Origin of the sequence: Mesorhizobium caraganae (assembly GCF_016836705.1) — a bacterium.
GTDB lineage: Bacteria > Pseudomonadota > Alphaproteobacteria > Rhizobiales > Rhizobiaceae > Mesorhizobium > Mesorhizobium caraganae.
In genome coordinates, this window is sequence record NZ_JAFCGY010000008.1 from 57,672 (window position 1) to 114,505 (window position 56,834).

The 56,834-nt window shown below is 60.4% G+C and carries 52 protein-coding genes and 2 pseudogenes (2 of these 54 cut by a window edge); 15 read left to right on the plus strand and 39 right to left on the minus strand.

What is annotated here, in order from left to right; all coding sequences use genetic code 11:
* Both JQK88_RS16865 and JQK88_RS36960 read left to right on the plus strand, forming a co-directional pair.
* A protein-coding gene (locus JQK88_RS16865; protein ID WP_281434869.1) for an RHE_PE00001 family protein crosses the window boundary here: on the plus strand, window positions 1-403 show its 3' portion. It extends 536 nt beyond the left edge of the window; the window shows 403 of its 939 coding nt (coding positions 537-939); the start codon falls outside the window, past its left edge; the stop codon is at window positions 401-403.
* The gene (locus JQK88_RS36960) at window positions 400-621 is read left to right on the plus strand and encodes a helix-turn-helix domain-containing protein (RefSeq protein WP_246501513.1); all 222 of its coding nucleotides are present in this window, start codon (window positions 400-402) and stop codon (window positions 619-621) included. The genes JQK88_RS16865 and JQK88_RS36960 overlap by 4 nt, the downstream gene beginning before the upstream one ends.
* Window positions 622-740: 119 nt before the next feature.
* Here JQK88_RS36960 and JQK88_RS16870 read toward each other — a convergent pair whose 3' ends face one another.
* From JQK88_RS16870 to JQK88_RS16910, 9 genes are all read right to left on the minus strand, one after another.
* Complete coding sequence (locus tag JQK88_RS16870; RefSeq protein WP_192250221.1) at window positions 741-1,640, minus strand: PAN domain-containing protein; 900 nt, start codon at window positions 1,638-1,640, stop codon at window positions 741-743.
* Window positions 1,641-1,668: 28 nt separating this feature from the next.
* Window positions 1,669-2,853: a glycoside hydrolase family 3 protein gene (locus tag JQK88_RS16875; protein WP_192250224.1), complete on the minus strand. Its 1,185-nt coding sequence runs from the start codon at window positions 2,851-2,853 to the stop codon at window positions 1,669-1,671.
* A gap of 3 nt (window positions 2,854-2,856) precedes the next feature.
* A complete protein-coding gene (locus JQK88_RS16880) occupies window positions 2,857-3,687 on the minus strand; it encodes a PAN domain-containing protein (RefSeq protein WP_312037291.1) in 831 nt (276 codons plus the stop codon).
* Between the two features lie 107 nt (window positions 3,688-3,794).
* Window positions 3,795-4,538, minus strand: coding sequence for a PAN/Apple domain-containing protein (locus tag JQK88_RS16885; RefSeq protein WP_192250227.1), 744 nt, complete (start codon window positions 4,536-4,538; stop codon window positions 3,795-3,797).
* Between the two features lie 62 nt (window positions 4,539-4,600).
* Window positions 4,601-5,563: a hypothetical protein gene (locus JQK88_RS16890; RefSeq protein WP_192250230.1), complete on the minus strand. Its 963-nt coding sequence runs from the start codon at window positions 5,561-5,563 to the stop codon at window positions 4,601-4,603.
* Window positions 5,560-8,265 (minus strand): virulence factor SrfC family protein, encoded by a 2,706-nt coding sequence (locus tag JQK88_RS16895; protein WP_203278895.1) that lies wholly within the window; start codon window positions 8,263-8,265, stop codon window positions 5,560-5,562. The genes JQK88_RS16890 and JQK88_RS16895 overlap by 4 nt, the downstream gene beginning before the upstream one ends.
* An 11-nt stretch (window positions 8,266-8,276) precedes the next feature.
* Window positions 8,277-11,402 (minus strand): virulence factor SrfB, encoded by a 3,126-nt coding sequence (locus JQK88_RS16900; RefSeq protein WP_203278896.1) that lies wholly within the window; start codon window positions 11,400-11,402, stop codon window positions 8,277-8,279.
* A 37-nt stretch (window positions 11,403-11,439) separates the two neighbouring features.
* Window positions 11,440-12,693, minus strand: a complete 1,254-nt coding sequence (locus JQK88_RS16905; RefSeq protein WP_192250240.1) for a hypothetical protein — start codon at window positions 12,691-12,693, stop codon at window positions 11,440-11,442.
* On the minus strand, window positions 12,690-14,369 hold the full coding sequence (locus JQK88_RS16910) for a S1C family serine protease (protein ID WP_203278897.1): 1,680 nt from the start codon (window positions 14,367-14,369) through the stop codon (window positions 12,690-12,692). The genes JQK88_RS16905 and JQK88_RS16910 overlap by 4 nt, the downstream gene beginning before the upstream one ends.
* A 415-nt stretch (window positions 14,370-14,784) precedes the next feature.
* Here JQK88_RS16910 and JQK88_RS16915 point away from each other — a divergent pair, with 415 nt between their 5' ends.
* The gene (locus tag JQK88_RS16915; protein ID WP_192250246.1) at window positions 14,785-15,612 is read left to right on the plus strand and encodes a PAN domain-containing protein; all 828 of its coding nucleotides are present in this window, start codon (window positions 14,785-14,787) and stop codon (window positions 15,610-15,612) included.
* 690 nt (window positions 15,613-16,302) lie between these two features.
* Here JQK88_RS16915 and JQK88_RS16920 read toward each other — a convergent pair.
* Both JQK88_RS16920 and JQK88_RS16925 read right to left on the minus strand, forming a co-directional pair.
* The gene (locus tag JQK88_RS16920) at window positions 16,303-17,049 is read right to left on the minus strand and encodes a hypothetical protein (RefSeq protein WP_192250249.1); all 747 of its coding nucleotides are present in this window, start codon (window positions 17,047-17,049) and stop codon (window positions 16,303-16,305) included.
* A 50-nt stretch (window positions 17,050-17,099) separates the two neighbouring features.
* Complete coding sequence (locus JQK88_RS16925; RefSeq protein WP_312037292.1) at window positions 17,100-17,258, minus strand: hypothetical protein; 159 nt, start codon at window positions 17,256-17,258, stop codon at window positions 17,100-17,102.
* Between JQK88_RS16925 and JQK88_RS16930 the strand changes: the two genes are divergently transcribed.
* From JQK88_RS16930 to JQK88_RS16945, 4 genes are all read left to right on the plus strand, one after another.
* On the plus strand, window positions 17,229-17,795 hold the full coding sequence (locus JQK88_RS16930) for a helix-turn-helix domain-containing protein (protein WP_312037293.1): 567 nt from the start codon (window positions 17,229-17,231) through the stop codon (window positions 17,793-17,795). The genes JQK88_RS16925 and JQK88_RS16930 overlap by 30 nt on opposite strands.
* Window positions 17,796-18,313: 518 nt before the next feature.
* On the plus strand, window positions 18,314-19,261 hold the full coding sequence (locus JQK88_RS16935) for a DUF1403 family protein (RefSeq protein WP_246749871.1): 948 nt from the start codon (window positions 18,314-18,316) through the stop codon (window positions 19,259-19,261).
* A 5-nt stretch (window positions 19,262-19,266) separates the two neighbouring features.
* Window positions 19,267-19,986: an SMC-Scp complex subunit ScpB gene (gene scpB / locus JQK88_RS16940; protein ID WP_203278899.1), complete on the plus strand. Its 720-nt coding sequence runs from the start codon at window positions 19,267-19,269 to the stop codon at window positions 19,984-19,986.
* Between the two features lie 18 nt (window positions 19,987-20,004).
* Window positions 20,005-20,496, plus strand: a complete 492-nt coding sequence (locus JQK88_RS16945; protein ID WP_203278900.1) for a hypothetical protein — start codon at window positions 20,005-20,007, stop codon at window positions 20,494-20,496.
* Between the two features lie 23 nt (window positions 20,497-20,519).
* On the opposite strand, the gene JQK88_RS36225 is transcribed toward JQK88_RS16945, so the two are convergent.
* The 8 genes from JQK88_RS36225 to JQK88_RS36235 all read right to left on the minus strand — a co-directional run bounded on the left by JQK88_RS36225 (window position 20,520) and on the right by JQK88_RS36235 (window position 27,850).
* Entirely contained in the window at window positions 20,520-21,680 is a 1,161-nt protein-coding gene (locus tag JQK88_RS36225; protein WP_246749872.1) for an ATP-binding protein, read from the minus strand.
* Window positions 21,620-22,525, minus strand: coding sequence for a helicase HerA domain-containing protein (locus tag JQK88_RS36230; protein WP_246749873.1), 906 nt, complete (start codon window positions 22,523-22,525; stop codon window positions 21,620-21,622). The genes JQK88_RS36225 and JQK88_RS36230 overlap by 61 nt, the downstream gene beginning before the upstream one ends.
* A complete protein-coding gene (locus tag JQK88_RS16955) occupies window positions 22,522-23,862 on the minus strand; it encodes an SIR2 family protein (protein ID WP_203278901.1) in 1,341 nt (446 codons plus the stop codon). The genes JQK88_RS36230 and JQK88_RS16955 overlap by 4 nt, the downstream gene beginning before the upstream one ends.
* Before the next feature lie 105 nt (window positions 23,863-23,967).
* On the minus strand, window positions 23,968-24,960 hold the full coding sequence (locus JQK88_RS16960) for a 3'-5' exonuclease (RefSeq protein WP_203278902.1): 993 nt from the start codon (window positions 24,958-24,960) through the stop codon (window positions 23,968-23,970).
* A gap of 105 nt (window positions 24,961-25,065) precedes the next feature.
* A complete protein-coding gene (locus JQK88_RS16965; RefSeq protein WP_246749874.1) occupies window positions 25,066-25,893 on the minus strand; it encodes a hypothetical protein in 828 nt (275 codons plus the stop codon).
* Window positions 25,894-26,060: 167 nt separating this feature from the next.
* Window positions 26,061-26,645, minus strand: coding sequence for an RES family NAD+ phosphorylase (locus JQK88_RS16970; RefSeq protein WP_203278904.1), 585 nt, complete (start codon window positions 26,643-26,645; stop codon window positions 26,061-26,063).
* Window positions 26,646-26,648: 3 nt separating this feature from the next.
* Complete coding sequence (locus JQK88_RS16975) at window positions 26,649-27,365, minus strand: antitoxin Xre/MbcA/ParS-like domain-containing protein (RefSeq protein WP_203278905.1); 717 nt, start codon at window positions 27,363-27,365, stop codon at window positions 26,649-26,651.
* Window positions 27,366-27,520: 155 nt separating this feature from the next.
* Entirely contained in the window at window positions 27,521-27,850 is a 330-nt protein-coding gene (locus tag JQK88_RS36235; protein ID WP_246749875.1) for a transcriptional regulator, read from the minus strand.
* 77 nt (window positions 27,851-27,927) lie between these two features.
* Here JQK88_RS36235 and JQK88_RS36240 point away from each other — a divergent pair, with 77 nt between their 5' ends.
* From JQK88_RS36240 to JQK88_RS17000, 5 genes are read left to right on the plus strand one after another with little or no spacing between them, the layout of a single operon-like run.
* Window positions 27,928-28,080 (plus strand): hypothetical protein, encoded by a 153-nt coding sequence (locus JQK88_RS36240; RefSeq protein WP_246749876.1) that lies wholly within the window; start codon window positions 27,928-27,930, stop codon window positions 28,078-28,080.
* Window positions 28,077-28,508 (plus strand): hypothetical protein, encoded by a 432-nt coding sequence (locus tag JQK88_RS16985; RefSeq protein WP_246749877.1) that lies wholly within the window; start codon window positions 28,077-28,079, stop codon window positions 28,506-28,508. Before JQK88_RS36240 ends, JQK88_RS16985 begins: the two co-directional genes overlap by 4 nt.
* The gene (locus tag JQK88_RS16990; protein WP_203278906.1) at window positions 28,505-29,881 is read left to right on the plus strand and encodes a 7-cyano-7-deazaguanine synthase; all 1,377 of its coding nucleotides are present in this window, start codon (window positions 28,505-28,507) and stop codon (window positions 29,879-29,881) included. Before JQK88_RS16985 ends, JQK88_RS16990 begins: the two co-directional genes overlap by 4 nt.
* A gap of 5 nt (window positions 29,882-29,886) precedes the next feature.
* On the plus strand, window positions 29,887-31,071 hold the full coding sequence (locus JQK88_RS16995) for a helix-turn-helix domain-containing protein (RefSeq protein WP_203278907.1): 1,185 nt from the start codon (window positions 29,887-29,889) through the stop codon (window positions 31,069-31,071).
* Entirely contained in the window at window positions 31,046-31,660 is a 615-nt protein-coding gene (locus JQK88_RS17000; protein ID WP_203278908.1) for a PIN domain-containing protein, read from the plus strand. The genes JQK88_RS16995 and JQK88_RS17000 overlap by 26 nt, the downstream gene beginning before the upstream one ends.
* 161 nt (window positions 31,661-31,821) lie before the next feature.
* Here JQK88_RS17000 and JQK88_RS17005 read toward each other — a convergent pair whose 3' ends face one another.
* The 10 genes from JQK88_RS17005 to JQK88_RS17050 all read right to left on the minus strand — a co-directional run bounded on the left by JQK88_RS17005 (window position 31,822) and on the right by JQK88_RS17050 (window position 43,560).
* A complete protein-coding gene (locus JQK88_RS17005; protein WP_203278909.1) occupies window positions 31,822-32,676 on the minus strand; it encodes a hypothetical protein in 855 nt (284 codons plus the stop codon).
* Window positions 32,673-34,097, minus strand: a complete 1,425-nt coding sequence (dgt, locus tag JQK88_RS17010) for a dGTP triphosphohydrolase (protein ID WP_203278910.1) — start codon at window positions 34,095-34,097, stop codon at window positions 32,673-32,675. Before dgt ends, JQK88_RS17005 begins: the two co-directional genes overlap by 4 nt.
* Before the next feature lie 635 nt (window positions 34,098-34,732).
* On the minus strand, window positions 34,733-35,806 hold the full coding sequence (locus JQK88_RS17015) for an ABC transporter ATP-binding protein (RefSeq protein WP_192250303.1): 1,074 nt from the start codon (window positions 35,804-35,806) through the stop codon (window positions 34,733-34,735).
* Window positions 35,803-36,603 (minus strand): ABC transporter permease, encoded by an 801-nt coding sequence (locus tag JQK88_RS17020; protein WP_192250306.1) that lies wholly within the window; start codon window positions 36,601-36,603, stop codon window positions 35,803-35,805. Before JQK88_RS17020 ends, JQK88_RS17015 begins: the two co-directional genes overlap by 4 nt.
* A gap of 1 nt (window position 36,604) precedes the next feature.
* Window positions 36,605-37,465: an ABC transporter permease gene (locus tag JQK88_RS17025; protein WP_192250309.1), complete on the minus strand. Its 861-nt coding sequence runs from the start codon at window positions 37,463-37,465 to the stop codon at window positions 36,605-36,607.
* A 67-nt stretch (window positions 37,466-37,532) separates the two neighbouring features.
* A complete protein-coding gene (locus JQK88_RS17030) occupies window positions 37,533-38,567 on the minus strand; it encodes an ABC transporter substrate-binding protein (RefSeq protein WP_192250312.1) in 1,035 nt (344 codons plus the stop codon).
* Window positions 38,568-38,650: 83 nt separating this feature from the next.
* A complete protein-coding gene (locus JQK88_RS17035) occupies window positions 38,651-40,129 on the minus strand; it encodes an aldehyde dehydrogenase (RefSeq protein ID WP_192250315.1) in 1,479 nt (492 codons plus the stop codon).
* Window positions 40,126-41,184, minus strand: a complete 1,059-nt coding sequence (locus JQK88_RS17040) for an LLM class flavin-dependent oxidoreductase (RefSeq protein ID WP_203278911.1) — start codon at window positions 41,182-41,184, stop codon at window positions 40,126-40,128. The genes JQK88_RS17035 and JQK88_RS17040 overlap by 4 nt, the downstream gene beginning before the upstream one ends.
* Before the next feature lie 5 nt (window positions 41,185-41,189).
* Complete coding sequence (locus tag JQK88_RS36965; protein ID WP_203278912.1) at window positions 41,190-42,980, minus strand: alpha/beta fold hydrolase; 1,791 nt, start codon at window positions 42,978-42,980, stop codon at window positions 41,190-41,192.
* Complete coding sequence (locus tag JQK88_RS17050; RefSeq protein ID WP_192250331.1) at window positions 42,973-43,560, minus strand: amino acid synthesis family protein; 588 nt, start codon at window positions 43,558-43,560, stop codon at window positions 42,973-42,975. The genes JQK88_RS36965 and JQK88_RS17050 overlap by 8 nt, the downstream gene beginning before the upstream one ends.
* A 139-nt stretch (window positions 43,561-43,699) precedes the next feature.
* On the opposite strand from JQK88_RS17050, the gene JQK88_RS17055 reads away from it, so the two are divergent.
* The gene (locus JQK88_RS17055) at window positions 43,700-44,371 is read left to right on the plus strand and encodes a GntR family transcriptional regulator (RefSeq protein WP_192250439.1); all 672 of its coding nucleotides are present in this window, start codon (window positions 43,700-43,702) and stop codon (window positions 44,369-44,371) included.
* A gap of 265 nt (window positions 44,372-44,636) precedes the next feature.
* Window positions 44,637-44,821 (plus strand): annotated as a pseudogene (locus tag JQK88_RS36255) (phospholipid N-methyltransferase PmtA); the annotation flags it as partial.
* A 1,686-nt stretch (window positions 44,822-46,507) separates the two neighbouring features.
* Here JQK88_RS36255 and JQK88_RS17060 read toward each other — a convergent pair.
* From JQK88_RS17060 to JQK88_RS17085, 6 genes and pseudogenes are all read right to left on the minus strand, one after another.
* Window positions 46,508-46,998, minus strand: a pseudogene (locus JQK88_RS17060) (MOSC domain-containing protein).
* Window positions 46,999-47,130: 132 nt separating this feature from the next.
* Window positions 47,131-47,781, minus strand: a complete 651-nt coding sequence (locus JQK88_RS17065) for an FMN-binding negative transcriptional regulator (RefSeq protein ID WP_203278913.1) — start codon at window positions 47,779-47,781, stop codon at window positions 47,131-47,133.
* Window positions 47,782-47,841: 60 nt separating this feature from the next.
* Complete coding sequence (locus JQK88_RS17070; protein WP_192250344.1) at window positions 47,842-48,057, minus strand: rubredoxin; 216 nt, start codon at window positions 48,055-48,057, stop codon at window positions 47,842-47,844.
* A gap of 192 nt (window positions 48,058-48,249) precedes the next feature.
* A complete protein-coding gene (locus JQK88_RS17075; protein WP_192250347.1) occupies window positions 48,250-49,152 on the minus strand; it encodes a dihydrodipicolinate synthase family protein in 903 nt (300 codons plus the stop codon).
* Window positions 49,153-49,277: 125 nt separating this feature from the next.
* On the minus strand, window positions 49,278-50,084 hold the full coding sequence (locus JQK88_RS17080) for a YggS family pyridoxal phosphate-dependent enzyme (RefSeq protein WP_192250350.1): 807 nt from the start codon (window positions 50,082-50,084) through the stop codon (window positions 49,278-49,280).
* Window positions 50,084-51,277, minus strand: coding sequence for a trans-sulfuration enzyme family protein (locus tag JQK88_RS17085; RefSeq protein WP_192250441.1), 1,194 nt, complete (start codon window positions 51,275-51,277; stop codon window positions 50,084-50,086). Before JQK88_RS17085 ends, JQK88_RS17080 begins: the two co-directional genes overlap by 1 nt.
* Before the next feature lie 119 nt (window positions 51,278-51,396).
* On the opposite strand from JQK88_RS17085, the gene pdxR reads away from it, so the two are divergent.
* Window positions 51,397-52,872 (plus strand): MocR-like pyridoxine biosynthesis transcription factor PdxR, encoded by a 1,476-nt coding sequence (gene pdxR, locus JQK88_RS17090; protein WP_192250353.1) that lies wholly within the window; start codon window positions 51,397-51,399, stop codon window positions 52,870-52,872.
* 489 nt (window positions 52,873-53,361) lie between these two features.
* On the opposite strand, the gene JQK88_RS17095 is transcribed toward pdxR, so the two are convergent.
* From JQK88_RS17095 to JQK88_RS17110, 4 genes are all read right to left on the minus strand, one after another.
* Window positions 53,362-54,198 carry an EamA family transporter gene (locus JQK88_RS17095; RefSeq protein WP_203278914.1) on the minus strand — a complete coding sequence of 279 codons (837 nt, stop codon included), beginning with the start codon at window positions 54,196-54,198 and terminating at the stop codon, window positions 53,362-53,364.
* A 185-nt stretch (window positions 54,199-54,383) separates the two neighbouring features.
* A complete protein-coding gene (locus JQK88_RS17100; RefSeq protein ID WP_192250359.1) occupies window positions 54,384-54,827 on the minus strand; it encodes an Lrp/AsnC family transcriptional regulator in 444 nt (147 codons plus the stop codon).
* 19 nt (window positions 54,828-54,846) lie between these two features.
* The gene (locus tag JQK88_RS17105; RefSeq protein ID WP_192250361.1) at window positions 54,847-55,632 is read right to left on the minus strand and encodes a phosphotransferase; all 786 of its coding nucleotides are present in this window, start codon (window positions 55,630-55,632) and stop codon (window positions 54,847-54,849) included.
* Between the two features lie 12 nt (window positions 55,633-55,644).
* Window positions 55,645-56,834, minus strand: the 3' portion of a protein-coding gene (locus JQK88_RS17110; protein ID WP_192250364.1) for an aspartate ammonia-lyase. Its footprint extends 226 nt past the window's final position; 1,190 of the gene's 1,416 nt are visible here — the last part of the coding sequence; its start codon lies beyond the right edge, outside the window; its stop codon occupies window positions 55,645-55,647.

Here is a 56,834-nt window from a genome sequence, read left to right on the forward strand (position 1 = left end):
TGTAATGGCCAGGACGCGCGATCTGCCGGTCGCCCTGCGCGGCGCGATCCTGCTCGAGGTCTGGCAAGACATCGAGGTGCTGCAGCATGCCACCTGGCTTGGGCCGCTGCTGGTTGCCGCGCTGCTGCGCCAGGAGGGTCTCGCCGCTGGCCATCTCGCCTGCCTGCATCTCGGCGCCAAGAACATTCCGCGGGAGCGGCGGCGGGCGCGCAATCGGAGCGATCGGCTGCTGGCCGCTCTCGATGCCATTCACGACGCGGCGGTGGCTGGCCTGAAGGAGCATGACCGTCTCGTGCTGGCGAAAAGCCAGATGGAGCGGCGGCTCAAACAACGGCGCTCCAATTCGAAATTGGCCGACCTCATCGAACTCGTCCTGTCACGCCGCTCGTCTCGACCGGCATGATCCAGGACAGGCTGAAGGTGACAAAGCAGGGGGCGCTCAACCTGGTGAGCGAGCTTGGGCTGCGTGAGATGACGGGCAGGGGAAGGTTTCGCGCATGGGGGATATGTAATTCCAAAGCCTGCCATCCCATGCGGATCGCGGGTTTGGTCAAAGCCATAGGACACTCACGCTTCCGTCCAAATCGCGCGGCCTCGAGCCTCCCAACTACAGGCCATTGACTCCCAATTGTCATGCCCAAGATTTCCAATCCTCAGAGATTCGGAGAGTGCATGCCTGAGAAATTGACCCCCCGTCAATTGTGCATGTCGCCCGACGACACTCCCGGCTCGCTTCCCGATCAATCTTGGCGTTTTGCGCCGCTGTTAGTTCCCCGGCTGCTTGAATATTCGCCCGGTTGGTCGAAGAGGACGCAGCGCTTCTGGGATTGGGTGAATCCGAAAGCGATGCACTGGTCCAGCGCCGAGCAATCCCGTTCGCACTCGCCGCGGGCGCGAGCGCTCAGCACGCGGAACCCGTTTCCCGAAAAGGCCTTGTCGTTGAAATATTCGAAGTAGGCAGCTGCGCCTGACGCGGTCGGGGTTCCAAGCTCCGACATGACGCCGCTGGTGGCTCGGGCGTTCATCAAGAGTTGGCCAGGACCTTCCTTGAGGAAGCATTTCCGGTTCCAGGCGTCGTAAGTGAAAGCCTTGCACCAGCCTTCCGAGGCCCGGCACATGGATTCACACTGATCCACGCTTTCGGCCTGCCTGGTCTCGGTGGCTCTGCTTTTGAGGTCCCTGTTGAGGAAGCGCCTGAACGTGGCAGGCGGTGGCGTCACGGCAATCGCCTGCTGCGCCGGCTGGTTAGGCTGCGGCGGTGGTTCGGCAGGCTGTGGAGAGGCAGGTTGATTGATTGGCGGATGGTAGCCAGTGACAAGACTGCGGGTGCCGGCCGTTTGCCCCTGGCGTTCCTCGGCGCCGCCAACGCTCGCGAACAGCCTGCAGACGTCGCCGTTCGACGAGTGGTCAAAGCCGGCGCATCCCGAGCGCGCGGAGCAAAGGTTTCTACAGGACTCCAACTGGACGCTGACCTTCGCACTGACGATCCCATTCAAGGAAGTGTGCGGATAGTAGAAAAGATCCCCAACTGATTGCGCATTCGCTGGCCGAATCCCGGTTGGCGGAACGACAGCAGCAACTGCGCCTGCCACTCCCAAAAGAAGTCCCGCTATTCCGCAGCGAAGACCATACGCCAGCATGTTTCCTCCTTGCCTAGGCAGCCTCGCGCTACCGTTCCCGCACAATGGTCGTTTCCTCGGAAACGGCCGGCGCCAGCTTCCTTTTCAGGCGCATGACGTTTTCATAGGATTTCTGTATCCGCTCGAGCATTTCCGGGTCCTTGCGCGCTTCTTCAGACAGAAGGGCGGCAACCTTTTCCGGGACCAGGGGGTCTGGATGTTTGTCGTTGGCGAATATCAGGATGTCGTTCCCTGCCCGAACGGCTCGCAGCACCGAGTCCTCGAAGCTGATGTTGTCGGTAATGGCCTGCATCTGCATGTCGTCGCTGATGACAACGCCCTTGAAGTGCATGTTGTCCCGCAGCAGCCCGGTCAACGTCGCGCGGGAAAGCGAGGAGGGGATTTGGTTCGAAAAGGACAGCTTGTCATTTATCACATGCGCGGACATGACCATGTCGACATCCCCCGACGCGATCAGGTTCTTGTAGGGGAGAAGTTCCTTATCGCTCCATGTCTTGGAAACGTCCGCCATGCCCTTGTGGCTGTCCTTGGTGCTGGAACCGTGTCCCGGGAAATGTTTCAAGGCCGTTAGCACACCCTTCGCCCGATGCGCTTCGACGAAAACCTTCGCGTATGCCTCGACCGTCTGCGGATCGGCAGAAAAGCTCCTGCCAAGCTTGCCAATGATCGGATTCGCCGGGTTGACGTTGAGGTCGACGACCGGAGCCAGGTTGAGGTTGAACCCCAGATCCGAGAGGGCGGAAGCGAGGTTCTGGTAAACCACGCCGGCCTCGTCGGGACTCATGGACTCAGCCACAGTCGCCTCGCTCGGCGTCTCCTTGAACCCGATGGCACCCGTGAGCCTCTGGATACGGCCGCCCTCCTGGTCGACCGCGATGAGCAACGGGGTTGCCGCGAAGCGCTGCAGGCCCTCGTTCAGTTCCCTCACTTGCTTAAGGCCGTCGATATTGCGCCCCAGATAGATGACGCCCGTGATCTTTCCTTCCTCTCCTTGCCTGACGACCCTCGCGTAGCCCTCGGCATCCGGCTCGCTGCCGACGAAGCCAACCAGCACCATCTGCCCGATCATCTGCCGCAGCCTCGCGTCTTCGATTATGCGGTGCAGCTTGGCGGTTTGAATGTGGGCTCCCGGTACCGGGTCAGCCTTCAGCGGCGAGGAAAGGCCAAAGAGGGCGCATGCGAGAGCGATGTAAGGTGCGATCCGCGGCGGCATGTTTCAGTCCCTCGGAGCGACGGGATGCACAAAGTCGGGGGTGACCGTACGGCTGTTTTTTCGCGCCGACGTCATGCCTTTTCTTCGCACCGGGTAGAGGTTCGTTCCGTTGACCAGGAAACATCGGTTGGGTCGCGCGATCACCCAGGTGAACCCACCGCATCCACCGTCGGAGTCACATTGCTGCATGCATTCCTGGTACGAGATCGCAGCTGATTCCATGCCATTTCCAATGAAGCCGCTGGTAGTGAAAAGCTCCCATCCGGCGGTCAAGGTCGGAGGAGGAGCCGATGGCTTGGCCTTGAAATAGAGGCCGGACCGTCCCAAAGGGTAGGACTGCACGAAATCGAAGCCGGATTTCAGGAAGCATCGGTTCACTTCTTGGTTGTAGGTGAACGCGCGGCAGGAGATTCGGCTGTCACACAGAGCCGAACAGCTTTCAGCATTGGGCGCATCCAGGCCTTTCGTGACGAGATCCCCGCCCCAAAGATCAACGCCGCTGAAAGACGCGTAGTACCAGGACTCGGCGTTGGCGGGATCGCGGTAGCCTGGAATCTTCTGGCGCGTGCCGCCTATCGAGAGCGGATCAGACTGTGCTGACGCGACTGATGGAAACAAGCGGCAGAGGTTGGTTATAGAGGAATGATCGAAGCCGGCACAGCCGGAACGCTCCAGGCAGATTTTCCGGCAGTCGTCCAAAGGCCGCCGGAACTCGGCGCTGGGGCTTCCCCTCAGTGCCGTCTCTGGATAGTCGAGAAATTCGCCACCAGACTCCTGCGCCGACGCCCTCGGAGCAATTCCAGGTATCACAAGCGAAAATGACAGCAGCAGCACGGACGACGCTATCCCCGCCGCGGCCATGCGCAACCGACGACCCCTCTGCCGCATTCCCGCTTTCCCCCTTACTCAACCCATGAAACCGATATGAAGGTGCGGCTGGGTCAAGGACTGATCGATCCTTCGCAGTAGGTGGTGCGAAGGAAATTCTCGTATGCGTTGGCGTGGTTCGAACCCGTGTCGCCGGCGTCGAGGCAAAGCGAGCTCAGCAAGTTGTTGGCTTGCGCATTGCCCTCGAGCGCGAGTTCGAAATACGAGCGCGCCGCCTTGTTGGAGTCGATCGCGTCTACGCGATCCGGCGCGAAGCTCCTTGGATCGTACCATTTCGCCATTTCGAGCTTCGCGTCCTGGTTGCCTCTCTGCATTGCTAGATTGATCGCCTGCATCCCGACGCTCCGGTCTCCTCGCTTGAAAGCCTCCATGCTCAGGGCGAAGAGTTCATGGCCGTCGGTGTCGGTCTCCTTCAGCTTCGCCAGCCTGGCTGCAAGCGGAGGATTTGTCGGATCTGTGTAATTCGAAAGCAGGCTGCGCGTCGCCGCGGTCGAACCCACGCTCACGCGTCCGGCCCCTACGCTCGCGAACAGGCGGCACTCGTCCTTTTGAGAATGGTCAAATCCCTGACATCCGGAACGCGCCTCGCAGAGTTTCCGGCATTCATCCATCGGCTTGGAAAACTGGGCGCTGACTATCCCGTTCAACACAGTGTCCGGGTAGTTGAAAAGCTCGGTTGCCGCGGAATTTTCCTGCGCTCCCGCCGACAGGGCCATGCCCATCAGCATTGCCGCGGCCACAGCCGCCACGAGCCCCCCGAAGGGCAGGAGATACTTGTCCAAGCTGCTCTTCAGCATGCCTTTGTCCCTTTGACGGTTCCATAGGCGGCGAATTGCCGGACCCTTGTGATTTTCAATCATTATTCCAGCGTCCCCTCGCAATAAGTGTCCGTCAGGAACCCGTTGAACCCAGGGTCCTGAGGAGAACTCGCGCTCTTCGCGCAGAGGGAGCGGAGCAGTTCCTTGGCCGCTGTTTGACCTTCTACCGACAGCTCGAAATAGGCCCTCGCCGCCCTGTTCGCGTCCGGTCGATCTGCTTTAGTGGGATCGAAGGAGCTTGGATCATACCAGCGCGCGATTTCGAGTTTCGCGTCCTTGTTGCCCCGCTCCATCGCAAGATTGATCGCCTGCAAGCCGATTCCGCCGTCGCCTTCCCGGTATGCCTCGCCGCTTAGGGCGAACAGTTCAACGCCGTCAGTGTCCGTCAGCTTCAGCCTCTCGAAGCGCGCGAGCAAAGGCTCGGGCTTATTGAACCAATCCCTGCTGTCGGCGATGTAGTATCCTCCGCCTGCCACAAGCAGCGCCAACGGGATCAGAAGGTATAGGTACCGCCGCCTCTTCTTTGGCGGTTGGACGGGCTGGCGTTTCTGCTCCTGCGTCTCCACCACCCGTGGCAGCTCCACGGCCTGTTCGAGGGCCTCTTCGAGCTCCCGTTCGATGGCCTGGGGAGTGGGTGTCTTGAAAGGGGTCAGTTCCTGTGACCAAGCTCCCGGGCTAGGCGGGATCGGCGGCCAGAAGGCGCTCCCCTCTATGTCATGGCCTTCGACCTCGATCTTCACCTGCAGGTCAACCGGGATTTGGTCGCAGACCTCGGGTCCGACAACCACCGTGGCTGAATTCGCGCTGCGGCTGACGACCATCGCATCTACGGTTGCCGGACGCGCCTGCCATCCGGCGTCGCCAAGATAGGGAGCGTCCTTGGACTTGCGCATGATGGACAGGCGCAGCCTCGGAGAGCTGCCCAATTCCTGCGGGAACGTGATCAGGGCATGCCCGAACAGGCGTGTCTCGTCCTCGCTGACTTTGACCGCAACCGTGTTCATCGAGCAGTTCCGACGGGCGCGCCAAGCAGCGGCGCCGCCTCATCGAGCGCGTCCAGGATGGCCCTCAGGCGCTCGTTCTCCTCGACGTTGATGGTGATCCCTTCGCCCGAGAGGACGTTGTCGGTAACCACCTGGTGGAACGCGTACATCCATTCCGAGAGCGCGAGGTAGGAGAAGTTCCGCCGCTCCACGCCAAGCCCGTCGCAGTCGGAAACGCTCGGACGGCGAGCAAACACCCTGATTTCTCCGTTCTCAGTGCCGTCAGGAGCCAGTGGCCGCTTGTTCTCGGGCATCGCGTCGAAGCCAAGCGTGCTGACGAAACGGTTGATGTGGCTCGTCGCGAGAAAGCCAGCCTTCTCCAGCAGGATGTCGGACCTTTCGACGGAACTTCCCGAGAGCTTGGCGAGATCCCCGGCTATGCGTTCTTCGAGTCCCGACCGCCGCGCAGCGGCGGTAAGCTCGGCGACCAGCTCGCTCGCGGACTCCTGCCCGAGGCCAATGGCCTGCAGCGCATTGTCGTTTCTCGCGAGTGCGAAAAGGCCGTCCGTCCAATGCCTGATGGCCGAGCGGGCGAGATAGGCTTCGCGCGGCAGCGCTTTCTGCGAAACCGACTCCCCGGAGGAAACCGCGGCGGCGGCCACCTTCTTCTTGCTCCCTGGCAAAGGAGGAGCGCCGGGCCGCGGAGGCGGCGGGCGCTTTTTCGCCGCGGCTTCGGTCCGTCCTTCGGAACCTTCCTCCGGCGCGTTCTGACGCTTGAGGCGGTTTCCGTACTCGATGTGAAGATGTTCGGAGATTCCGTTCTGCGATATCTGCAGCATCTTCATGGCGGTCCCGAACTGGTCCCGCTCCCAGACCTCGGTGAGGTTTGCGAGAATCTGGTCGGAGACTTCCCGACGCTCGGCGATGCGTTTGTTGATGTCGCTTTCGATGAAATACGGAGCGAGCACGCGGCGGATATCGTGGGCTATGTTCCCGACGCGGCCTCGTATCTGTCCATACTTGATGTCGGGACGGCAGATGGCCGCAAGGTTCTCCGCCAGATAGCTTACGCCGCCATCGTTCAGCCTAAGGGCCTCGTCAAAGGCCTTGGCCGGCTCCCGGAAATGCTGCTGGACTTCACTGACCTCAAGATAGGCCTCTCGCAGGGCGGCGACCTTCGCAACCTTGTCGGGCAAAATCTCGATCTCGGCGCCGCCCTTGTACTTGATCAGGGACTCTGCTTTGAAATTCGGGTTGCGCAGCCAGTAGGAGTTGTTGAAAGGCTTGTCCGGCATCCATTCAAACGGCCACTTGTGGGCCTTGCCGAAAAACCGCGTCAGCGAGGCGCCCAGGCGCGCGCTGAAACGATCCGCCAGGCTCTGCCCCTCCTCGCCCGCCTTTTCGCTGAAGTGCATGTCGAACATCGTCAGCACCAGGAACAGCGCAGTCTCGGTCCGGGCGCGATCGAGCGGGCTTTCCCCGTGCGAGGTCCTGATCCAGTCGTCGATCATGTCGGGAAGGGTCGCGACGTCCTGATTCGAGGGCTTGATGCAGAGCAGCATGCTCGAAAGTTCCTGCTCTGCCACGTAGCGGTCGAAGAGGTAGGCGACCTTGCCCCGGACGAAGAGTTCCTTGAGCGCGTCGGGGTTCCCCTCGATGAAGGCCTGAAGGTCCACCTTCTGCCTGCTGCGAGCGCCCGGGAAGTCCAGGAGGTCAGTGTGCTCGAAGAATGGCCATGGCTGTTCCGATATCGCAATCCGGAGTTCTGCCACCAATGCGGCGATCACGGGTCTCGGCAACGAAACCGTCGATCCTTTCATCGGCCTGATCAGCAGCTCGTCCTGGCCGGATTTTCCGAGCCCCCGCAGCGTCTCGACGTCTATGATGCTGCTTTCCCGGGGAACCAGCGCCTCGACAGGGCAGTAGGCGTCCTTGGCGAATCCAAGGCTCTCAAGGGCGGTGACGAGTTCAATGTAGAGATCGGTAAATTTCTGCAGTCCGCCCCATAGCACGGAAAAAAGGTCGCCGCGGTCGGCAATGGAAAGCCGGGAGGCAAGGAAGGCCGCTTCCTCCCAGTAGGCCCCCAGCGTCTCGATGTTCGGCAACCCTGCGAACTGCTTCTCGAAATACTCCTGAAGGTCCCACACGTCCTCCTCCGCCAGGCAATCCGAAGCTGCCTGCGGCATCGCCCGGCTCTTCGCCCTTTCCAGGGCGGACAGGACGGTATCGGAAGTCAGCGGCGCGCGTTTCTTCGCGTCTCCGTCAAGGAAGAAACTGTTGCCCAGGACCTTGGCCACGTCCGTTTCGCTCAGCATCCTCAGTACAACGGGCGCGCCGGCCGGACTTGGTTCTTCGCGAACGGAAAAGCGGGTGACAAGCCCGGTGGACTCCCGATCTCCACCGGGGTTGATCTCCCGAATGAAGTCGACCTCCCGCCCGAGATCGCCGAAACGGGCCATCAAGGGCGCGCTTCCGTTGCGGGCGAGGACCGACACCAGATAGGACTTGCCAGCCTGGCTGGGGCCGAACACCCCGACACACATGGGGCGGTCGATGGCCAGCATCGCCTTTCGGGTGGCAACGATGGACTTTCTGAGCTGCTGCTCGGCGCCCGAGCGCGTGCTGCCGACCCGCTCCGCGTTTGCGGAGGCTCCTATCCAGGCGAGGCCCTGCTGCGCCGATTTCAGCGCCGTGTCGCAGGTTTTTGTCAACTCTTTACGCATGCCTTCAGCTTTCACTGGATGGAGATAATTCCGGTATCGAGCCAGTAGCCGTCGCCCGCCTCGACCGCGAGCGTGTCCAGCTTCAGCTCCATGATGCGTTTGACTGGAGACCCGTCGGCGTCCTCCGCGTCCTGGATCACGAATTCCTCGCGGGTCGCCTCGCTCGTAAGAAGCGCGATCTCGTTCGCCTCGTCGTCTTCCGGCGCCTGCACGTTGCGCGCGATCGTGACGCGGACCGGCTTTCGCACGCTCCGCGCCGACCGCGTCTGCGCGGTCGTCAGCTTGTAGAGGGGAGTCGCCACCCAACGCTCCAGCGGAAGCTGCCTGAAGCCAATGCGAAGCGGACTGTGGTAGTCGAACTCCGCCTCGGCTTCCGCCGTTGCGGCATCGAGGTCGATGTCCGAGAAAAGCAGGGTTTCGTCCGGCAGCGCCGAGCTGCCCTGAAGCCGCCCGATGTACCGGGCCGTCGACTTCATCCGGAGGTACTGGGAGTAGAGGGTGAAGTTGGTGATCTGCCGCTCCGAGAGCGCGCACAGCATGGCGCCCACGACCGCGGTCGTCTTTGGGTCGTCGATGTGCGTGTTGCTGACGCCCCGGAACGGATACCACGTGCCGACGCGATAGTCCTTGATCGGGATGACGCGGTCAGGCCGGACCGACATCTTGTTCATGAACAGGCTAATCATCTGTGGCAGGCGCATCGGCCGCCCGGTCAGGAGCACCACGTCAGCGTCCAGATGATTGATCGCTTCCGCGATGTTGTCGAAGACGCCGTCGAAGATCGACAGGACGCACTCCTCGACCGCCAGTGGGTCGACCGCTATGTCGCAGTCGGCGACCGTGAACTCTCCCGCCCCGAGCGCGCTTATGTTGTCCTTGAGATATCCGAGAATGCGCGCGTCTACCGGAATGTCGCCTCCGGCCGTCGTCCGCCCCCCGGTCTCGAAGAAACTGCCCGCCTTCCGGATTTCCGTCTTGCGGCTCGTCGCCGGCATGGCTTCGCATTCGGACAGGACCGCGATGGCGATTGGCTGCAGGACCTGCAGCACGAACTGGCGGCGCAGGTGCTTTTCCTGCTCGGACATGTTCGGATTGTCGCCGGCGAAGCGGTCCTTAAGATAGTTCCGCGCATTCCGAAGGCCCGCTTGGGCGAGCCCTTCCTCCAGCCTCGGTATGACAAGCCGCTCGATAACCACCTTGAGGAGGTCGTCGCCCGCGATGCGGAACCCCTCCCGGAAGTTCTGGTCGGGGAACAGGGCGACGTTGTCCGTCTGGAAGTAGGTCGTAACCATGAGGTCGGTGGTGCCGCCGCCCACGTCGACGCTGGCGACGCGCAGCGACCGTTCGAGCTTCTCCTTGGCCTTGGAGGGCGGGAGCGTTTTCGGCCTCTCCCTGTCCTTGCCGAGCATGTCGAACAACGTCCTGATCGACCCGCCCAGCTTGTGCACGGCCTCGCCGTAGAGATAGACGAGATGAACCGAACTTGCCTCGTCCCAGGAGCAGTGGATTTCCGGGCGCTGGCTGTTTATGCCGCTGTCGCTGTCGCCCCATCCCGACAGGGACCAGAGAAGCTTCACCGCGGCTTCTGCGCGCGACCGGAGGATGCGCTGCTCCTGGATCGGGGTCGCTGAGGGGATCGTCAGGATGATCCTGCGCAGGCGGCGCGGAGAGTCTTTGAGCCTCCTCTCCCGGCGGGTGCCGGGGTTGTTCATCATCGACATCGCCTGCGCGATGATTTCGACGAGCATGAACGTGAAGAAGGACGTCCTCGAGAAGCAGAAGCGGCTCGCCGTCTGCAGCTCGCTCTCTTTGACTTTCAGCTTGAACTGGCGCCTGTCGCTCTCGAGCTGCTCGAGGACGTCGCCGCGATCGTTTATGAAGCGGTACATGGAGCGCTCGATCAGCGGCTCCGTCCCCGCATGGCCCGCCGAGGCCGAGCGGAACTTCCACTCCTGGAGAACCGGATCGGAACTCCACAGGTACCGCTTCGGCGAAGAAAGCCCTGTCGCCGCCTCGGTGCCTTCCGACTCCCCGCGCAGGCGCGAGGCTTCGGGGCCGATGCGGAGCAGGCTTGGCCAGAAGAACGCCCGGGGGCGGCCAGATCGCCTGGCGATGTCTTCTGCTCCGAATTCCCCGGCCACCAGCTCGCACTGGCTTTCGAACGGATCGCGATAGACGAGTTCGGGCTTGGAGAGATCGCGCAGCTCCAGGACAACGGAGTTGTTGAGGTCGACGTTCACGTCGTCGGGGAACGACTGGATCAGAAGTCCGCACGACCGCGAGTTCCCGATGTCGAGCACCAGGTCGACGTCGACCGGATGAACGTTCCTGTTGTCGCTGACCGTATCGATGAGGGTTACGCGAACGGGCTTGATCACGCTGGCGAGAAACTGGACGAAGGTTATGTACCGGGCGAGATGCTCGAACTGGAAAGGAAAGTCGTCGGGCCTCAGCTCCTTGCCTTTTCTCTGGAGCTTCTTGAAGGAGTGGAGAATGTCCCTCAGCCAGTCATCTAGCCACTTCTGCGCGTCCACGGGCCCCTGTCCGGGCACATCGACCTTGTGGGACAGGAACGAGATGATGTCGGGAAGCTGACTGACGAACCGGAACGATTCGGTCCGCATCGCGTCTTCCGGACAGGGCGCGAGGTAGGGACGGTTCGTCTTCCGGGGCGCGAGCGAGCTGTCGAATGCAAAGATTGCCCTGTGCGTTCCCTTTCGGTCTCCGTGGGCGTTCCTGGTCTCCGTAACCCTCACCCGGACCCAGTCGGTCGGACCCTGCGCGTAAATTTCGTTGCCCAGCGAGTCCTTTCCGGGTTCGATCTTGAAGAACGGCACCGGAACCCAACGGTCGAGGAAGGTCTCGAGCGCCCTCGATTTCGCGATGTCGTACAGCACGTCGTCGCCTTTTGGGGGGTAGGGCGGCTGGTCCGTGTCGGGATCGTCATCGTTCCAGTTCGGAAGCAGGCGGATCAGCGTCTTTCCATCCGAACCGGTTTCACCCGGCGACAGCCGCTCGATGAACGACCTCGACAGGCGCGGAGAAGCGTCGAAGTCGAACCCGAACTCGACGAACTGGATGCCGCTGTCCGGCACCAGCGTAAATCCGTCGCTGAAATCGGCGAGGTTGGTCAGCATTGAGTCGTCCTGTCAGGCTGGTGTCGGCTTGCTGCACTCATGGAACATCGAACTCCGTGACTTTCATCTGCGACGCATCGTGAGATTCTTGAGTCAGGCTGCCCGGATAGCTTTGCGTGGCCCCACCATTCTTGAGAATGACATTGAAGTCGGTCCGCTGGGCCGGGTCTCCGCGCTTGTCGAACAACCTCACGTAGACCTCGTAGTGTCCGGGAGGAGGCTTGTTCGCCCACGTTATGTGTTCGACCGGCTTGTTGTTCTCTCCATTGAGGTTCATGTCGATGTCGTGCACGCCGCCGCATTTCGGCTGTCCGTCCAGAAGCACCATTCCGCCGTCCGGACACTTCACGAAGAGGTCCAAGTCTGTCCGGTTGTTCCAGATGAGCGTCACCTGTGTCTGGCCTTCCGCCCCGCCTGCGCTTTCGACGCGCTTGTCTGCCTCCTGCGCCGGATCAGACTGCTCGGCTCTGGGCGGCAGCTGGCATGAATTCAGATGCCGCCGCAGCTGTTCCTCGATCACTGCTTCTTCCGACATGAGTTCCTGCGTTCGCAGGCTGGCCTGATCGACGGCTGGCTGCGGCGCCGCAAGAGCGCAGTAAGCGCCTCCGCCCTTTCCGAACGCGGTGACGCCGAAAGGAAGGACCAGGCCGCAGGCGGGGAGCAGCAGCCATGCGGTCGCCCCCGCGAGCGCTACGGGAACAAGCCAAAGAAGCTTGCGGGCGACCGACCGCCACCAGGAAGGCCCGGCAGCTCGCACGGGGCGCTCCGGCGCTGTATCCGGAACAGATGCCGTCGGCGGGCGGTCCCGGGCAACTTCAGCAATCTGTCCCCTGCCGCTGGTTTCTGCGTCATGTTTTTCGTAACCCCATGCCGTAAGGACGAGCACTCCGTCGCTTCCGTCTGAGCCGCCGGAAACCCATACGTTCTCGTCGTCGGGGAATGTCACCGCGTTGCGCAGCGCAGTAGCCGTCGAGCGGGCCGCTGGGTCGGTGCGAGCCTCATGCGCGGCGGCCGCGCGAAGAACAGCGCGGACGGATTGGTCCAGCCGCGCCTTGTAGACGGCCGCCGTTTCGGGCGGGAGTTCCGTCAGGCGGACAAGTGGCTCGTCGCGCTCGGTATACCAGTCGATCCCCGAGCCGTCCTTACGCGGCACTGGTTCGGCGAGCTCAAGCCCGATGCCGCCGGGGAATTCCCGTCCGAGCACGGCCTGGAGCCGATGGACCGAGCGCTCTGCGGTAGACCCGAGGGAACGCATCAGGCTGAGTGTCGTGGTGGCGACGAACTGGCTCATTGGACCGAGCCTCCCGCTGGCGATGCGGCAGCGGCGCCCCCCGAGGCCGGACTGCACGGCTGATCGGCGGCGGTTACCGTCACGCCGTTGGCTGACAGGAACCGGATCGCGTCGCTCGCGCCAAGGGAGAAGTTCAGCTTCTGAACGTTCTCCCCGTCGAGGACTATAAAGGTGTTCACTCCGACCGCCCGACCGCAGGCATCCGAAAGTGGACCTCCGCTGTTGCCGGGGGAAATGTTCGCGGAATGGGTAATCACCTTTGCCGCCCCGCCCTGAGGCATGGCCATCACGTTGCCCTGCGTGACGACCATTTCGAGATTGCCGATCCCTGTGGTGTCGCCATTGAGGATCGCTCGATAGGTGCTGTCCATGGACATTACGAACGATGGGAAGCCTCCCGCAATCACGCTGTCCAGCCTCCCGATTTCCGTCGAAAGATGCAGAGGCGTTATGTTGCCAGGCGCCTCGTCCACTCGCAGTAGGGCAAAGTCCGGAGTTCCGGTCTCGCTGCCTGCGGATCTCGCGACGACGCGGGCGGGGACTGCGCGTCCAAGCGCCTTGCTGGCGACGAATACCGTCTCCCCGGCGCCTTCGACAACGTGATTGTTCGTGAGGATTTCCCTCTGGCTTACGAAGAACCCGCTTCCGGTGCTGAGCGAGTCCGCCGAGGTTGCAAGCACCAGCACTGTTGCTGAGTCCAGGGTTGCGAGAAGCGAATGCGGTGAACCGGGTCCCGGCGCCTGCCCGCCGGCGGCCCCTGACGCGCCGTTTTCCGTTTCGCCACCAGCTTCATGGAGCGGCGGACCGAGAACGGATGAATCTGCCTCGCATGCAGCCTTTGCAAGCTCCGCTTTCATTTTGCCGATCCGCTCTTCAAGGCTCCGGCTGACCTCCTCGTTGTTCACGAGTGGAGCTGTCGGTAGCGGCGGGAGCGCTTCCGGATAAACGAGGTTGCCCGGCCAGGCCGCGTAGATCAGGGAGGCGGCGAACACGAACGAAAGGGCAGCTATGGGCCAAAGCCAAGCCTGCATGGGTCTTGCTGAAACCGCTGACTGAGTCTCTTGGGTGGATGCCGCGGTGGCCTCGGGCACAATAACGCGCCGCGGGGGAGACAGTCCGGCCGTGGCGAAACCTCCGGCGATAACCCACGGCTGACCCGGCACTCGGGGCGATATGCCGCTTGGAAGGTAGGGACCTATCGTCTTCTCGCTATGCCGCGCGAATGCGGCGCGAGAGGAACGGGCTTCCTCCGGCAGGATCCCCCAATTCGTGAGGACAGCGTTCTCGCCGACGGCGACGATCGAGCTTTCGTCCACCACGTTGAGCATCGCGCCAACGGTCTCGCCGATTTCCGGGTCCGCCAGCGCCGGACGAAGCGCCTCGATCCGCGCGGCCAGGATCGATTCGACCCTGGCCCGCATTCCTCGGTCGAGTTCGCCCAGTCGCTTCGGCTCGTCGTCGAAACGGCTGAACCATGCCACGACCAGGCGGCCACCTTCCTGCTCCTTGGCGTTCGGCTCCGCGAACAGCCGTGACGCGTTGTCCCCACACAGTTCATCTATGCGGGCGAATACCGTTTCGCAGTCACGCCACAGCGGTTTCCCGGCAACGGCTAACACGTCGTCGGCACGCGCCGACGTTGAACGAACGAAGTGGACGTTGCCCCCTCGAGCCATTGGCGACCTTCCCCATACCGCATGAATTCTTAACCATGCGGTGCCCCGGCCGGCATATTTCGACGGAACAAACGCCCATGTCAACGAGCCCTCAAGTAGATTCGGCTGAGATGCTTAACCTGTAGCGGACCGCAGCCTATTTTCCGTCTTAGCAACAGGTTCTAGTTTGATTCCAATTTCGCGTTGCGCATTCCCCATTTGGGGCTGGAAATGCAAATTCTGGAGGATTACGGTTGCGCCGGGCCGATATTGCCGAGGGCAACAGGGGCATTGCCGACGGTAAAAGAAAAATGGGGCAACGGGAAAGATCGCGATCTGTCATGAGGCTCCTGGCTGGCCGTCTAAGTCGCCCTTCACCTCGCCAGTCATGACATCAAAGTCAGCGAATTTCGCTGACTTTGATGTCAAGTCCCACATGAAACAGAATAACAGCGACGGGGGAAACATGTTTGCGCATTTTTTTCGCTGCGGATTGCGAGAGCTCCTGCTTGGAGCCGCCGGCTCGTCTCTGGCAGCTCTCGTCCTTCTGGTTGGCATTCAACCGATCGGCGCGCAGACCACGGCAGTGTTCTTCGACTATCCCGGGACCGCATTGAACGGGATCGTCAGCGCACAGGTCATCGCACCCTTGCAGGCATGTCGATCCCTTTGCACCTCGCGTTCGGGCTGCGTCGGTTTTGATCATTCGTCCGAGGACGGCATTTGTCGGCTTTTGGCAGCCGTAAGCTCCGCCGGCGAAAGCCGGGTGTCGACAGCAGCCACGCGGAACCTGATCATTGGGTATCGTCCTCCCTCAAACGCGCCCGCGGCGCCTGCCGCCGTCCAGCCGAAACCCGCAGTGGCACGCGCGGAGCCGCCGGACATCAGCGGCCGCAAGGTGAGTTATCGGTCGATTCCCGGCGACCCGAGGCCGATAGGCTGGGTCTATATCAATGTCTGCAGGGGAGCCCCGGTCGACGCGGACTCACTTCGCAGTTCCATCAACGGATATGTTTTTGAGTCATTGCGGCTCATTCCGGGCAGGATTGAACAGTTTGACAGGAACACCACACCGCAATGTGCGTTTGTGCCCAAGGCCGTTGGCTATGCTTCGCCGAGCGCCGAGGAGTGGAGAATCGGAGCGGTGCTAGAGGAGATGCGTCCGCTCCTTCGTCCTGCCGGAGTGGGAACACGCGCGGACGGTCTATTGCCCATGCAAGGTTCCGACCGCTACCGCATCGACATATGGCTTAGCCACGAGTGAATGTCCCGGCTTCACTATCGGATCGGGCGGAGCAGCGACCCGCGGCCTCACGTGACGACAAGAAGTGCTAATAGGGTGCGGGACATGTCGTATGCGGCTTCGCCGCCCGAAGAGGATTTGAGCTTCGTGACCCATTCTGGCCGGATTGCGTAGCACCAAGCTCACTAACTTCGTTGCGTCGGTCTCTCTCCGGCGTGGGACAGCGCACAATCCTGCGGATCGAGCAAGACGACGACACTGTCACGCTGGAATCGCGGCGGCGGCTGCAGGCCGCTTTCACGAGGGCTGGTATGACGTTCATTCCCGATGATGGACAGTCCGGTCCCCGCCTGCGCGTTCGCAGGGATCTTCTTACCCAAGGAAGCTTGCGGTTCTGACCGCCTCGGCGAGCCGATCAATCCAAGTACCACAACCGGAGGATCCGCCGCTCTATTGCAAGTGACTTGTTCTAGCGCGACCAAAAGCATGCGCTACGCGGTCTCGATGACGTTGAAGCGACTATCACAGACGGGATTGCCACAGAAGAGATTGAGGCTGGCGCCGCCGCGGGGCCTTTTCCGAGCGGGAAAACCGAACCGAATGCGGGCGGGGATAAGCAAAAAAATCCCGATCGGGATGTCCCAAGAGCCTTCGGCGTTGATATGCGAGCGTAAGCCCTGGCAGATGGACAGTTCCAGCCGCGCGATCGTATCAGCAACCGTCGAGCGCCTTAATGCCTTCGATGTAGTCCTTGCCGCCCTCGTTCACTGTCGTCACTTCCGCGCGGCCAGAGCATGCCGTCGCACCCTTCCTGAACGCATAGCTGACGAAGAACAAGTCATCTGCCTTCGCTTCAATGCCGAGAAGCTTAAGCGGCTCCTGCATCCCTCCGTAGAAGCCACTCAGCGCGGCTGCGGAGAGAGGACCCTTGGCGCTCTTTCCGGGAACTACGAACCGCGCCGCCTCCTTGCCGTCCCCAGTGCCGAGGGCCAGGTAAAACGCCCGCACGACAGTCGCCGGAGTGCCGTACTGTTCAGTGATGTCCTCTTCAGGCGCGATGCTCCCGACAATAGCCATGAGCGGGGCTCGGTGATGCGCATTATCCGCAGCCCATCGATCAACGATGCCGACAGTAACGCGGCGTCCGATCAATGAAGCCACTGCGCTGTCCATGCCGCCGACCGGCACGACGTGAACCTCGCGGAAACTGGACTCGGGATCGGCAAAGTCCTCGCCCTGAAGGCAGATGTCGGCATCCAGTTCCAGTAAGTAAGTCGGCTCGGGCTGATCTCCTGTCTGCACGTCTTTATAGTTCGGCGGCCCGGGAAGTATCCGACGATAGAGTTCGCCGCTCAGCTGCGACGGCTGCCCTTTCGAGATGTCGTAGCAGGCGGCCTGTGCTCCGCTGGCCGCAGCGATGCTGTAGAAAACCAATGCGCATGCCCCAAGACGTTTCATAGGTCGCTCCCAAAAAGCCATCGCCATATGGCATTCATTCATGAAGCCCTTCAACCGATACATGGCAGCGTGTTTAATTCTCCGTCCTTTCGAGGGTCCCATAACGTCATAGGTGCGAGCGCACCGTCGCGCCTCTCGACAGCGCGAAGTTCTCTGGTCTTCGGATCCCGGATGTAGATGTGGCTGATATCGCGAGGATCGTATCGCACTTCGAGCCTGCCCAGCCGGTCTCGCTGCGGTACCAGGCCGGCGACGGATCGCGGAGATCGCCGGTGGGCAAAAGTCGTCGAAAGTTGACCTGCGAAATGCCGTCCGCCGAACCCACGCGGCAGAGGTGCCCCTGCACTTTTTTCCTGGACCGTTCCGGGGGTCACTCGCGCAATGGGAGCGACCGGCTGCTGGCCTCGCTCGACGCGATCCACGAAGCGGCGCTCGCCGGACTGAAGGAGCACGACCGATTGGTGCTGGCGAAAAACCAGATGGAGCGGCGGTTGCGCGAACGCCGCGCCAGCTCGAAATTGCCTGACCTCCTTGAGCTTGCGGTCTCGCGGCCGATCGTCTCCACCGGCATGATTCAGGAGATGCTAAAAGTCTCGAAGCAGGGCGCGCTCAACCTGGTCGGCCAGCTCGGCCTGCCCGAGAGACGGGCAGGGGAAAGTTTCGGGCATGGGGATTGTCTGATCGACCTTGTCTGCTTTACGAAGTTATCGAACTATCCTCCCATGTCGCTCTTACCGCTGGCTTGATGCACTCGATGCCGTGCGCCGATCTGCAGACGAGGCACCTGCTCCAACCATTTCAGCCATATCGTACCGGGACGGGTCGGCTGCGTCAGAGCGGTCCACGCCGAAGCTAGCCGCGATCGAGATATTCGCACGCAATATCAGCTTTTAGGAAAAGGTCAGGGTTTGCTCAATGTTCGACATTGGGCGCAAAGCGGACTTGAGGTAGCAAGTTCAAGCTTAATGATGTTCGTAATTCGTGTTGATTACAGAACTTAAGTAAGCCGGGCGACTGATACGAACAAACTTGCAACAGAAGTTAAGACATGTCTAGTGTAATATAGGTTATAATAAGCCAATAGTCGAACCCAGCAGAACGATTGATAGGGCAACATTATCGTTCATTTATAACGCGCGACAGGCGCAGCGCTTTTTATCCATTTCGGTTGCTAAAAGCGCCGCCATGATTCATCGTGTCTGCGATGATTCTGCGTCCCAAACCCGCTCCGCGCCACCACGCCACGCTTGTTGGTGCCCCCTTGATGGCAACGGTGCCGACCTGGCTGCGCCGGGCCATCCCGGATGCGCCAAGCCTTGCGGGAAGAGAAATTGAGGACGTCGCGCTCGCCGCTGGCGCCGCCATCAGCGCGCTCGACGCGGTGGTCCGCCGGCAGCAGCGGTGGGCCGGCGCCTGGCGGCAGCGGCTGGCGCTTTCGGCGGCCGCGGCAACGGCAAAGCAGGCCGGCCGCGTCGAGGATGAAAGCGCACTGCGCGACGCCGTGTTGCTCACGCGACCGGGCGACAATGTCGGCCCCGCCGGTCGCTTTCTCCTCGCCTGGCGTCGGCTGGCATCTCGGCCGGCGGAGGATCTGCTGACGGAGAAAACCCTCGCTGCGGTGTTGCAAGAGTTCGGCTACGCCCCGGACGATGAGGTGGTCGGCGATCTGGCCGATGATCTTCGGCAACTCGCGGCCGGCTATGGCATGGTCGCAACGCTGACCGGCACATTCATGGCCGCTGAACGCCGCGGCTTTGGGCGCGTCCTCGGAGCCTGGCTTGCCGATGCCTTGCTCGCGCAGCGGCTAGGCTGGACGCATGCAATCCCTTTGTTGGGCGGCGAGGCAGCCTTAGCTGTGGGGACGGGCCGGCCCCGTCGACCAATGACTGCCGCTCTGGCTGCGGGTGCCGAAACGGAAGCCGGGGCCAAAAGTCTGCTGGCCGCCCAGGTGCGGGCCGCGTTGCGCGCCATCGATCTGTCTGCGGAACTCGGGCGCCGTGCGGACCGGCTGCTTACGGTTGCCCCGAAACTCAGGGCCAAGGCAGCGGACGCCGTCGTCGAAAAGCTCCTGTCCGACGACGCGATCGTCGCTTCGCAGAAGATCGCTGGCATGAGCGACCGCGGCCTGCGCCGGCTGTTCGACGGGCTGGTCGAACTCGGTGCCGTGCGCGAGCTGTCGGGCCGCCCCACCTTCCGCATCTACGGGCTGTGAAGACGATGGCGGAGGTAGCGCGCAGGCGAGGGGGGAGCCGGTCAGATGACGGCCGATCAGGCGACCGCCTGTTTGATCGGGAGCTGGATCACCTGCCGCCGGAGACGCGCTGGCGCGAATGGATGAACCGTGTCGAAGCGACCATCTTTGCTGCAAGCGAACCGGTATCCCGCGAAACGCTTGGCCGCATTGTGGGAAAGAGCTGCAGCATCGACCTCTTGATCGACGACATCCGCGAGGAATTGCGTGGCCGGCCCTACGACCTTGTCGCCGTCGCCGGCGGTTTTCGGCACCTGACCCGGCCGGCCTATGCCGACGCTATTCGCAGTGCATTTGGCACGGCCGCCGGCGGCAACGGGCGTGCCGCGGACCTCACACAGTCGGACGTGCTGGTGCTGATGTGCATCGCCTACTTCCAGCCGATCACGCGCGGAGAATTGTCGTCTTTTTTTGGCAAGGAGATCAGTCGCGATTTTATTGGTCATCTGCGCGGTGCTGGCCTGATCGCTTCCGGTCCGCGTAGCCCGACGCCGGGCGCGCCCTACACCTACGTCACGACCAAGGAATTCCTGCTGGAGTTCGGGCTCGATACGCTGCGCGACTTGCCAGACTTCGAGGCGCTCGAGGACGCCGGCCTGCTGTCAAAAGAAAAGTTGCTGGCGGGCGACATCATGCCCGACTTTTCCGGCAGCCAGCAGGACGTCGGCGTCGAGATAGAGGAATAGGTTCGTTGGAGGGGATCGATGACTGGGAAGTGGTCGCGATCGGGAATTCCGCATAAGGGCTGGACCTGCGTCAATGTGGAGGATCTCGATGAACCGTCTGAGATCTGCGAAATGTGCGAAACCCAAGAGATCAGATACGTCCATTATATGACTCATCCTGACCATGCCGAAATGCTCGGCGTGGGATGTGTCTGTGCGGAGAAGATGGAGCAGGACTACGAGGCACCGCGAATGCGCGAACGTGCGCTCCGCAGTGCTGCACATCGCCGACGCAATTGGCTCCAGCGCAAGTGGCGCGTCTCGCACGCTGGCAACAGCTATTTGAATACCGACGGGCTGAACATTTCGATATACCGAAAAGGATCGGACAGTTGGGGCGGCCGGATCCTGGAGCGCTCTTCCGGCCGATCCGCGGAGTCTCGAAGGCGCTATGCTACCGAAGCCGCGGCAAAACTCGGGGCATTCGATGGAATGATCTTCTTGAAAACGAAAGGCTGGCCAAAGACCTAGAGCTCCTCAGTATTCGGCTAGTGTCACACTAGATCTGAGAATACGTCATCCGGATCGGGTACGAGCGGCGCGAGTCGGATGTTCGCTCGGCGACCTTCCTCGTGGAACCAGAGATCAACTATTTTGGTGTCGTCGCTGGATGGCCGGGGAGACGCGTCCCTGACCCGGAACGTCGTCGGCAAATTCACGGATGTTCCGAACACCAACGCGTGCTGCTTGGGGAGGGATGGCAACCGTTTGAGAACCGCTTCGGAGATAAATGGAGTCATCTGGCGGATTTGCGACAGGTCGTCTGGGTTCTGAATGCGGTGAACGACAAAGTTGGAGCACTGAGACAACACGGTTTTTGAAAGCTCACTTGGCCTCTGTGATGCTACCATGAGGAACATACCGTACTTGCGACCCTCCTTGGCTATCCGCTCAAAAACCTTCGCTGCGTCCAACGCATAACGGGAGGGTGTGGAGGCAATATAGCGATGAGCTTCTTCAAGCAGCAAGTGAACTGGGAAGCGGTTGCGCGGATCGGCTTGCCGCAGCAGCCTAAACGTCATGCGTGCGAGAACCGAGCAGAAAAGCTCGACGACGTCATCCGATACGGCGTTCATATCGACGATCACGACCTGACTGGTCTTAGTCAGGCCACTGCCCTTCGCGGTCAGCCCGAGGATTCGGGCGAGGAATTCGCTCTGACCTTCACCCGCTTGCCCCCCGACTGGCAGTGAGTGGCGTAGAAATTCATACTCCCGACGCTCCTCAAGCGATTTGAGGCGGGTGACCATCTGCGAGCAGTAGTCACGAATCTGACGGTTGCCGTGTGCCTCCTCGTAAAGGATGGCGAGATCCATTGCCTCTCCTAGTGAGCGGAAATCGAAAGGGATGTTTTCGTAATCCGGCAGCTTCAACTCGTCGATAACAAAGGCATTCTCGCCGACGAGAAAGTCGTCCAAACCTGGGGCATCAGCCAGCTGACCGTAGCTAATTGCGATGAAAGGTTGGATGGATTGCAGATTGATTTCACCAGTGTTGAATCGCTGGAGGATGCCAACTATCCGGTCATGCTTGGACGGACTACTGGAATCGTCGCGCACGATCTGCGTGATACATTTGGCAAGGATGTGGTTCTTCACGCCGCCGAGATCGTCTGCACCAGCTTCTGAGAACATCGTTGAAAGGCCAAGCGCCATACGCAGTATGGGACCTGCGTGCGTTCGCTCGCCTGGAGCAGAAGTTCCCACTCTGAGAGGTCCAGAAACCAATGGGGCAAGCGGAAACCAGTTGCTGTTCCATTGAGTATAACTCGGTCGACCCCAATACCGCCCGGCTTTGCCAGTGGTTCGAGCGCCTGCCGATACTCGCCGTTGACGTCGAACACCACAAACGTGGCACCTCGGGCATGATGTTCGTCCGGTTTTTCAAAAAGCTCCTGTAGAATCGAAGCGACTGTGCACGACTTTCCGCTGCCCGTGTTGCCAAGCACTGCGACGTGACCACCGAAGAAATCGTCGAGGCGGACCTTCACCGCATAGTCCTCGAACACGACGGACTGACCGATGCTTAAAACACGAAAGCGGGTGGCGTTCGCCGGCACACAGATTTGCCCGTCAGGCCCGATGCCGGCCTCAGCCTCGGTTTTCGTCTCAAATATCCTGTCGAGTTCGCTATCGAGAGCATACAATGCGTCGGCATAGAGCGAAGGGAAGACCGACACACCGAACCGGAACTTTCCGTCCCCTGAAGCAGGCAGCATGCCTACGGGCACCGCGTCGAGGAATTTCGCCGATCCGGCCCTGTCGAGGTCGCCTCTCGAGGATGCAGCAGCATCACGTTCGCGCAGCCCCACAACTTCAGCGACAACATATTCGGCGTGAGTCGGTATCATCAGGAACGAGCCCAAACGTGCGACGTAATGCACGTCGTCAAAGCCCACGACCGTGAAGTTGTCGGTTCCCGCGTGCATCTCGACCACGAACCTGTCAGCTGCCACTGATGTGACCTTGCCGACGGCGCGTTTGCGATCGTCGTGACTCATTCGGTATCGTCCTTGTCCGGAGCCAATTCCTTCATCACTTTGCGAACGGCGTCGTCGATACGCTCGCTTGGCCGCTGAGGCATGAACCGATCGACCATCGTGTCGAAATAATGCGCTCTTGTACCTGGCTCGGGACCGTCGCCACCGATTATCCAGATCCGCGGATCACCAAGGGCGCGCAGTTTGGCAATCTCTCCGGGTGCGTCCGGCGACGCAAAGATAATCAACCGAAAGGTCGGTATTGTCAGCGCCTGGTAAATGATGTTGTTCAGGTGCTCATCCCCGAACCCGTAGCCCGAAGTCACAAGCACGCTTTGCTCGCGGACGATGCGCGACTGGAATTCGCGAAAGAGGTCGGCATACGGTGACCCTAGACTCGAGTTCTGCTTTGCCGGCGTGGGAAAGATCATCATCTTGGCGCTGCCGTCGGCCGGCCACTTCTCACGGATTGGGAACAGGCCGTGATCGTCTTCGGTCCAGCTGATCGATCCGTGTAACTTGCATAGGTAGACAAACGCATCGACCGCCGACCATTTGCGGTTTGAAAGATCGAGCTGCTCAGCCAAGGCGTAGCGAAATGTGGAGGGATTGAAACGCCGCTCTATGATGCCGGAGAAACCGTTGGCATAAGGAATGCCGAGACGGTCCATCGCAGTTTCATTGAACAGATCATAATTCGTGGTGAACACCCATGGCCGGGGTAGGCTTCGGTCGCGCAGCACTAATTTTCGGTAGAACTTCTCATAAAGGTCGCGGACAGCTGTATCCCCCTGCGCGAAAGCACCGTCGGTGCACCGCTCCCAGAGGAATGCCTGGACCTTGTTGATTACCTCCGTCAGCTCTTTGGCTCGCGCCCAATGGGATGATTTCGCGCTGCGTTGGGAGACGAAACGAAGACTGTGCAATACCTCCATCAAGCGCTCAAGGTTGCGCGCGTACTCATCTTCCAGTTCGACGCCCGCCTCTTGGAGAATGGCTACTTCTTCTTTGGTTAGAAGCCAGTCAGGCGGCTCTACAGGGAGCACGTCGGCGCTGCCTTCGCCTAATAGATCCTCGTCTTCCGCACCCTGCTGTGCGGCTGCCAACGCTTGGATGGTAGTGTTGCAAAATATCTCAGCGAGGGGCTGCATGGTTGAGATGCCTCGCTCCTCTCCGTCGACACGCAACGAGGAGCAGCCAGCGCCCAACAGGAACGCCACGTTGCGCGCGTTCAGGGCATCGGCGATGCCTTTTTGAACTGTCTCGACTCCTTGGGACCAATCTATGTTGGCCGGTGTCGAATCGCCGTTGCGGACAATCTGGAATTGGCGTCGCGGCGCCCCATCCTCGTCAACCATCCCTCTTCTTCCCCCATATATGCGAGCACCAAGAATATGCCGCAGTAGTGGCCCACCGTTCAAATTAAAGCAAAGAACAACGACCGGCAGGTCAACACCTGCAAACTACGCTGCTTTGAAGCGATCTGCTGAAAGCCGTTGCATGAGCGGCTCCGCTTCGGACCAACGATAGATGTCCCCGCGCAGAAACCGAAGTTCGTCGTCGAGATTCTCCTCAGCGATTTCGGCCCACCAGGCCTTTGGTCGACCGTCGCTGCCATCCGACCATCGATATCCACGCGCCTTCAGATGATCCTTCATCTCGAAGGGGCTGTTCTCAGCCCACACCTGGACGCGGAGTCGTTGGCTTGCAGCATAGAGCTCAGCGAATGGCGTTACGTCGCTGCCGGCGAGCGGTCTTGCAAGAATTTCGAGGAGGGCATGGCAATCATCGGTTGCGCGGTGTCCTTCATGGAACAGGCCTGATTGTCCGACGAGATAACCGAGTTTGTTGCCTTCGAAGCCGTGATCCGCCCAACGGATTTCCGTCACCGAGCAGGCCCACGGTTTTGGGATGAACGATGGCGACAGACGCTCGCAAAACGGTCTGTCGAAACCGGCATTGTGGGCAATGACGAGATCGGCCGGCTCGATAAGTGCGTCGAGAGCGCCGAGATCCACAGACTGTCCAGCCACCATCTCGTCGGTAATGCCGGTGAGGCGGGTGATCTCCGCCGGTATCGGGCCTGATGGTTGCCGCAACGCGCTGAATACGCCGACGACATCGCCGATCATCCCTGCATCGTCATAGGTGAAGGCGACAGCGCCGATTTCTATCACCTCGTCGCGGGCATGATTGAGACCAGTCGTCTCGACATCGACCAGGACGGCTAACCTCGGAAATCTGCTGCTGGCGCGATCGATGATCGGGCGGGGCACCAGCTTTCGCAAAACCTTGAATCGCCCGGTGTCTTCTAGGAGTTGCACCAGATCATCCTCAGTTCCCGGCGCAACAATGGGCTGTTTCCCGGCAGGCCGAGCCGGAGCAACGCGTCGCGGTGTTTCCCTGTAGCTGGGATCAAGGTCGAACAGATCGAACTGTCCAGAAAGTGCTTTCATCAAATCGTCCGGCCAGGAGAGTAACAATCAATTCCGACAGGGTAAGATGGCATGGTTGACCGTTCTCCATGCAATTGGGGCGACTCGAGCCCAGCCTTGCAATCGCTATTTTGCGATTATACGCTGTCTGCTACCGGGGCGTGATCGACGGTCGATGAGTATGGTTCCGTCCGGACCAGCCGAAACGTTCCGCTCTCTCCGACCCTCGTAAGATTGCGACCTGTCGGCAATAATTGCGAATATCTCGGCTGTCCGGCGGCGGCGTTCTTGTTCACCATCAGGCCGCTCCTGTATGGCAGCGAAGACTTTCTTGTCGAGGCCGAAATAGACACCATCTTCAATCTCGCGACCAACGTATCCGTCGGAAACGTCTGCCAGCAGATCCGTCGTTGGTTCGTCCAGGAAGAAGGAATATGCCTTGGCGAGCGCGTCGAGAACGTCGAAGTTGACGCCGCTGCCCTTGCCGTCAACGGGAGGGTCGGACACGAACCCTTCGGTACCGGCGCTCCTGAGCATGAAGAAACTTGCACACCGGGTCTTTGGCGCCTTGCCATTGACTGAATGGAGGGCGGACACTTGCCCGAGCGCCTTGCTCACAGCACTTGCCGCCGGCCGCCGAATCCGCCCCTTGCTTTCGAAGACATGACTCTCCGTGCGGCGTATGCCGATGAAATCGGGACGGCTCTTTGCGGCTGGCGGGGACGCGCCCGTCTTCGGGGCAAGTGGAGTAGTCGGTGAAGTCCACGAGCAACTCGACAGCCCACCCACATGGACGAGATATTCAATCTTCATCCTGTCCTGCGCGTACCAATGGGTGAATGCCTCGCCGAGCAGGAAGGAAACACCGACCTTCTCCGACTGCTCGAGATTGCGGAAGTAAAGCGTCGTGTTTAGCGCATTGTCGAGATAGCCAGTCGCCATCGCGACCAGCATTCGTTCCCTCCACCTACCCACGACGCGCACGGCCGCCCTTCGGCTCGGATACCCCACGGTTAGCAGTGACCGGATAATGTCCGCACGCGTTGCGGTCAGTGCGACGGTTCCGTTCAGCTTCTTGAAACGTCCCGAGAAATTCACCGACGTAACGTTCCCGGCCATCGTCAGGCACCTCCCCGAAGGGAGACACCAATAGACTGCAGAGCTGCTATCAGGTCTGGGTGCCGCACCAGATTTGTTGCTGGCGACGCGTCCAGCTTTCCCTCAATGGCTCTATCGTAAACGGCCACACACTCGGCGGATGTGAGACGGGATGCATAAAGCAGACCGTCAATCGCGAAGGCGCCATGAATCGCCGCGCTGAGTTGCCGCCCCTGCCGGTGCCTCTTGGCTCGAGCGGCGTCGGTGCTGACTCCCAACCTGAGGAGGCCCGAGGTCCGCAGATCGAGTACCGTGAGCGGAGAAGTCGCCGTAATCTCCGCTACGGCCCACTCTTCGATCTCGCTTTGATCAAGGACACGCTTCATCCTGCCCTCGAACCTGTCCCGGACGATGGTCTCGGCAATTGCCGTTGCAAGGTCGCGGGCGATGTAGACGAGTTGAAACGTCCTATCCGGACTTGAGAAGCGTGTGTGTCCAAAACCCATCCCCAACGGCGTCGCCATATGCGCGGCGCGCATCACGCGGAGGTATGAACGCGGCTGAAATTCGAGAGCGAGGTCCGCGACTGTCTTGGGATCAAGCTTCACGATTTAGCTGAAGTCACGTTCGGCGGCAGCAACAACCTCGTTCACCTGTCCAGCCTTGAGAAGGTCGAGGGGAGCGCCCCCGATGCTGGGCTTCGGCTGTATCAGCCATTGCCAGGCCGCGCGAGAATTACGGATGATGCTGGTGACTTCAGACATCCCCTCGACCGGCCGGCCATCCACAAATTGTGCCAAGGGAAAGACGTGCTTTCGTTCGCCTTTCAGCAAGCCGATGACGGCTCCGCGTCTTTGCCAATCATGGAGTGTGGATCGTCTTGTTCCAAAGGCCCTCTCAATATCACTCGGCCCTGCAACCGGCCCGGCCCAGTCTTCGAGGCGTACCGCTGTTGAATATTCCGCGACACGTCGCCGACCTTCCTCGAGATCTACTACGTCGCCGAGTCCTGCGCCGTGGCTGACCTCAACAGGCCTTTCAATGTCGAACTTGATTAGCTTGCCGTCGCCTCGACCAGCGAGATCCGCAACCACTGTCTCCATTGCCTGGGCAAGATTCTTTTCATGGACCAGAATCTGACGCTGGTTCTCCTCCGAAAGCCGGACAGCTGCCGCAGTTACCGCAGCTACCATTTTGCTCTTGCCCTTTAGCGCTGATCGGGGGATTCCAGGATTGTGCCGTGCCAGCACTTCGAGAATGTCGGCGACGGCTGCACTGCTCACATTAACCTGCACGCCCGTTCCAGATTTCCGAACCGTTGCGACCATGGCGACCTCCATTTCTGTGACGCACATTTAGTCCGGATTGTCCGAATTGTCCAGATCGTGGATGCGACTTGTCTTCTGGCTCTCATAACGAGGCGCTCGGCATTCGCGAAATGATGAGAGGCGCGCTGTCCTTTTTATGGGCAGGCGCCGAGACATCAGAAAAGGTCCTCGATGTCGCTTTCACTTTCCCTTGTGGCGCGGCGGCACGACGAGTTCAAGGCCAAGAGCGGAAAGTGCCGCATCAGCGTGCGCAGCTGGAGCGCGGGCTCCCTGGCGTCGGATGCAGTGCCCAGGCGCAGATGGATCTTGCTGCCCAGCGCGCGCCATGTGAGGCCGGTCTGCTTGCAGGCGCGGCACAGGATAGCGCCGAGTTGCTTTTCGTTGCGGGCGATCCGATCGGTGACGGCGAGCCTCCGGGGAGAATGCCAGTTTACCCCTGTGATGTATGGCGCAGGTATCGTGAGAAATCCACGTCTAGCGACCATCACTAATTAATGCACGTCGCTGCACATTGACAATGTCAGATAAAAATATCAATACATCTGACATTGTGGAGATTCCAATGAGTGACGGTCCGCATAAAAGCCTGCCATTGCGTCCTAAATATCGGCGTGTCGCTGAATGGGCGTACAAGCCAGCATTTTCTATCTCCGAGGTCTGCGAAGCGACCGAATCCGCGCTGGTTCAGGACGCTAATATGGAGTGCGCGGTGTGATCAGGCAGCTGATTGACATTGTGGACGGTGGCGACCTTTTCAGCAGGCAGCCGGATGAATTGCAGCGGCAGCTGCAGGAGCTGCGCGACGATCCGGCGGTGCACCCACTGGCCGCAAACGCGATCGAGTGCACCCAAATGGCCGTCCAGCAAGGCTTGCAAGGACGTGATGCGGTCCAGGACGGGATTGTCACGGCCTTGAGCGAGCGTCTGCATGCGAACGCGCGAACTACTGAGGAGCACTATATCGTCGAGCGCGGGCCAGGTGCAAGCCGTACCATCCGCAATCGCATGGGCGAAGTCAGCGCTAGAATGAACGAGGATGGCTCGTTCACCCGTATCGCTCGTTCGCTTTTCGTTGACCGTACGGTCGCCATCACGAGAACTCCCGCGGCGCGCAACGGTCTTGATGATGGGGTTTCCCTATGAAGGTTCTTCAAGGGGAATGCCCCGCACTCAAGGTTGCCGTTATTGAGGCCGGCGGGAAAGTCAAGGAGAGTTGGCAACCGGTCGAGATTGGCAAATCCATCATTTTCAACATGAAGGATTTGGACGACTACCGTACGAAGAATTGGGACAGTCGTATCTTCGACACCTTGGTCCTGAGTGCTGCAGTTGAATATTGCGACAAGACGTGCAAGCGCTCGGCATGGGGCTGGATGCGGAAGTTCGAGTTAGCTGTCCCTGTCCATGATTTGGCTCGCTGGCAAGAACCCGAGGTCATCGCGGCGCTCGTTTCCGTTTTGAAATTTCTAACTGGCGATGAGTGGAGCCTCTCTTTCTACCAGCGCCAGCGGGCGCCCGAGGAAGATGTCGGTCAGCAGAGCCGTCTGGAATTTGGTGATGCCACGCGCATAGTGACGCCGTTCAGCGATGGTTTGGATTCGCGGGCGGTGAGCGCTTTGCTTTCGGCAGGAGGGCGCCCGGATCGGTTGATCCGTATCAGGGTGGGCTCGAAAAAAGATGATCGCCCCCGTCGTGACGCTCGAAAGCTTCCATTCCTGAACATTCCCTTCAGGGTCAAACCTGGACCGGACGGGTTCAACGAGTCCTCCGCTCGGAGCCGCGGCTTCAAATTCACTCTTTTGAGCGCGATCGCAGCCTATCTGCTCGGAACTCATGACATCGTCATGCCGGAAAGCGGTCAGGGCGCGCTCGGGCCTTCGCTGGTACAAACCAGTCATGGCTACGAGGACTACAGAAACCACCCACGGTTTCTCACCAAGATGGAGCGTTTGTTCGCTGCGCTTTTTGACTACCATGTCGCCTATCGGCTTCCGCACTTGTGGAAAACGAAGGGCGAGACGCTTCGCGAGTTCGCGGCTCTTCCCATCGAGCCGAAGGAGTGGGTCGAGACGCGATCGTGTTGGCAGCAAAACCGTAATTCCTCCGTAGATCACAAGTGGCGCCACTGCGGTATCTGCGCTGCCTGTATGCTTCGCAGGCTCAGCTTTCATGCGGCCGGTGTTGACGAGCCGAAAGAGAATTACATCTGGGAGAACTTGTCAGCCTCCAAGTTTGGTCAGGGAACTGACAAGGATTTCAACAAAATAACGGGGGCGATGGAGCAGTATGCCGTCGCCGGCGCACTGCACCTTGATCATTTGGCTGATTTGGGCTCTTCACCCGCCCATCGGAAACGCATGAGCCGTCACGCATGGCAATTGTCCGAAGTACTGGACATGTCACATGCGGATGCGGAAGGCGAGCTCTTGGGCCTGCTTGAACGGCATGAACTTGAATGGAAGGCATTTATGAAAGATCTCGGACCCAAATCGTTCGTCGCTCAGTGGCTGGCCTGACAGCGATGAGTGAGGCCAATAATCAGCTCTCACTAGTCGAAGTAGGCGAGAGAATTCGCATCGCGCGTGAAAGTGCGGGCAAAACCCAGGCGGAGGCTGCCGAGGCAATCGGTGTGGCACGCACTACCTTGGTTGCGATGGAAAAGGGTATGCGGCGCGCAAAGATTGGGGAGTTGCAAAGGTTGGCAGGGTTCCTGGACACGAACACCAACGCGTTGCTCCGCAAGGAAGCGGTCCACGTCGAGCTAACGCCAAGATTTAGGAAGCTGAGCGAAAACGAAGAGCCATCGGTTGCGAAAGCCGCCGACCTTTTGGCGCAACTCGTAAGGGCGGAGGTCGAGCTTGAGGCTCTGCTCGGTGTCGAATATGCGCGCAATCTGCCGCCTGAAAGACGCATCCTTGTTGGCGACGTGCGCCAACAGGCAGAACAACACGCTTTGGAACTTCGCCATTGGCTCGGTCTTGGGCTTGCGCCGATCGCAGATATAGTAACTCTACTCGAGTTGCAGATGGGTGTCCGTGTTTACGCTCGACGCCTAGCGGCGAAAATCTCAGGCTTGTTCGCTTATGATGAAAAGATAGGTGCCTGCATTCTTCTAAATGCGAACCATCCAATCGATCGACGTACGCAAACGGCCGCGCATGAGCTTGGTCATTTAGTAGCTACGCGCGGAGACGCAGAGATCTATGAAATTGATGAACTGGAAGGTTCGCGCGAAGAAAAATATGCGAATGCATTCGCAAGAAGCTTCTTGACGCCGGCACAGGCTGTTCGGCAGAAATTTGCTGAAGTTACGGCGGGTGCTACGAATCTTACTCGCCGGCATGTGATCGTTCTTGCCTATTATTTCCATGTTTCGCGCGAAGCGCTTGTCCGACGCCTTGAAGAGCTTCAGCTTACGAAAAGAGGAACTTGGGATTGGTTTGTTCAGAACGGAAACATTACGGACGAGCAAGCGCAGCAAGTGCTAGGTGACGTTTCGACGAGTGACCGCCTGAAAGACGACGCGGCCAGACCAGTGTCGCTGAAAACGGGCCTGATGGCATATGAGGCGGCAAAGAGGGGCCTCCTTAGTGAGGGGCAAATTGCACGGCTCCTACATCTCGACCGGATTCAAGTACGCGTTTTGCTAAGTGATATAGATGCCGAGGAAAGTGGGGCCAATGCGGCAACCTCAATTCTCGGGTGATCTTCCACCACACGTGGTTGCTGATACCAGCGTCATTATTAATCTTAATGCCACTGGCGCGGCGTGCGAGATCATTCGGTCACTGAATGTCACGCTCCGTGCAAGTACGGTCGTGAGAGATGAGCTCATCCACGATCGGATTAGCGGGCGCAATGACGCCGATCTCGCTCAACAGCTGGTGCAGGAAGGACTGCTGCAGTTTGCTGAGTTTGACGAAAACAGTGGGGCGATATTTGAAAGCCTGGTCAGTGGCGCCGCGGAGACGACTCTGGATGACGGTGAGGCGGCGACATTGGCCCTCGCTGTATCGTCTCAGGGATTGGCAATCATTGATGAACGCAAAGCAATTCGCATCGCCACCCATCGCTTTCCAACTCTCCAGCTGCTCGCCACGGTGGACCTTTTGCGACTTGATCGCGTCCTTTTAGCGCTCGGAAACGAACGTCTCGCAAACGCCGTTATAAGCGGCCTGAAGGATGCACGCATGGCAATCCCTGAGCGACACCATGGTTGGATTGCAGACCTTCTTGGTGACCAGATTGTCGAGTGCCGGAGCTTGCCAGCGGCACTGCGCCGAGTACCGGCCTGATCGCTTCCAGCTTCCGTTTGTTCTCTTTGCGGTCTCAGACAGACAGTTGGGCATCGCAAACCAAGAGATCGTCTTCGACCATCGCGGAGAAAACGCCGAACCTTCAAGCTCTTCGGCCCAAAGCTGAGGCTGTGACTGCAAAGTTGTCCGTTCGACTTCCTTCAAGACCAATTACAAGGATTAGTATCTGGAATCTCGAAAGCCGGCCGTCCTCGTTTGCAAAGCGGACCCTCGGGGTGGCTCGCCAACGCCGGGGTCGGTAGACGCGCGGTCGATACCGACTTGCACTCGAGGAGGGTCTTTCCGACACCGTGCGTGTAGAGCGCCGAAATGGCCGCATCGAGGTCCGTTCCAGACGCTAGGCCAAGACCGGCACCATTGCGCGTGGCGTAGTCCAGGATCTCGTTGCGGCTACGCGCGATACCCTCTGCTAGGTAGTTGGCAAGCCGCGGCGTCAGCTGCTGCTGCCAATCGAACAGGATGCGCAAGGTGCGCGCGAGCGTGCCGATGTAGTGGGGGTTGGCTTCGAGATTGATATCGACGATGCCATGCTCGATGCTCGGCCAGAACTGCTCGGACCGGGTGATCTCCAGCGTGCGGCAGTGGAACAGGACTGCATCGCAATCGAAGAACGTGGTTTTGACTAGGTCGGTCAGCGAGTGGACCGTGACGTAGTCATTGCTGGCCGCCCATGTCGTCTGCAAGGCCCAGACGTCAAAATCGAAGCGGCCGTACCTCAAGCGGTACCCGCCGAACCGGTTACGCTCACCGCCCAATTGCCCGAGCAGCGCGTCCAATGCTCCAGGGGCGGCGTCAACCACGACATCGACATCCGACCTGAAGGAATTGCGGCCGTCGCGGGCGAAATCGCGTGGCAGGCCGCCGAAGATCGCACAATCCCCGACCGGACTCAGACGGTCGATAAGATCGCCGATGTCGTGCCCTTTCGGCCCTCGGATGAAGTCGGCGATGTCCGAGCTGAGACCGTGGTCCAGCATATGCTGGGATGTGGTCATGCCGCGCCCCGTGACCGCAGGTCTTTCAGCAGCGAGATCGCGAAGCCGTCCGTCATGCCTGACACCATGTCCGTCATCAGTTGCAGTTCACGATAGCGGATAGGCATGCGGTTGTCCGAAGCCTCAGCGACGCGGCGGTAATTCTCCGAAATTCGGGAATAGACATAGCTGTGAAGGGGCGATGTTCGCTTCGAGGCGATATCCAGCGGATCTTTCCGGTTGGTGATGGCTGCCCAGAAGATATCCATGAGTCCGTGAATCGTCTGATGGCCCGTCAGTTCAACCTCAAGCACCTGGCGGTGCGGGTAGATGTGCTTACCGGCGAATTCCTTGAGCAAACGCCATAGGCGTGCCGCTTTGGACACTGCCATCAGTTCCTTGTCGAACGTGCCGGCCATAATGGCGTCCAGGTTTGTCATGAACGCATCTGTCGCCGCAACGATCATCACACCAATCGCGTTGACCCGAAACATCTGCATTGTGATGTCGTCAAGCTCTGCCGCCGACAGGGATTTCTCGCGAAATTCTTGGTGCTGCTCCTTGGCCTTCTCGACTACTTTGAGAACGGACTCGTCCTCCTCTGCCTTGTGCATCAGGTAGCCGACGAGACGGTCGAAATTGACGAGCCCCTTCTTCGCGGCATCTTCAACATCGACGACGGAGTAGGCGATGTCGTCACAGGCTTCCATGACGAAGGTTAGCGGGTGGCGAATGCCTTCGGCAAGCCCGGTTTCAGCCCATACTTCCTTGGCGATGTTGGCTTCTGACTGGAAGAAGTTGAACTTCTTGCGAGCCAGCACCGACTTGTTCACCTTGTCTGAAGGACTGGGGTATTTCATTAGAGCTGCGAGGAACGCGTAGCTCATGTTGAGTCCGAAGTCATCGTTGACGATCTGCAGCCGGGTCAGCAGCCTGAAAGCTTGAGCGTTTCCTTCGAACCGAAGGAAATCTTCGCGCAATGCGGCGCCATCCAGGCCCTCAAAGATCTCTGGTCCCTTGGACTTCACCCAAGATTGGATCGCATCCTCACCTTGGTGACCAAAGGGCGGATTGCCTAGGTCGTGGGCCAGCCCGATCGCTTCCAGCAGGGCAGGGACGTTGCGCCCAGCATTTACGGATTCGGGCAAATTGAACTTGTCGGGATAGACGTGGACCAGCGCGGTACCGAAGCTGCGTGCCATGTTCGCTACTTCATGGCTATGGGTCAGGCGCGTCCGCACGCTGTCATGGGGGTCCAGTGGAAAAACCTGCGTTTTGTCCTGCATGCGTCGAACAGGTGTCGAGAACAGAATGCGGTCATGATCGCGCTCCAGCTCCGTCCGGTGTTCGGCAGTTTTGGCGGAGCGCTCGGCGGCCTTGCCCTTGGCCTTATCCTTGCGCCGTTGCGCATTGAGTAACTCTTCCCAATTTAGGTCAGCCAATGTCCGTTGCCCCTATCTTCGCTCCGGTATCGGCTCGGTGCTGCGATTCGTCAATTGGCAGAACCTGTTGCTGGAGAAACCACGCTAACAATGATCAAGCACAGACCATCATTGGCTCTCCACCCAATTGGCGCATCAAGTCCTATCGGTGATGTTCTCTATCTGTTCTAAATCAGAATAATCGTAGGGTCAACGGACCGCGATGTGGTCGCTCACGTTCTGGCGTCGAAAGTCTGGTTTCGGGAATCGCAAATGGGTGATGCTTCCGATAGGGTCGTCAGACGAATGGCGGCTTCGTGGTGCTGAGCCGGAAGCCGACGTTCCACACATGGCTAAACAGTGCCGCAATACGGATCGCAGTCCTTCGGCGCGAATGACTTATGGGGACAAAGAGCAAGGACGGCGCTTTCGGGCTCGATGTTCGCGTTACGTGCCTCAAAAGTCGCATAATTGGCAGAGTGGAACTCTCGCGTCTGCTGTGAGGTTCGGAATTATTTTTGCATTTCGCGGGGTTTACCATTCCGGAATTCAGGGCCGGCGGGTGTTCGGCCTATACGTTGAAAACAAGAGGGTTTTCAGGCCGAGGATAGGATTTCCTATCCAAGGACCGGGTTTACCAATGGCCACCCTGTAGCTCAGGCAGGAAACAGGAACGCAGCGGCGGGATCGAAATAGACCTGGCGGCATTGCGTCGAGTCATGCGATTGCATGGCGGTAGACGTCGGCCTGATGTCGATTTCCTGTCCGGTGGCGGTTTGCGCGACGATACGCCGGCGTTCTCCATAAAATGCGACGTCGACGATGTCGACGTTGAGTTCCGCGCTCGTCGGGCTCCGCTCCATGCCAAACGCTTCCGGCCTGATCATCAGCCTGGTCTTCTGGCCTTTGCCGAACGCGCCGTTGGCCCTGACGCCGGAGACGACCGAACCGTCGGCCAGCCGGATCGTTGCCGTGCCATCCTTGGTGTCGAGATGTTCGGCGGCAAGAAAATTCGAATTGCCGATGAAGCCGGCGACAAAATCGGTGGCTGGCCGCAGATACAGGTCTTCACCGCTGCCGGTCTGCTCGATGCGGCCGTCCTTAAACAGCGCGATCCGGTCCGACAGATGCAGCGCCTCCTCCTGGTCGTGGGTGACGTAGAGGATGGTGACGCCGGTCTCGCGGTGGATGCGGCGGATCTCGCCCTGGATTTCCTCGCGCAATTTCTTGTCGAGCGCCGACAAGGGTTCGTCCATCAAAAGGATCGGCGGATCGTAGGCCAGCGCACGGGCCAGCGCCACGCGCTGCTGCTGGCCGCCAGACAGGGCGCCCGGCAAGCGCTGGGCGAAGCTTTCAAGCCGCACCAGGGCCAGCATGTCGGCGACCTTCTTCTTCACCTCGGCCTCCGGCCGGCGGCGCACCCGCAGCGGAAAGGCGACGTTCTCGGCCACCGTCAGATGCGGAAACAGCGTGTAGCGCTGGAAGACCATGCCGATGTTGCGCTTGTGCGAAGGCACGGCAAGCAGCGATTTTCCTTCCAGCTCGACATTGCCGGAACTCGGATCCTGGAAGCCCGCAATCGCATAGAGCGTCGTCGATTTTCCCGAACCCGAAGGCCCAAGGAAGGTCAGGAACTCGCCTTTGGGTATGTCGAGCGTGACATCGTGCACGGCGGTGATGGCGCCGAACGCCTTGCGCAGATTGCGGATGGAGAGGAAGGGCTGGGTCATGTCCGGACCTTTCGCTGCAGCAGCGCCGTCACCACCATCAGGGCAAGCGTCAGTCCGACAAGCAGGCTGGAGGCGGCGGCTATGACCGGGCTCAGATCCGAGCGCAGGCTGCCCCAGATCTTGACCGGCAGTGTCTGCAGGCTGGGGCTCGCCATGAAGATCGCCACCACGACTTCGTCCCACGAGGCGAGGAAGGAAAAGATCGCGGCGGAAAAGATGCCGATGCGGATCGACGGCAAGGTGATCCTGAGCCTGGCCTCGAGCGGGCTGGCGCCGCAGACGATGGCTGCGTCCTCGATCGACTTGTCGAAGCCTTCCAGTGCGGTCGCGATCGGGATGATGGCGAAGGGCAGGGCCAGCACGGTGTGAGCGACTACGAAGCCGATGGTGGTGCCGCCGAGGCCAAGGCGCAGGAAAAAGGCATAGATGGCGATGGCGAAGACGACGACGGGCAGCACCATCGGCGTCAGCAGCAGGCCGCGCAGGATCTCACGCCCGGCAAACCGGCCGCGAACCAAGGCAAAGGAAGCAAGCAGGCCGATCACCACGGACAGGATCGCCGTCATGGTGGCGATCCTGGCGCTGGTCAGCGCGGCGTCGAGCCAGGCCGGGTCGGCAAACAGCTCCTGGTACCATTTCAACGTCCAGCCGGGCGGCGGAAAGGCCAGCCAGCGCGACGAGCCGAAGGAGAGCAGGACGATGAAGACGACAGGCAGCAGGAGAAAGCCGGCGACCAGCGCGGTGAAGCCGAGCAGGGCAATCTTCAGCCAGCCCATGCGGTCATAGTCGAGCAGCATCTCAGGCGCCTCCGCTCATGCGCCTGGCGCCGACAAGGCGCAGTTGCAGCGCGTAGAGCGCCATGGTGACGACAAGCAGGATGAAGGCGGCCGCACTGCCAAGCCCCCAGTTGAGCAGCGATTGGATCATCTGCGCGATCATTTCGGCCAGCATCATGTTCGAGGTGCCGCCGAGCAGCGCCGGGGTGACGAAGTAGCCGAGCGACATGACGAAGACCATCAGCCCGCCGGCGGCGATGCCGGGCAGCGACAGCGGCAAAAGGATGCGATGGAACGCCTGGAAGGGGCTTGCGCCGCACAGTGCCGCGGCACGCAGCGTCATCGGGTCGATCGCCCGCAGCGTGCCGACCAGCGGCAGGATCATGAAGGGCAGCATGATGTAGACCATGCCGATGGTGACGCCGGTGAGATTGTTGATGAGTGGCAGCGGCTGGTCGATGACGCCGATGGCCATCAGCGTCCGGTTGATGACGCCGGTGCGCTGCAGCAGCACCATCCAGGCATAGGTGCGGGTCAGGAGATTGGTCCACATCGACAGGATGATGATGCCGAAGACGATCGAGGCCAGCGCCGAGGGCATGATCGCCAGCATCCAGGCGACCGGGAAGGCGACGAGGACGGTGACGATCGTGACCACCGAAGCGACCAGGAAGGTGTTGAAGAACACCCGCGCATAGGTGCCGTCACCCAGCAGCGTCGCGTAGTTCTGCAGGCCGGGTTCGGGCTCCGTGACGCTGCGCAAGAGCAGGGCCAGGACCGGAACGACGAAGAACAGCACGATCAGGACCAGCGCAGGCAGCAGGCCGTTAAAGCCTGCCGGCATGCGAAATGTTGGTAGGCTCTGGCGTGTTTCGACCGACATGGCAGTGACCCGGGCTATGGGACGAGACAACGTGCGCCGTCTCGTTCCTTGCTGTTCAGAGGCAGGCTTATTTCGCCTGCCAGGCATACCAGCGCGTGGCGATCTCGTCGCGGTGCTCGGCCCAATAGTTCATGTCGAGGTTGATCTGTCCGTCGACATGGGCGTCCGGCAGCGCCTTCACCACATCGGCCGGCATCTCGGCCTTGGCCTTGGTATTGATGGGCGCATAGCCGCTGGCTTCGGCAAATTTCGCCTGGCCGGCCGGGCTGCTTGCGGCGGCGAGGAACTTCATCGCGGCGTCCTTGTTCTTGGCGCCCTTGGGCACCACCAGGACGTCGGCCGCCGTCAGGTTCTGGTTCCAGGAGACGCCGACATCGGCGCCGTCCTTTTCCAGCGCGAAGACGCGGCCGTTCCACAGCTGGCCGAAGGTCGCTTCGCCTGATGCGATCAATTGCTGCGACTCCGCGCCGCCGCCCCACCAGACGATGTCGGACTTGATGGTGTCGAGCTTCTTGAAGGCGCGGTCGAGATCGAGCGGATAGAGCTTGTCGGCAGGAACGCCATCGGCGAGCAGCGCGATCTCGATGACGCCGGGCGCCGACCATTTGTAGAAGGTCCGCTTGCCCGGGAATTTCTTGGTGTCGAACATGTCGGCCCAGCCGGCCGGGTTGCCCGAAACGGCGCCCTTGTTCCAGGCCAGCACGAAGGAATAATAGAAGCTGCCGACGGCATGATCGGTGGTGAAGCGCGGATCGAGATCGGCCTTCGGTACGGCGGTGAAGTCTATCGGCTCGAGCAGGCCATCCTTGGCCGCCTTGATTGCGAAATCCATCTCGACGTCGACGACATCCCAGTTGACGCTGCCAGCGTCGACCATCGCCTTCAGCTTGCCGTAGTCGGTCGGGCCGTCCTGCATGACCTTGATGCCGGATGCGGCCGTGAACGGTTCGGCCCAGGATTTGGTCTGCGCTTCCTGGGTCGTCCCGCCCCAGGAGGTGAACACCATGTCCTCGGCCTTTGCGGCCGTCGTTGCCAGAAGTGTCGTTGCCAGAAGTGTTGTTGCAAGAAGGCGGGCAAGGACGCCGGTGATGATCAGTTTCATGTCGTTCTCCTCTGTTTGTTTTCGTTGTTTGCTGTTTGCGACCGGCGTTTTCGCCTTGATCGCGTTTCCCCGGCCTGCGGCGCTTACCGCATGACGAAAGGATCGGGAATCGGGTCGTCCGAGGTGCGTATCCAGACCGATTTCGAACGCGTGTAGTCGCGGATCGCGTCCATGCCGCCCTCGCGGCCGAGGCCCGACTGGCCATAGCCGCCAAACGGAACCAGCGGCGAGACGGCGCGATAGGTGTTGACCCAGACCACGCCGGCATGGATGCCGCGCGCCATGCGGTGGGCTTTGGCGAGATTGGTGGTGAAGACGCCGGACGCCAGGCCGAACGGCGTGTCGTTGGCAAGCGCGAGCGCCTCGCCTTCCGTATCGAAGGCGAGCACGCTGAGCACCGGACCGAACAGTTCCTCGCGCACACAGGGCAGGCCGGTATTGTCATTGGCATCAATGATCGTCGGCGCGTAGTAGAGGCCGTTTTCATGGCCGGCAGGCCGTTCGCCGCCGGTGACCAGCCGTCCGCCCGCGGCAAGGCTTGCCGCAACGATCTTCTCGATCCAGTCGCGCTGGCGCGATGTGGCAAGCGGCCCCATTTCGGTTGCGGGATCCTGCGGATCGCCGATCTTGATCGCTTCTGCCTGGCGCTTGAGCCGGGCGAGGAATTCGTCCTTCGCCGAACGCTCGACCAGCAGGCGCGAGCCGGCGACGCAGCTCTGCCCGGTGGCGGCGAAAATGCCGGCGACGACGGCGTTGGCGGCACTGTCCAAATCGGCATCGGCAAACACCACGACCGGGCTTTTGCCGCCCAGTTCGAGCGTCGTGTAGGCGAGATTTTCCGCTGTGTTCCTGACGATCTGCCGGGCGGTTGCCGGACCGCCGGTGAAGGCGACGCGGGCGACGAGCGGATGGCTGGTCAGGCGGTGGCCGCAATCATGGCCGAAGCCGGTCAGGATGTTGACACTGCCAGCGGGAAAGCCGGCCTCATGGACGAGTTCGGCGAAGGCGAGCAGCGGGGCGGGGCCATCTTCCGATGCTTTGAGGACGACGGTGCAGCCTGCGGCAAGCGCCGGCCCGAGCTTGACGGCGGACAGGAAGAGTTGCGAATTCCACGGCACGAGCGCTGCGACGACGCCGATCGGTTCGGGCCGGATCGTTACTTCCATATCCGCCTTGTCGATAGGGACGAACGCGCCTTCGTGCTTGTCGGCCAGCCCGCCATAATAGCGGTAGTAATCGCCGACATAGGCGATCTGGGCGCGGGTCTCGCGGATGATCTTGCCGGTGTCGCGCGTCTCGAGTTCCGCCAGCCGGCCTGCATTGGCGACCACCAGGTCGCCCAGCCGCACCAGCAGCTTGCCGCGAGCCGTCGCCGTCATCGCCGCCCATGGGCCGGAGCGCAGCGCCTGGTGAGCGGCTTCGACGGCGCGGTCGACGTCGTCAGCCGATGCGGCGGGCATTTTTGCCCATGCCGTGCCGGTCGACGGGTCGATGCTGTCGAAAGTCGCGGCCGCGTCCTCGAAGCGGCCGTCGATATAGTTCCTGAACTGAGCGGCGCTCATCGCGATCCCGCTTTCGGTTCGGCAAAAGCCGGCATCACCCTGTCGATGAAGAGCTGCAGCGATTTCTTCTTGCGCTCATGGGAGAGGCCGCTGTCGATCCAGATCGAATACTGGTCGTAGCCGAGCGCCTCATAGGCCTTCAGCCTGGCGATCACCTCGTCGGCTTCGCCGATGACGAGGTTCTGCCGGATCTTGTCCGGCGCATATTGCGGCATGGCCGCGATCTCGGCCTCGGTCAGCGCCTCCAATATGCCTTGGCGCACCGGCTTCTTGTTCTGGAACCAAGCGCCGAACTGGCAATAGAACTTTGACAGGTCCTGCGCCAAGCGGTCGGCATCGACCGCGTCCTCGGCGACGAATGTATGCATCAACAGCATGATTTCCGGCCGCGCTATGTCGGGGTGGGCAGCACAGGCGGTGTTGAAGCGCTCCATCAGGCTGGTCACCTCGCCATCGCCAGAGGCCAGCGGCGTCACCTGCACATTGCATTTGCTGGCCACCGCAAAGTCGTGCGAATTGGGATCGCGCGCGGCCACCCAGATCGGCGGATAGGGCTTTTGCAGCGGCTTGGGCGACGAGGTGGTCGGCGGGAACGACCAGAACTCGCCGGAAAGCTCGAAATCGCCATCCCACAGGCCACGGATCGCCGGCACCATCTCGCGCATGCGCTGACCGGCGCCCCAGGCCTCGAGGCCGGGAAAAAGCCGCTGGTATTCGTAAGCGTAGGCGCCGCGCGCTATGCCGACGTCGAGGCGGCCGCCGGAGATGACGTCGGCCATCGCCGCTTCGCCGGCAAGCTTGATCGGGTGCCAGAACGGCGCCACGATGGTTCCGGTGCCTAGCCGGATACGCCTGGTCTTGGCGGCGAGCCAGGCGATGTTGATGAACGGGTTCGGCGAGATGGTGAATTCCATGCCGTGATGCTCGCCGATCCAGGCGGTCTCGAAGCCTGCCTCTTCGGCCTGCACAACCAGCTCTTCCAGTTCACCGACAAGCTCGGAATGCGGCTTGGCCAGATCCGAGCGCTCCATGTGGACGAACAGCGAGAATTTCATCAGCGTCACCCGCGACCAGTAAGAGCTTGGGAAGATGCAGCCCTGGCGAGCGGCCGGACTTCGCCTTCGACCTCGTTGCCGACATAGACGCCGAATGCATCTTCCGTGCGTTCGCGGACATAGCGGGTCAGCATGGAACGAACCGCGGGATCGGCGATCCTGAGATCAACGATATGGTCGATGTCGACAAGCCGGGTCTGGCGATCGCCGGAAGAGGGCGCGGTAACCGTTCCCCGGTAGTAGACGTGCGAGCGCGACGGATCGGCCGCGTCGTCCCACACCGCAAACAGGAAGCCGAGCTGTGCGTCGACAGCCTTGGCGGCGAGGCATCCCTTGAGGCTGCGGGCATCCTTCGGCGAGCCCAGCCCGCGCCCGGCCGGCAATTCGTGGAAACCGTCCGGTGTTTCGAAGAACAGCACTCGACCTTCATTTTCGAGGATGGCGCCGACTTCGGTCCCATGCGGTGCAGCAGCCAGCGCTTCCTGGCTGAGGCCGGGCGTGACATAGGTGCCGCGGCAATAGCCGAGCGGCTGCGCGCCATTGTGGGTGAAATCCCGGACGCGGCCGATCAGGATCGAATGGTCGCCGGCGTCGACCAGTTGTTCCATGCCGCAGTCGAACACGGCGAGGGAACCGTCGATCAGAGGATTGCCGGTTTGCCCGGATTTCCAGGCAACGGCAGCGAATTTGTCCGCGGCCTTGGAGGCGAAGATGCCGGATTCGGCCTTCTGGCTCTCCGACAGGATGTTGATGGCGAAGCCTTTCGATGTCGAGAAGGCGCTGTGCCCCAGCGCCTTCTTGGCGATGCAGACAAGCACCAGCGGCGGCTCGAGCGAGACCGAGGTGAAGGAGTTGGCGGTGAAGCCGCGCGGTTCGCCTTCCGCGCCGATCGTGGTGACGATGGTGACGCCGGTCAGGAACGAGCCCAGCGCCCGCCTGAATTCGCCGGGATCAAATGCAGGAGCGGTCTCCGTTTTGGCGGAAGCGTCTTTCTCCGCATCGAGAAAAGCCGTGATGTGTTGAGTCACTTTTTCTGGCGAAGCGATTGTCATCATGTGCCTTTCGCCGCTGAGGACCAAACACTGGCCGCGCGGTGCAAGGCGGGCCATGGCCGCCGACATGGCGGGCGTGGAATTCCTGTCCTCCGATCCGGTGATGAATAGGGCCGGCGCTGCAAGCTCGGCTAGGCGATCGACATGCCGGGTATCGGCGTGAGCAAAGAGGCGATAGGTGCGAGCGTACCCCTCGGGGTCAACGCTTGCCAGCGCCAGGCGCGCTGTTTCGGCGGCGTCGGCGAGCGTGGCCGGGATCGGATCACCGAACCAGCGGGCAAGTGTTGCGGCGATGGCGGAAGGGTCGCCGTTGCTGCCGAGTGCCTCAGCCCGTTCACGCACAGCTTGCGCCAAGGCCTCAGGACGACGGAAAACGCCGTTGAGGCAAACGACGGAGCTGACGCGCGGCGGCTCGCGGAGGGCGATTTCCAGGGCCACCAGCGCCCCCATGGAATGGCCAACGATCGACACGGAAGCGAAACCGAGATGGTCCAGCAGACGAAGCGCCTGGTCGGCAAAATCGGACAGTGCGGCGTTTTCCGGCGGCAAAGGCGAATTGCCATGACCGAGCATGTCGATGGCGACCAGGTCGAAACGGTCCTGCATCAAGGCGATCTGCGCCTGCCAGATCGCCGCACTCATGCCGACACCATGGATGAGCAGGACCGGCGCGCCCGAGCCGGCCCGGATGAAGCCGGTGCCGTCGGCAGTGTTGCTGCGGACTGTTGCACCAGCCTCAGCCATGCAGATCCCCGACCTCCTTCAGATCCTGATAGCGGTCGCCGATTCGATGGTGCGGGCGCCCGCCAATGGAGGCACCGAGCGCCACCACCAGTTCGTCCGGCGCCGGCGCGTCGCCGATCTGGAAATGCACTGTCAGATAGTGGGAGCGTCGGCCCTCGTCGTTCTTGTCCATCAGCGGGATCATGATCGGGGTGTTCGGCCCGCCACGCAGATTGGTGAAGGCAAGATAGGTCTTGGCGCCAACGGCACGGCGATAGTGATTGCCAAAATGGAGCGTGTGGATCAGCGCCGAGGCGTGCTCGATCTCGCCCGAAGTACCGCAGATCGCGGCCTTGCCGTAGCCTTCGATTGCCTCGCCCGAACCGGCGACGGCGATGATCTCGTGGGTCAAGATCTCTCCGAGCACCGGGGCGATGGCGCGGATCTCGGGTGAAAGATCCTCGGTGAAGCCGCGTCCGGCCCAGGGGTTGGTCAGCACCGCCGCCACGCCGATCAGGCGCAGCGGGCGAGGCGCTGCTTTTCCGCCTTCGATCAGCGTGTTCTCGATGTAGGTGACGATCTTTCGAATGGCCGGTTTCATCAAAACCTCGGTCTGCATGGGCGATCAGGCACCTTTGCCTCTGTGACATCTTATGGTATACCATACTATGGTGCGCCTTGAGCCTTGTCAACCGGCCATGGAATCTGTTTTTGTGGCCGCGCGAGGAAGCGGAGAGAAAATGTCGGATGATACCCTGCGGATTGACCGCTCTGCCAAGACGTTGCGGACGCTGGCGCTGGAGCGCATGCGCGAAGCGATCATGGATTTTCATTTCCAGCCCGGCGAAAGGCTGGTCGAGCGGCCGCTTTGCGACCAACTTGGCGTCAGCCGTTCGGTAGTACGCGAGGTTTTGCGCCAACTTGAGGCGGAAGGCCTGGTGCAGATGATACCGGGCCACGGACCCGCTGTTGCGAAGCCCGATCTCGGCCGCACCGACGAGATCTATGAACTCAGGGCGCTGCTGGAGGGAATCGCGGCGCGCGCCTGCGCCCTGTCGGCGACCGACGAACAACTGGCGACGCTGGAAAGGGCCCTGGCGGACCTGTTCGAGGCGTGGGCATCCGGGACGCCGCCGGCGGTGATGCGCGCAACGACGAAATTTTACGAAGCGCTGTTCGAGGCCGCCGACAAGCGTGTCGCCTGGGAAATCGTCAGCGGATTGAATGTCCGCATCAATCAGCTCCGCTCCATGACCATCGCCTCGGCCAACCGGCGCGAGCCGGCGATCGCTGAAATGACCGAGATCATGGATGCTATCAAGTTGCGCCACCCTGACAAAGCTGAGGCGGCCGCCCGACATCATGTCGAACAAGCCTGGTCTATCGCGCAACAGTTGTTGCGCTCGAGGTGAGGTCGTCGTTGCTGGGAAGCTCCCATGACTGCCTTGTTCTACTTCGCCTGTCGCTTCTCATGGGAATGGGATGGCTAACACGCATTACTCGACAGCCAAAATTGCTGTTGCTTGCAGCTATTCTTCGGAGTCCTATTTCACTCAGCCGTATCGGTCGTTCTCAGGGGGTGACGTCGAACGACTGGCGACCTGAAGTCCCGATCCTGGAACTGAAATGTTCGTCCAACCGAGCTCATGCCTGTTGTCAATGTCCTCGGTCGCGGAACAGCGTGTTGGCCTGCTTGAGGATTTGCTCGCCCGCATTCCTGCCGGGAGGCCTGTGATCCAGACACCTACGGACCTTTGTCGCCGACGATCAAAATGCCCCACCGCTATGTCGGGTCTCACTGTGATTTCGTCGTCCGCAACATCCCGCCTGCACAGCTCTGGACTTACCGACTAGCAGTCTGAGGCGCGGGAGCTCGGACGACAGCGGGCATTCCGCAAATCGTGCTGAAGGACAGGACGGTGGTTGTCACGAAATTCGCATCGATGGCGCTTTTGTTGCCGCCACCGCTTTTGCGGACGCAGCTGTGCCTTTTAGCGCTCACTCATCGGCTATGTACACCGCCCTGTGGACAACAGACAGAGAAGCCACCACGGCCGCGCAAATCTCGTGACGGCGTCTCGATACCGGGACCGGCCCGCCATTTCTCGGAGGCGATCCGTGCCGGTGCCTGGCTTGGATCGTGCCATCTATCTCCTGAGCGCGTCATGGTCGTCGTCCCTTTCACCCGGCGAACCTCCCGATCGCCGGACCCTTGATGAAGATTTCCCTCTGGAAAGTGACGTCTTTTTAGAGCGTGACGGTCTGCGCCGTCTTGTCGTACTTGGCATGAATCGCGATTCCCTGCCGCTAGCGGCGAAGCGCTGTCACTCTACCGTGCGACAGCCTTGGGAACCACGACAGGCGAACCACAATAGTAATGTTTAGGCTGAAGACTTTTCAGCGGACCGTGAACAAAGGTTGGGAGTTCTTCCGCTCCCTGCGCGGCCCCTCGAACCCGCTTGCTTTGGAGAACGGAGGTCCTTTGTCAGCCGTTCCCGTGTTACCGGCAAACCGCCCTAAACGGTCACTCGCTGTCATTTGCCTGAATGCTTCAAGAGCTTCCCGAACAAAAACAGCTTGCCTTCGCGCACCCTGTCCTTCAAGCGACTTCTCATTTGCAGTGTGCCACGATCGCACTGGCCAGCATGCAGCCCGTTCCACGCATCGAGCGGCAAGGCGCAGCGTGTTGAGGTTCAAGATGTAAGGCCGGCGGCCTGGCCCGGAACTTTTTCAGATTACCCGAGGTCAAACACGAACAGTAGCCTTTCGTCTCGGCGGACGGCGTCGTTCTGGAGTCTCGTCCTGACCCGCTGGTTTCGAGATTCCGAACACCCCGGCATCGCCAGCCGTCGCTCCACCACCTCAATCCCGTTTTACCAACGTCACGTTTGAAGTCCTGGAAACGACCCTTGGCGACGCGTTCCCGGTCGTCGACGCGGCGTGCGGGCCGGGTTCCATGAGCCGAAGCCTTCTAGACCGGTATCCGCGTGCGTTGTCGACGCGGATGTCATGGGTAACGGATGTTCTACCACGTTGCCCGCTGTCGCCTTGTCTGTGATTGACGTTCCGCGTTCGATCGAGCGAAGCAGGGGCGCCTGATTGCGGCCTCTGGTGAAATAGTGGAGCACGAACGGCCTGCCTTGCCGTTCCAGGACACGCGCCATTGCCAGGAGCGGGGTTATGCCGATACCCCCTGCGAGCAGCCAGGTTGGCCCGGCGCTATCCTTAGCGCGAAATGATTTCGCGGATGCGAAACGGGCAATTCGCCGCCGATAGTGACCGCGTCGTGAATCCAGGCCGAGCCGCCCCGGCCCGCCTCCTCGCGCTTCACTGCGATCGCGTAGTGGCTCAGGTCAGTTGGATCGCTGCATAGCGAATTTGCCGCACTCTTCTGTCTGGCAGATGCACGTCGACATGGGAACCAGGATCGAACGGTGGCAAAGAGGACTTTCGAGGATGTCTCAGTGAAATGAGCTGCACGTCGCCCGGCTCCGGCGGATATCCGCGACAATCAGCTTCATGATGATGCGAGGGGATGCCATGTCGGGTCACTCCTCAAGCGGAACAATCGGGTCGCCAGGGCGGATTATGCCGCCGACCTCTATGGCGCAGTTCAGGCCAGAGCGGTTGAGCAGCCCCGCGTATAGGCCAGGAATGCCAAGAAGCTCCTCGATGTACTTACAGGGAAAGTTGAGACGGGCTGCTCTGAGAACGGCCTCGCCAACGCGGAAACGCTTCCCGATGAGATGGTTGACCGGCACGCCTCGCGTGGTCAGGTTGCGGCGATGATCCTCTGGAGCGAGCTTGGCCTTGAACCAGGATTTTTGGGTTCACCTCGCTCAATCGCTTCCAGGACCTCGACTTCGATCAAAGTAACTTCGCGGACGTCGGGCTTGGGAGAATAAGTCCCGGTTCCCAGGAAGTATCGGTCGCCCACGATGCCCCGCCCGGCAATGAGTTGCGCTTGGTGCAACTCCTCCATTTCATAGGAAGCCGCGGGTGCGACATGGATGTGCAGCAGCCGGCCGTTCCAAGTCACCATGGTTCTCCCAAAAACTTGTGCTCGCTGAGGTCAAATAGTCGATTTTCCAATGCGCCCGGCACTGTCGATCCGAATGAGCAAGAGCTGATGTTGGAGCTGCTGCTCGGCGTACCTGTAGGACGCCGGCGATCAGGCTTTGGTCCGTTCAGCTTTCGCGTCTGCTGCCAAAAGCATGGCATCACCCATCTTAGGCTCCCCTCGAGCCTTCAATATCTCGCCGGCGCTACGAATGTCGCGTTCCTCTTTGTTCTGGCTGAGCTTTGACTTGCCGACGAGCCTCGTGATCTCGATCTCAATGCCGACAATCGCCTTGAGCAAAGTGTCGATGAACTCTTTTGGGCTGTCCGTCATCTTCCAGGGCACAGTCTGCCCGGCCTCGTGAGTCCTGGTCAGCCGCGCCACCATACCGCGGACGTAGCGCTCGTCATCGCGAATGGTAACGCGCCCATAGGCATGCGCGACCAAGTAATTCCAGGTCGGAACCTCTTTGTGAAAATCGTGCTTGCTCGGATACCAGTTGGGAGAGATGTAGGCATGCGCTTCGCGGAAGATCACCAACGCTTCGTCGCCGGTTGCGATGTCCTGCCACACGGGGTTGGCCCGTGCCACGTGGGAGTGCAATACCCCGAGCTGCCCCTGGTCCTTGCTCAGTTCGAAGGGAATGTGGTTGGCGTCCAGCCCGCTGCCGCCATTCGTAACCAGAATGCCGAGAGGGTTCCTCTCGATCAGGCTGTGCAGCACCTCGGTGTTTGACTCGGCAAAATGACCAGGGACGTACATGGGATTCCTTTTGCGTCAGAATTGGAGCGGCAGAGCTAGTGTCGAACGGTGATTTCCTGTTCAGATTTCGACCATGTCGAAGTCGCTCTTGGCCGTTCCGCAATCGGGGCAGATCCAGTCGTCGGACACGTCTTCCCAACGGGTGCCGGGCGGGATGCCTTCCTCTGGCCACCCGTCGCGCTCGTGGTAGACGAAACCACAGAGCGTACAGACCCAACTCCTGTATTGAAGCCCTTTGGCGATAGCTTTGGGAGCCGCTTCAGCAGGTTCATTCATAGCGTGTGTCAGGCCTCAACATGGTCCGGCAGGATCTCGCATTGGTAATACCCTGCCCAACATCTGGACCATTGAGAAGGGCCAGTTAGCGGAATTCAAAACAGTCCAGTTGCTTGAATTGCCGCGATTTCTTGGTCGGTTGAAATATCCGACCAGCCTTCAACAAGGGGGCTCATCAACTCTCCGCGGGCCCTATCCCGTGATTTCGCTCGGCAGGTCTTTGAGCATTTCAGCTACTTGATGTCTTGCTGCACCGGGCAGGGGCAGGATCGGACGGGGTGGTTCGCCCCGGCAGATGTCCATCATGTCGGCGAGCGCGTAGACAACCCGCAAGCTGGAAAATTGCTTGAACAGATTCCAAACAGGGGCGAGAGAGGCGTCGACGCGGCGGGCTTCGTCGGCATTGCCCTGCCGGGCTGCCTTCACGATCTGTTGGCATGGGCGCGGAAATAGGCCACCCAGCACGCTGTGCCAGACATCAGCCCCGGCGATCATGGCTTCGGCCGCGTACCAGTCTCCGCTATAGCCGATAGAAAAACTCCCTGGGACGAGAGTGCGCTGTTCAGCAAGATGGCGTGCGGTCTCTTCGGAACCTCCACCTGGGTTCTTGATGCCGACGATGCCAGGCACTTTGGCAAGCCGCCCGACAAGCTCTGGAGTAAACCGAAAATGGGTCGTGCCGGGATTGTCGTAGATTACGATCGGCAGGCTGCTTTCGTGAGCCACCGTGACGAAATGACCAAACACCTCATCATCGGTTAGCGGGATATAGGACACAGGCGCCAGCAATCCAGCGACTGCTCCGATGGCCTTTGCGTCCTGCGCCAGCTTTACCGCATCGTCTGTTCGCAGTGCGCCTATTCCGACCAGGATAGGCGTTCGCCCGCCAGCCTCGCCCACTGCCACTTCCAAAGCACGCCGCCGCTCTTGCCGTGTCAGATAGATGTACGTGCCAGTGCTACCGAGCAGGCCGATGGAGTCGACACGCACCTCGACCAGACGTGCCACCAGCCTTTTCAGACCGATCTCATCGAGGTCGCCATTGCTGGCGGTCGGGGTGATCGGAAAGGCAGACAGTCCGGCTGGGATGGTCATTTCGGCATACTCCACGGGTTTGATGTGACAGACGCGAAGTCGACAGTCCGCATTGCCAGGCGCATTGGGGATACATCGGAGCTGGGCCAGAATCTAAGGAACTCAGTCCTGGAGCTAGTCCTGCATCAGTCGTTTCCTGCCATGCCAGGCCAGTAGAAACCGTCAGGTGTAGGACGCCTGCCGAAAATGGCTTGTCCCACCCGCACCACGCTGGCTCCTTCCTCGATCGCTTCCTCGAAGTCTCCCGACATCCCCATGGAGAGCTCAGTCAGCGCGGAATTGCGCCGCACAGCCTCGTCCCGAAGGCGGCCTAGAAGCTGGAAGCATGGTCGAACCTGCTTCATGTCGCTGCTGAAGAGCGCCAAGGTCATCAGACCGCGAGGCCGGAGGCGCGGGAATTGGTCAAGCGTGTCGACGAACGACAGCAGCGCGTCGGGGTGCAAGCCAAACTTGCTCTTTTCGCCAGAGGTGTTGACCTGAATGTAGATGTCGAGGAAACGGCCCTCGCGTTCGAGCTGCTTGTTGAGGAGATCGGCCAGTCGCAAGCTGTCGAGGGCATGGAACTCACGGGCAAATCGAGCGAGATATCGGACCTTGTTGGTTTGCATATGCCCGACGATGCTCCAGTCGATTTCGAGATCGGCGAGCGTCTCGCGTTTGCCGATGGCTTCCTGGATTCTGTTCTCCCCGAAGGATCGAATGCCAGCCTCAAAGGCGAAGCGCAGGATATGGGCGGGCACTGTCTTGGTAACCGGGAGCAGGCGGACGACAGTGCGGTCTCGCCCGGCACGCTTGCAAGCCCCAGCGATGCGCTCCTCCACCGCAGCCAGGTTCGCCTTGAACTTACCAAGCGGATCAGCCCCGAATCGATCCACGTCCTTCGCCGAGAGCACGGGAGTCGGTGCAATCAAACCCTGCGCTTGGGCTGTCATCATAAGACAGCCATGGCTTGCCGCAGGTCAGCCATAAGATCTTCCGGTTCCTCCAGGCCCACGGAAAGTCGGATGAGATCTTCGCCGACACCCTCGGCGAGGTGGGCATTCTTGCGAATGGACTGGCGCGCGCGGGTAAGGCTAGCCGGATGGCAGATGAGCGAGTGGGCGTCTCCAAGGCTGACGGCGCGGGTGACCAGACGCAGGCGGTTCATCATCGTCCGGGCGCCCTCGTACCCGGCGCGCAGCCCGAATGCCAACATGCCGGACCCGTTCGACATCTGCTTCCTGGCCACCGCGTGCCCAGGATGAGATTCGAGGAACGGATAGCTCACCCAAGCCACGGCGGGATGCCCGTCCAGCATGCGTGCAATTGCGAGCGCGGCCGCGCTGTGCCTTTCCATGCGGAGTGTCAGGGTTTTCAAGCCACGCAAGATCAGGAACGAGGCCAGCGGCGAAAGTGTCGCGCCAGTGATGTAGCGCAGGCCGGTCTCATGCAACTTGTGAAGGGTCTCGGCGTCGCCGAGCAGCGCCCCGCCCAATGCGTCGCCATGGCCGTTGATATATTTTGTAAGCGAGTGAAGCACGATATCGGCACCATGCTCGATCGGTCGCTGGAGTGCCGGCGAGGCGAAGGTGCTGTCGACGGCGACCTTGACGCCCCGCGCATGGGCGCGTGCCGAAATGGCTGCGATGTCCAGGATGCCGCTCAGGGGATTAACTGGCGTCTCGAAATAGACGAGACGGGTGCGGTCGGTAATTGCCGCATCGAGGTTGGCGGGATCCGACAGATCGACCGATACCACTTTTATGCCGAAGCGGGGCAACGCTTCCTCGACCATGGCGATAGTGTTGACATAGAGCGTCTTGTGGACGATCAGCTCGTCGCCTTGCGAGAGCAGGGAAAGCATGAGAGCGCCGACGGCCGCCATCCCGGTGGCGACTGCCAGACCGGCTTCGGCGCCCTCCAGGCTGGCGAGCCGCTGCTCGAGCATCTCGGTGGTCGGATTGTGCTCGCGGCCGTAAAGCTTGCCCCCCAGAGCAGCTGCGGCATCGTTCGCCTCGACGCTGGGAAAGCCATAAGTTGAAGTAAGAAACACCGGCGACTGGAGGGCGTTGGAGAAGCCTGTCGGATCGTAGCCGTGATGGATTGCGCGCGTTGCAAAGCCTAGATCAGGCTCGTCATGGTCCATCCGATCCGTCGCATGATCGAGTTCTTCGTTGCTTTTGGTCACGGTCTTTTTCCTCTTGGCCTGCACAGAAAATAGCTGCAAACTGGATATCTAAGCACGTCCAGTTGCGGAGATTTTGCATGGTCCAGTTGCCCGAAGCGTCCAAGAAGGGTCGAGCTGGAGCAATGGGTGCAAGGCAGATTTACGAGGCGCTGAAGGACCAGATTGTCCGAGGTGTCTATGGTTCGAATGGCCTGCTGCCGTCCTCGCGAGGCCTTGCTGCCGAACTCAGCGTCTCCAGAACGACGGTAACGGCCGCCTACGAACAATTGGCGGCTGAAGGCTTTGTAGACCTCCGCCAGGGTGCGCGCCCACGCGCCATGCCCGCGGCGCTAGGGCAACTCAGCGCCAAAAGATTCCAACGACAACATTCAAGCGGGCATTTGTCCAGTTACGGAGAGCGGCTAAAATCCATTCCTCCAAGGCCCAGGTCGCTTCCGCGGAGCCTGATAACGGATTTCCGCTATGGCGATCTGGCTCCGTCAGATTTTCCAGTTCTCGCCTGGAAGCGAGCTGTCGTCGCCGTGGTGACGCAACGGCGGGATCGGCTTGCGTATGACGATCCGAGAGGCTCGCTAAGGCTGCGGACGGCGCTGCAGGGGTATCTTTGGCGGGCGAGAACCCTGCGGTGCAACCTCGACCAGATCATTGTCGTCAACGGCTCGCAGCAGGGGCTCGATCTTTGTGCAAGGCTCCTGCTGGAGGCAGGCGACCGGTTCGTCATCGAGAATCCCTGCTATGCCATGGCAAGAAACATCTTCTCCGCGACAGGAGCCAAACCGATCTCGATCGCGGTCGACAAGGACGGGATGAACACGAACCTGCTGACGGGGGGGGAAGCGCGGCTCGCCTATGTCACACCCTCCCATCAATTTCCCCTAGGGGGCGTGATGCCAATCGGGCGCCGCCACCAATTGCTCGCCTGGGCCCGGCGAGCCAACGCATATGTGATCGAGGACGACTACGACAGCGAATACCGATACGATATCAGCCCCGTGCCGCCGCTTCACGGGCTCGAGGACAGCGGCAATGTCATCTATCTCGGTACGGTCTCAAAAACGCTCTCGCCAACCCTGCGGATCGGGTATCTGGTCGTGCCGCCACAGCTACAAGACGTGTTTGCAACCGCCAAGCAGCTTGTGGACCGGCATACGCCGCTCTCCGAGCAGGAGGCGCTTGCCACGATGCTGGAGAGCGGGATCTATGAAAGTCACGTGCGCAAGATTCGCCGTCGAAACAACGAACGGCGGGAAACGCTTCTGAACGCACTCCACTACAAATTCGGCGATGGAATTGATGTCGTGGGAGCGGACGCAGGGCTACACATTGTGGCCTGGCTTCGAGAGCTGCCGCGGTCAATGACCGGCGAACTGATCGAGAAGGCATTGAAGATTGGGATTGGAGTCCATTCGGTGATGCCGCTCTACGATCCAGCCGTTTCCGAGGGCCAGCCAGACTACGTCGGCTTGGTCATGGGATATGCGGCTTTGGACACGCGTCAGATCGAGCGCGGCGTCCATTTGTTGAGGCAGGCAGTCGATCAGATGCGCAAGTGATCGAGCGTCGCGCTCCGAAATTCTCGTTGGGAGCGGAGGTCGCTAGCGAAATCGAGATGCCCCTTTTCGATGGCGATCAGAGTAGCAGCCGGGCTTCTCGTCATTGACGAATACCTAGGCGAAGCGATTGTCCGCCCCTCAGGCAGCGTCCGGCCAGATGCACCGCCGGCACAGACGAGCTCGATAAACGGGGAACTGCAATTGCCAATCTGCGCCCGCGGCCAATAGCTGCCGCTATCTGAAGTGCATTCACATATAGTTGGGAATTGCCTCTCCGAGGATGACCTGCAATGTCCCCTTTCTTCCTACATGAGTATTTGAACAGCCAGGAATGCTATCTCCACTGCGGCAATGACGTAGATCAATGCCAACTCGAATTCGCTCAAAATCAGGTTTTCGTCAGACGATGGTCCTGCGCTCATTGGCGAGTGAGGGCAAGCTATGTATCCGATAGCTCTTGCAATCATTGAACTACGCTCAATTCAGGCCTTAGCCTGCTTTCAACAGGAAGATGGCGGGCGCAGCCAGAAGCAATCCTATTCCCTGGATACTGGAAGGACGTTCATGAAGGATTGCAATTGCCAGCAAGATCGTTGCTCCAGGATAAAGCGACGCGATCGCAGAGGTTTCGGCCAAGCCCCCTGTGGCGAACGCTATCATCAAAAGCAGGTTTGCCGTTCCATCAAGCAGCCCCGCCGCAACGGCCATTCCCAAGCTGCGCGGCTTAAACGAGCAACTTCCACGCCTCAGGGCGAAAGCAGCTACAGCCAGGAAGGCTGTGGCCCGAATAGCCAGGACGCCTCTAACTCCTGCGCCAGCAGCGTCAACCTGATCGAGGCCGATATAGAATATGGCCAGACCAAGCCCGGCCACGATTGCGACGATCACGCCCGAACGGTTTTGGACAGCCTCGCGTTGCCCGCCGAGTCCCGACAGCAACACGGCGCTAAGGCACGCGGCCACGAGTCCTATAGCCAGGTGGCCTGTCAAAGCCTTGCCCGTCAGGACATCGACGACGGCTGGCACGGTGATCGCGACGATCGCGGTGATTGGGGCGACCTCCGTCATCCGGCCTTCGGCCAGGGCACGGTAAAGCAGCGAGACGCCGAGCGCGAAGCCCAACCCGGCACAGAGACACCATAGCAGCGGGAGGGAAACGCCCGATGTTTCGTCGAGACAGTAGGCTGCCATCCCAAGCACGGGAAGGCCAGATCCAAGCGCCACTAGAACGACCGCACGCCAGTCCAAGCGTCGTGCTGCCACGCCACCGAGAAAATCACCGGCGCCGAATGCCGCCGCGGCGAGGCTCGCTGCCACCACGCTCATGCGCGGGATACCGCGCGATGGCTGGTGCCCGCAGCTTCAGCTGCATTCCTCCACCGGTTGGGAAGTAGTGTCTTTGGCAGCGAGACGATTGCCTCTGTAATGCCAGTTATTTGCCGCATCGATTTTGATCCGTTGCTAGGGAAGTACCTGAGAGGCCAAAATATTCGTGTGCTCGTGGATTGAGACTACTTGCGAATGACTGAGGACAGGACAAACGCCGTCAGCGTATCCCGCACGCCAGGCAGCTCGGAAAGCTGTTGCCAGATTTGACGAATGCGATCGGCTTCGGGCGACTCGACCCTCACCAACAGGTCGAAATCACCCGTCATCACATCGCACGAAACGATCTCTGGAATCTTCTTCAGCGCGTGGATGACGTCACCGCCTCTCATGCGGTCATGCCGATAGACGAACATCAGCGCCGTAGTGAGGTGCTGCTCGTTCCCGCCCTCGCCAGTGACTATCGTGTAGCCCTTTATGAAGCCCTCGCGTTCGAGCCGTTCGATTCGAACTCGGACCGCATTGCGGGATAGGTTTACCTTGGCAGATAGCTCGGCATGGGAAATGCGCGCGTTGGTCCTCAACTCGCTGAGAATCTGTTCATCCGTACGGTCGAGGAGATACTTCATATGTGTTTGAGCCAGTCGATCAGGCCATGATTTCTAGACGCAACGAATCATAAGCCAGCAGGGCGGCCCCAGGGAGGTTAGTTTTGGCCCCGCCATTTGCATACCGTTTAGCCGCTGATGCCAACACAAAGCCAGGAAGGGCCGCCTTCTCGGAGTCGGCAAGCTTCCTGACGCTCTGATAACCGGCGAGGATAGCGCCGGTCTTGCTCGGGTCCAGCTCTCCATTCGCCCGGCTCGCCCAACCGACAAGCACGTCGGCAATTTCAGAAACAAGCACATCATCGTGGCGCAGCCTGAAGTTTATGACGCCGCTGACCTCATCGCCAAGGAAGAAGACGTTCTGGCAATCCAGCGCGCCATGCACTGCACCAGTGGGCAGAGCAGCTTGCTGCGTTTTTTGATTGCGCTGCAGGATAGTGTGAATGCGCGCTATCACCCGACCGAGGCTCTCGCACCTAGCCGGGGTCGGATCGGCTGTCGACGAACCCGATACGAAGCTCACCACCGCAACCAGCCGGCCAGCAGCCTGAAGAGTGGCAAGACCGTTTTTCGTGCGTATCGGCTTAGGACATGGGACGCCGTTGCCATGCAGGATCTCCATGGTCGCAAATGCTCGTTCCAAGTCCAGCGGTTCGGCGCCGTTCTCGAAAAGAGTTACGATGAACTCGCCCTCTTTGGTCCGGAACAGATAGGTCGTCTCCCTATCGCCGTCAGCTATTCCGACGACAGATGACAACGATGCCATCCCGTAAGCCGAGGCGATGAAGTCCCGGTCCGTATCTGACAGCGCAGTAAATACAGCCACGCCTCGCCTCCCTTAAGCTGAAGAGGCTTTCGAGAAACCCGCAAACTCGGCGCTGTTGCCGAAAATTTGCTCAAGCTGATCGGGAAGCAGAACCCCCTCTTCTTCCACGACCTGCCGCAGGTTCCTCTTCCCAGCCAAAGCTCGCTTGGACAACTCAGCTGCTTTGCTGTACCCGATGAGCTTCGCCAAGGGCGTGGCAAGAACGAGGGATTGGTCGAGCAGGTCCCTGCAACGGTCCAAGTCCACTTCGATCCCGTCCACGCAACGCTGCTTGAAGATCTCCATCCCTCTCGTCAGCATCCGCATGGATTGCAGGATGTTCAAGACGATTACCGGCTCCATCGCATTCAACTGCAGCTGGCCCGCGCTGGCGGCAAGCGTCACGGTAAGATCGTTGCCGATCACTTGGAAGCTGAGCTGGTTCATCATCTCCGGGATGACAGGATTGACCTTGCCCGGCATGATGGAAGACCCGGCTTGTACCGGTGGTAGTCGAACCTCGCCCAGACCACCAAGCGGTCCGCTGCTCAAGAGGCGCAGATCATTGCAAATTTTTGTGAGCTTGACTGCGATGCGCTTCAGCACACCCGAAAAGGAGACGAAACCGCCAGTGTCTGATGTAGCCTCGATGAAATTGCGGGCAGCTATGAGCTGAATGCCCGAAATCCTTGAAAGATGGCCGCAGGCGATGCTTGGGAACCCGCGAGGCACGTTGATCGACGTACCAATCGCCGAACCCCCAAGGTTGATTTCCAACAGCAGTCTCGAAGCCGCTTGAAGCTGAAGGATATCCTCGTCAATGAGCTCGGCAAAAGCCTCGAACTCCTGGCCTGCTGTCATCGGCACGGCATCCTGAAGCTGGGTCCGGCCGACCTTCAGCGCATTTGCATACTGGAACGCTTTTGCCCTGAAGGCGTCGCGCAAGCTGGCCTGCGCCGCCACGAGCCCGTCGCACGCCTGCAACGCTGTCAGGCGGATTGCGGTCGGATAGACGTCGTTTGTCGATTGGGAGAGGTTGACGTCGTCATTGGGATGAAGCTTCGCGTAGTCGCCTACGGTGGCACCAAGTTTGATCAGCGCCAGGTTCGTCACAACCTCGTTGACATTCATGTTTGTGGATGTGCCCGCTCCACCTTGCATCATGTCGACGGGAAAGTTCTCTTCGATCCCTCTGAGCTCCACGAGTTCATCACAAGCGTCCG

Excerpts from the sequence above, each read along its gene's own strand:
- JQK88_RS16995 (WP_203278907.1), top strand. The coding sequence starts at position 29,887 with ATGAGTGAGGCCAATAATCAGCTCTCACTAGTCGAAGTAGGCGAGAGA.
- JQK88_RS16945 (WP_203278900.1), top strand. The coding sequence starts at position 20,005 with ATGACTGGGAAGTGGTCGCGATCGGGAATTCCGCATAAGGGCTGGACC.
- JQK88_RS16935 (WP_246749871.1), top strand. The coding sequence starts at position 18,314 with ATGGCAACGGTGCCGACCTGGCTGCGCCGGGCCATCCCGGATGCGCCA.
- JQK88_RS17100 (WP_192250359.1), bottom strand. The coding sequence starts at position 54,827 with ATGAAGTATCTCCTCGACCGTACGGATGAACAGATTCTCAGCGAGTTG.
- JQK88_RS16905 (WP_192250240.1), bottom strand. The coding sequence starts at position 12,693 with ATGAGCCAGTTCGTCGCCACCACGACACTCAGCCTGATGCGTTCCCTC.
- JQK88_RS17095 (WP_203278914.1), bottom strand. The coding sequence starts at position 54,198 with ATGAGCGTGGTGGCAGCGAGCCTCGCCGCGGCGGCATTCGGCGCCGGT.
- JQK88_RS17025 (WP_192250309.1), bottom strand. The coding sequence starts at position 37,465 with ATGTCGGTCGAAACACGCCAGAGCCTACCAACATTTCGCATGCCGGCA.
- JQK88_RS17050 (WP_192250331.1), bottom strand. The coding sequence starts at position 43,560 with ATGAAACCGGCCATTCGAAAGATCGTCACCTACATCGAGAACACGCTG.
- JQK88_RS16920 (WP_192250249.1), bottom strand. The coding sequence starts at position 17,049 with ATGAAACGTCTTGGGGCATGCGCATTGGTTTTCTACAGCATCGCTGCG.
- JQK88_RS17040 (WP_203278911.1), bottom strand. The coding sequence starts at position 41,184 with ATGAAATTCTCGCTGTTCGTCCACATGGAGCGCTCGGATCTGGCCAAG.
- JQK88_RS16895 (WP_203278895.1), bottom strand. The coding sequence starts at position 8,265 with ATGCGTAAAGAGTTGACAAAAACCTGCGACACGGCGCTGAAATCGGCG.
- JQK88_RS36230 (WP_246749873.1), bottom strand. The coding sequence starts at position 22,525 with ATGAGTCACGACGATCGCAAACGCGCCGTCGGCAAGGTCACATCAGTG.
- JQK88_RS17085 (WP_192250441.1), bottom strand. The coding sequence starts at position 51,277 with ATGGACCATGACGAGCCTGATCTAGGCTTTGCAACGCGCGCAATCCAT.
- JQK88_RS16955 (WP_203278901.1), bottom strand. The coding sequence starts at position 23,862 with ATGGTTGACGAGGATGGGGCGCCGCGACGCCAATTCCAGATTGTCCGC.
- JQK88_RS36235 (WP_246749875.1), bottom strand. The coding sequence starts at position 27,850 with ATGGTCGCTAGACGTGGATTTCTCACGATACCTGCGCCATACATCACA.
- JQK88_RS16915 (WP_192250246.1), top strand. The coding sequence starts at position 14,785 with ATGAAACAGAATAACAGCGACGGGGGAAACATGTTTGCGCATTTTTTT.
- JQK88_RS16960 (WP_203278902.1), bottom strand. The coding sequence starts at position 24,960 with ATGAAAGCACTTTCTGGACAGTTCGATCTGTTCGACCTTGATCCCAGC.
- JQK88_RS16890 (WP_192250230.1), bottom strand. The coding sequence starts at position 5,563 with ATGAACACGGTTGCGGTCAAAGTCAGCGAGGACGAGACACGCCTGTTC.
- JQK88_RS16990 (WP_203278906.1), top strand. The coding sequence starts at position 28,505 with ATGAAGGTTCTTCAAGGGGAATGCCCCGCACTCAAGGTTGCCGTTATT.
- JQK88_RS16975 (WP_203278905.1), bottom strand. The coding sequence starts at position 27,365 with ATGGTCGCAACGGTTCGGAAATCTGGAACGGGCGTGCAGGTTAATGTG.
- JQK88_RS16900 (WP_203278896.1), bottom strand. The coding sequence starts at position 11,402 with ATGCTGACCAACCTCGCCGATTTCAGCGACGGATTTACGCTGGTGCCG.
- scpB (WP_203278899.1), top strand. The coding sequence starts at position 19,267 with ATGGCGGAGGTAGCGCGCAGGCGAGGGGGGAGCCGGTCAGATGACGGC.
- JQK88_RS16870 (WP_192250221.1), bottom strand. The coding sequence starts at position 1,640 with ATGCTGGCGTATGGTCTTCGCTGCGGAATAGCGGGACTTCTTTTGGGA.
- JQK88_RS17005 (WP_203278909.1), bottom strand. The coding sequence starts at position 32,676 with ATGACCACATCCCAGCATATGCTGGACCACGGTCTCAGCTCGGACATC.
- pdxR (WP_192250353.1), top strand. The coding sequence starts at position 51,397 with ATGGTCCAGTTGCCCGAAGCGTCCAAGAAGGGTCGAGCTGGAGCAATG.
- JQK88_RS16965 (WP_246749874.1), bottom strand. The coding sequence starts at position 25,893 with ATGCTGGTCGCGATGGCGACTGGCTATCTCGACAATGCGCTAAACACG.
- JQK88_RS36965 (WP_203278912.1), bottom strand. The coding sequence starts at position 42,980 with ATGGCTGAGGCTGGTGCAACAGTCCGCAGCAACACTGCCGACGGCACC.
- JQK88_RS17030 (WP_192250312.1), bottom strand. The coding sequence starts at position 38,567 with ATGAAACTGATCATCACCGGCGTCCTTGCCCGCCTTCTTGCAACAACA.
- JQK88_RS17065 (WP_203278913.1), bottom strand. The coding sequence starts at position 47,781 with ATGTACGTCCCTGGTCATTTTGCCGAGTCAAACACCGAGGTGCTGCAC.
- JQK88_RS17035 (WP_192250315.1), bottom strand. The coding sequence starts at position 40,129 with ATGAGCGCCGCTCAGTTCAGGAACTATATCGACGGCCGCTTCGAGGAC.
- JQK88_RS17015 (WP_192250303.1), bottom strand. The coding sequence starts at position 35,806 with ATGACCCAGCCCTTCCTCTCCATCCGCAATCTGCGCAAGGCGTTCGGC.
- JQK88_RS17075 (WP_192250347.1), bottom strand. The coding sequence starts at position 49,152 with ATGACCATCCCAGCCGGACTGTCTGCCTTTCCGATCACCCCGACCGCC.
- JQK88_RS17055 (WP_192250439.1), top strand. The coding sequence starts at position 43,700 with ATGTCGGATGATACCCTGCGGATTGACCGCTCTGCCAAGACGTTGCGG.
- JQK88_RS36225 (WP_246749872.1), bottom strand. The coding sequence starts at position 21,680 with ATGGCGCTTGGCCTTTCAACGATGTTCTCAGAAGCTGGTGCAGACGAT.
- JQK88_RS16910 (WP_203278897.1), bottom strand. The coding sequence starts at position 14,369 with ATGGCTCGAGGGGGCAACGTCCACTTCGTTCGTTCAACGTCGGCGCGT.
- JQK88_RS16875 (WP_192250224.1), bottom strand. The coding sequence starts at position 2,853 with ATGCCGCCGCGGATCGCACCTTACATCGCTCTCGCATGCGCCCTCTTT.
- JQK88_RS17020 (WP_192250306.1), bottom strand. The coding sequence starts at position 36,603 with ATGCTGCTCGACTATGACCGCATGGGCTGGCTGAAGATTGCCCTGCTC.
- JQK88_RS17080 (WP_192250350.1), bottom strand. The coding sequence starts at position 50,084 with ATGACAGCCCAAGCGCAGGGTTTGATTGCACCGACTCCCGTGCTCTCG.
- JQK88_RS36240 (WP_246749876.1), top strand. The coding sequence starts at position 27,928 with ATGAGTGACGGTCCGCATAAAAGCCTGCCATTGCGTCCTAAATATCGG.
- JQK88_RS17000 (WP_203278908.1), top strand. The coding sequence starts at position 31,046 with ATGCGGCAACCTCAATTCTCGGGTGATCTTCCACCACACGTGGTTGCT.
- JQK88_RS36960 (WP_246501513.1), top strand. The coding sequence starts at position 400 with ATGATCCAGGACAGGCTGAAGGTGACAAAGCAGGGGGCGCTCAACCTG.
- JQK88_RS17070 (WP_192250344.1), bottom strand. The coding sequence starts at position 48,057 with ATGAATGAACCTGCTGAAGCGGCTCCCAAAGCTATCGCCAAAGGGCTT.
- JQK88_RS16885 (WP_192250227.1), bottom strand. The coding sequence starts at position 4,538 with ATGCTGAAGAGCAGCTTGGACAAGTATCTCCTGCCCTTCGGGGGGCTC.